This is a genomic window from Pseudomonas asplenii, assembly GCF_900105475.1.
Lineage (GTDB): Bacteria > Pseudomonadota > Gammaproteobacteria > Pseudomonadales > Pseudomonadaceae > Aquipseudomonas > Aquipseudomonas asplenii.
In genome coordinates this window covers 1,600,262-1,657,932 of sequence record NZ_LT629777.1, presented here as the reverse complement: position 1 = coordinate 1,657,932, position 57,671 = coordinate 1,600,262, and the positions used below count along the sequence as shown (strand labels likewise).

Annotated in this window: 52 protein-coding genes and 1 pseudogene (2 of these 53 running past the window's edge); 19 read left to right on the top strand and 34 right to left on the bottom strand. The window is 60.4% G+C overall.

Translation table 11 applies throughout. The annotated features are described in order from the left end of the window. The 5 genes from cfaB to hflK (BLU37_RS07470) form a co-directional block, all read right to left on the bottom strand. Positions 1–679, bottom strand: the 5' portion of a protein-coding gene (gene cfaB, locus BLU37_RS07490) for a C17 cyclopropane fatty acid synthase CfaB (RefSeq protein ID WP_010447640.1). 506 nt of this gene lie to the left of the window's left edge; 679 of the gene's 1,185 nt are visible here — the first part of the coding sequence; the start codon lies at positions 677–679; its stop codon lies off the left edge, out of view. A 173-nt stretch (positions 680–852) separates the two neighbouring features. After that, complete coding sequence (locus tag BLU37_RS07485; protein WP_232000476.1) at positions 853–2,829, bottom strand: cation-translocating P-type ATPase; 1,977 nt, start codon at positions 2,827–2,829, stop codon at positions 853–855. Beyond that, positions 2,826–3,884 carry a protease modulator HflK gene (gene hflK / locus BLU37_RS07480; protein ID WP_010447636.1) on the bottom strand — a complete coding sequence of 353 codons (1,059 nt, stop codon included), beginning with the start codon at positions 3,882–3,884 and terminating at the stop codon, positions 2,826–2,828. The genes BLU37_RS07485 and hflK (BLU37_RS07480) overlap by 4 nt, the downstream gene beginning before the upstream one ends. Continuing rightward, positions 3,881–4,936, bottom strand: a complete 1,056-nt coding sequence (gene hflC / locus BLU37_RS07475) for a protease modulator HflC (RefSeq protein ID WP_090203658.1) — start codon at positions 4,934–4,936, stop codon at positions 3,881–3,883. The genes hflK (BLU37_RS07480) and hflC overlap by 4 nt, the downstream gene beginning before the upstream one ends. Next, complete coding sequence (gene hflK / locus BLU37_RS07470) at positions 4,933–6,894, bottom strand: protease modulator HflK (protein ID WP_090203655.1); 1,962 nt, start codon at positions 6,892–6,894, stop codon at positions 4,933–4,935. Before hflK (BLU37_RS07470) ends, hflC begins: the two co-directional genes overlap by 4 nt. Positions 6,895–7,583: 689 nt before the next feature. Here hflK (BLU37_RS07470) and BLU37_RS07465 point away from each other — a divergent pair. The 7 genes from BLU37_RS07465 (at position 7,584) to BLU37_RS07435 (ending at position 13,968) form a co-directional block, all read left to right on the top strand. After that, complete coding sequence (locus tag BLU37_RS07465; protein WP_090203653.1) at positions 7,584–7,922, top strand: hypothetical protein; 339 nt, start codon at positions 7,584–7,586, stop codon at positions 7,920–7,922. Positions 7,923–8,161: 239 nt separating this feature from the next. Beyond that, on the top strand, positions 8,162–8,767 hold the full coding sequence (locus tag BLU37_RS07460; protein WP_019362302.1) for a CDP-alcohol phosphatidyltransferase family protein: 606 nt from the start codon (positions 8,162–8,164) through the stop codon (positions 8,765–8,767). Between the two features lie 76 nt (positions 8,768–8,843). Beyond that, positions 8,844–10,601 carry a bifunctional alpha/beta hydrolase/class I SAM-dependent methyltransferase gene (locus BLU37_RS07455; protein WP_090203650.1) on the top strand — a complete coding sequence of 586 codons (1,758 nt, stop codon included), beginning with the start codon at positions 8,844–8,846 and terminating at the stop codon, positions 10,599–10,601. After that, positions 10,598–11,959, top strand: coding sequence for a phosphatase PAP2/dual specificity phosphatase family protein (locus BLU37_RS07450; protein ID WP_090203648.1), 1,362 nt, complete (start codon positions 10,598–10,600; stop codon positions 11,957–11,959). The genes BLU37_RS07455 and BLU37_RS07450 overlap by 4 nt, the downstream gene beginning before the upstream one ends. Next, on the top strand, positions 11,949–12,404 hold the full coding sequence (locus tag BLU37_RS07445) for a hypothetical protein (RefSeq protein ID WP_090203645.1): 456 nt from the start codon (positions 11,949–11,951) through the stop codon (positions 12,402–12,404). The genes BLU37_RS07450 and BLU37_RS07445 overlap by 11 nt, the downstream gene beginning before the upstream one ends. Before the next feature lie 9 nt (positions 12,405–12,413). Continuing rightward, entirely contained in the window at positions 12,414–13,034 is a 621-nt protein-coding gene (locus BLU37_RS07440; RefSeq protein WP_010447621.1) for a lysophospholipid acyltransferase family protein, read from the top strand. A 1-nt stretch (position 13,035) separates the two neighbouring features. Next, positions 13,036–13,968: a phosphatidate cytidylyltransferase gene (locus tag BLU37_RS07435; protein ID WP_010447620.1), complete on the top strand. Its 933-nt coding sequence runs from the start codon at positions 13,036–13,038 to the stop codon at positions 13,966–13,968. Between the two features lie 16 nt (positions 13,969–13,984). On the opposite strand, the gene BLU37_RS07430 is transcribed toward BLU37_RS07435, so the two are convergent. Further along, positions 13,985–14,458, bottom strand: a complete 474-nt coding sequence (locus tag BLU37_RS07430; RefSeq protein WP_090210910.1) for an Lrp/AsnC family transcriptional regulator — start codon at positions 14,456–14,458, stop codon at positions 13,985–13,987. A 147-nt stretch (positions 14,459–14,605) separates the two neighbouring features. Between BLU37_RS07430 and BLU37_RS07425 the strand changes: the two genes are divergently transcribed. Both BLU37_RS07425 and BLU37_RS07420 read left to right on the top strand, forming a co-directional pair. Beyond that, on the top strand, positions 14,606–15,232 hold the full coding sequence (locus BLU37_RS07425) for a LysE family translocator (RefSeq protein WP_090203641.1): 627 nt from the start codon (positions 14,606–14,608) through the stop codon (positions 15,230–15,232). Positions 15,233–15,325: 93 nt separating this feature from the next. Next, positions 15,326–16,828, top strand: a complete 1,503-nt coding sequence (locus BLU37_RS07420; RefSeq protein WP_090203638.1) for an aldehyde dehydrogenase family protein — start codon at positions 15,326–15,328, stop codon at positions 16,826–16,828. A 149-nt stretch (positions 16,829–16,977) separates the two neighbouring features. Here the strand turns inward: BLU37_RS07420 and BLU37_RS07415 are convergent, their stop codons facing one another. From BLU37_RS07415 to BLU37_RS07390, 6 genes are all read right to left on the bottom strand, one after another. Then, entirely contained in the window at positions 16,978–19,023 is a 2,046-nt protein-coding gene (locus BLU37_RS07415; protein WP_090203636.1) for a 2Fe-2S iron-sulfur cluster-binding protein, read from the bottom strand. Between the two features lie 21 nt (positions 19,024–19,044). After that, positions 19,045–19,674: a glutathione S-transferase family protein gene (locus BLU37_RS07410; RefSeq protein WP_090210909.1), complete on the bottom strand. Its 630-nt coding sequence runs from the start codon at positions 19,672–19,674 to the stop codon at positions 19,045–19,047. A gap of 224 nt (positions 19,675–19,898) precedes the next feature. Beyond that, a complete protein-coding gene (locus BLU37_RS07405; protein WP_026007676.1) occupies positions 19,899–20,801 on the bottom strand; it encodes a LysR family transcriptional regulator in 903 nt (300 codons plus the stop codon). Between the two features lie 75 nt (positions 20,802–20,876). Next, complete coding sequence (locus tag BLU37_RS07400) at positions 20,877–21,692, bottom strand: alpha/beta fold hydrolase (RefSeq protein ID WP_090203632.1); 816 nt, start codon at positions 21,690–21,692, stop codon at positions 20,877–20,879. Positions 21,693–22,094: 402 nt separating this feature from the next. Continuing rightward, on the bottom strand, positions 22,095–22,715 hold the full coding sequence (locus BLU37_RS07395; protein ID WP_090203629.1) for a hypothetical protein: 621 nt from the start codon (positions 22,713–22,715) through the stop codon (positions 22,095–22,097). A 231-nt stretch (positions 22,716–22,946) separates the two neighbouring features. Continuing rightward, positions 22,947–23,351 (bottom strand): hypothetical protein, encoded by a 405-nt coding sequence (locus BLU37_RS07390; RefSeq protein WP_090203624.1) that lies wholly within the window; start codon positions 23,349–23,351, stop codon positions 22,947–22,949. Between the two features lie 449 nt (positions 23,352–23,800). Between BLU37_RS07390 and BLU37_RS07385 the strand changes: the two genes are divergently transcribed. Beyond that, a complete protein-coding gene (locus BLU37_RS07385; protein ID WP_010447603.1) occupies positions 23,801–24,214 on the top strand; it encodes a hypothetical protein in 414 nt (137 codons plus the stop codon). Between the two features lie 98 nt (positions 24,215–24,312). Here BLU37_RS07385 and glmS read toward each other — a convergent pair whose 3' ends face one another. The 21 genes from glmS to rpmH form a co-directional block, all read right to left on the bottom strand. Beyond that, entirely contained in the window at positions 24,313–26,148 is a 1,836-nt protein-coding gene (gene glmS, locus BLU37_RS07380; RefSeq protein WP_029533971.1) for a glutamine--fructose-6-phosphate transaminase (isomerizing), read from the bottom strand. 11 nt (positions 26,149–26,159) lie between these two features. Then, the gene (locus BLU37_RS07375) at positions 26,160–26,927 is read right to left on the bottom strand and encodes a DeoR/GlpR family DNA-binding transcription regulator (protein ID WP_090203619.1); all 768 of its coding nucleotides are present in this window, start codon (positions 26,925–26,927) and stop codon (positions 26,160–26,162) included. Between the two features lie 171 nt (positions 26,928–27,098). Next, entirely contained in the window at positions 27,099–28,466 is a 1,368-nt protein-coding gene (gene glmU, locus BLU37_RS07370) for a bifunctional UDP-N-acetylglucosamine diphosphorylase/glucosamine-1-phosphate N-acetyltransferase GlmU (RefSeq protein ID WP_090203616.1), read from the bottom strand. Between the two features lie 113 nt (positions 28,467–28,579). Continuing rightward, a complete protein-coding gene (locus tag BLU37_RS07365; RefSeq protein ID WP_010447599.1) occupies positions 28,580–29,005 on the bottom strand; it encodes a F0F1 ATP synthase subunit epsilon in 426 nt (141 codons plus the stop codon). Positions 29,006–29,050: 45 nt separating this feature from the next. Continuing rightward, positions 29,051–30,427, bottom strand: coding sequence for a F0F1 ATP synthase subunit beta (gene atpD, locus BLU37_RS07360; RefSeq protein WP_010447598.1), 1,377 nt, complete (start codon positions 30,425–30,427; stop codon positions 29,051–29,053). A gap of 27 nt (positions 30,428–30,454) precedes the next feature. Then, entirely contained in the window at positions 30,455–31,315 is an 861-nt protein-coding gene (atpG, locus tag BLU37_RS07355) for a F0F1 ATP synthase subunit gamma (protein WP_010447596.1), read from the bottom strand. Positions 31,316–31,365: 50 nt separating this feature from the next. Next, positions 31,366–32,910 carry a F0F1 ATP synthase subunit alpha gene (gene atpA, locus BLU37_RS07350; RefSeq protein ID WP_010447594.1) on the bottom strand — a complete coding sequence of 515 codons (1,545 nt, stop codon included), beginning with the start codon at positions 32,908–32,910 and terminating at the stop codon, positions 31,366–31,368. 21 nt (positions 32,911–32,931) lie between these two features. Beyond that, a complete protein-coding gene (locus BLU37_RS07345; protein WP_010447592.1) occupies positions 32,932–33,468 on the bottom strand; it encodes a F0F1 ATP synthase subunit delta in 537 nt (178 codons plus the stop codon). 12 nt (positions 33,469–33,480) lie between these two features. Next, complete coding sequence (locus BLU37_RS07340) at positions 33,481–33,951, bottom strand: F0F1 ATP synthase subunit B (protein ID WP_010447590.1); 471 nt, start codon at positions 33,949–33,951, stop codon at positions 33,481–33,483. A 52-nt stretch (positions 33,952–34,003) separates the two neighbouring features. After that, the gene (gene atpE, locus BLU37_RS07335; protein WP_002555987.1) at positions 34,004–34,261 is read right to left on the bottom strand and encodes a F0F1 ATP synthase subunit C; all 258 of its coding nucleotides are present in this window, start codon (positions 34,259–34,261) and stop codon (positions 34,004–34,006) included. A gap of 147 nt (positions 34,262–34,408) precedes the next feature. Further along, on the bottom strand, positions 34,409–35,281 hold the full coding sequence (gene atpB / locus BLU37_RS07330; protein ID WP_010447588.1) for a F0F1 ATP synthase subunit A: 873 nt from the start codon (positions 35,279–35,281) through the stop codon (positions 34,409–34,411). Between the two features lie 16 nt (positions 35,282–35,297). Beyond that, positions 35,298–35,705, bottom strand: a complete 408-nt coding sequence (locus BLU37_RS07325; RefSeq protein ID WP_019361109.1) for a F0F1 ATP synthase subunit I — start codon at positions 35,703–35,705, stop codon at positions 35,298–35,300. A 148-nt stretch (positions 35,706–35,853) separates the two neighbouring features. Then, positions 35,854–36,726: a ParB/RepB/Spo0J family partition protein gene (locus BLU37_RS07320; RefSeq protein ID WP_010447583.1), complete on the bottom strand. Its 873-nt coding sequence runs from the start codon at positions 36,724–36,726 to the stop codon at positions 35,854–35,856. Between the two features lie 9 nt (positions 36,727–36,735). Next, the gene (locus tag BLU37_RS07315; protein ID WP_010447582.1) at positions 36,736–37,530 is read right to left on the bottom strand and encodes a ParA family protein; all 795 of its coding nucleotides are present in this window, start codon (positions 37,528–37,530) and stop codon (positions 36,736–36,738) included. A gap of 18 nt (positions 37,531–37,548) precedes the next feature. Then, entirely contained in the window at positions 37,549–38,193 is a 645-nt protein-coding gene (gene rsmG, locus BLU37_RS07310) for a 16S rRNA (guanine(527)-N(7))-methyltransferase RsmG (protein ID WP_019361110.1), read from the bottom strand. Beyond that, positions 38,190–40,082, bottom strand: coding sequence for a tRNA uridine-5-carboxymethylaminomethyl(34) synthesis enzyme MnmG (gene mnmG / locus BLU37_RS07305; RefSeq protein ID WP_090203613.1), 1,893 nt, complete (start codon positions 40,080–40,082; stop codon positions 38,190–38,192). Before mnmG ends, rsmG begins: the two co-directional genes overlap by 4 nt. Positions 40,083–40,737: 655 nt before the next feature. Beyond that, positions 40,738–42,108 (bottom strand): tRNA uridine-5-carboxymethylaminomethyl(34) synthesis GTPase MnmE, encoded by a 1,371-nt coding sequence (gene mnmE, locus BLU37_RS07300; RefSeq protein WP_090203609.1) that lies wholly within the window; start codon positions 42,106–42,108, stop codon positions 40,738–40,740. 81 nt (positions 42,109–42,189) lie between these two features. After that, complete coding sequence (gene yidC / locus BLU37_RS07295) at positions 42,190–43,869, bottom strand: membrane protein insertase YidC (protein ID WP_090203607.1); 1,680 nt, start codon at positions 43,867–43,869, stop codon at positions 42,190–42,192. 2 nt (positions 43,870–43,871) lie between these two features. Continuing rightward, positions 43,872–44,117: a membrane protein insertion efficiency factor YidD gene (yidD, locus tag BLU37_RS07290; RefSeq protein ID WP_010447577.1), complete on the bottom strand. Its 246-nt coding sequence runs from the start codon at positions 44,115–44,117 to the stop codon at positions 43,872–43,874. Then, positions 44,110–44,511, bottom strand: a complete 402-nt coding sequence (gene rnpA, locus BLU37_RS07285) for a ribonuclease P protein component (RefSeq protein WP_026007482.1) — start codon at positions 44,509–44,511, stop codon at positions 44,110–44,112. Before rnpA ends, yidD begins: the two co-directional genes overlap by 8 nt. Before the next feature lie 16 nt (positions 44,512–44,527). After that, positions 44,528–44,662, bottom strand: a complete 135-nt coding sequence (gene rpmH / locus BLU37_RS07280) for a 50S ribosomal protein L34 (RefSeq protein WP_003213577.1) — start codon at positions 44,660–44,662, stop codon at positions 44,528–44,530. A gap of 566 nt (positions 44,663–45,228) precedes the next feature. Between rpmH and dnaA the strand changes: the two genes are divergently transcribed. The 7 genes and pseudogenes from dnaA (at position 45,229) to BLU37_RS07245 (ending at position 53,534) form a co-directional block, all read left to right on the top strand. Next, positions 45,229–46,752 (top strand): chromosomal replication initiator protein DnaA, encoded by a 1,524-nt coding sequence (gene dnaA / locus BLU37_RS07275; RefSeq protein WP_090203604.1) that lies wholly within the window; start codon positions 45,229–45,231, stop codon positions 46,750–46,752. Between the two features lie 38 nt (positions 46,753–46,790). Next, positions 46,791–47,894, top strand: a complete 1,104-nt coding sequence (gene dnaN / locus BLU37_RS07270) for a DNA polymerase III subunit beta (RefSeq protein WP_010447564.1) — start codon at positions 46,791–46,793, stop codon at positions 47,892–47,894. Between the two features lie 35 nt (positions 47,895–47,929). Beyond that, positions 47,930–49,033, top strand: a complete 1,104-nt coding sequence (gene recF, locus BLU37_RS07265; RefSeq protein ID WP_010447561.1) for a DNA replication/repair protein RecF — start codon at positions 47,930–47,932, stop codon at positions 49,031–49,033. A 4-nt stretch (positions 49,034–49,037) separates the two neighbouring features. Further along, complete coding sequence (gene gyrB, locus BLU37_RS07260) at positions 49,038–51,455, top strand: DNA topoisomerase (ATP-hydrolyzing) subunit B (protein WP_090203601.1); 2,418 nt, start codon at positions 49,038–49,040, stop codon at positions 51,453–51,455. Positions 51,456–51,561: 106 nt separating this feature from the next. After that, positions 51,562–51,749 (top strand): annotated as a pseudogene (locus BLU37_RS29740) (M48 metallopeptidase family protein); the annotation flags it as partial. Positions 51,750–51,816: 67 nt separating this feature from the next. Next, on the top strand, positions 51,817–52,938 hold the full coding sequence (locus tag BLU37_RS07250) for an ImmA/IrrE family metallo-endopeptidase (protein ID WP_090203598.1): 1,122 nt from the start codon (positions 51,817–51,819) through the stop codon (positions 52,936–52,938). Then, on the top strand, positions 52,935–53,534 hold the full coding sequence (locus tag BLU37_RS07245) for a hypothetical protein (RefSeq protein ID WP_090203596.1): 600 nt from the start codon (positions 52,935–52,937) through the stop codon (positions 53,532–53,534). The genes BLU37_RS07250 and BLU37_RS07245 overlap by 4 nt, the downstream gene beginning before the upstream one ends. A 329-nt stretch (positions 53,535–53,863) precedes the next feature. Here the strand turns inward: BLU37_RS07245 and BLU37_RS07240 are convergent, their stop codons facing one another. Next, positions 53,864–54,751 carry a LysR family transcriptional regulator gene (locus BLU37_RS07240; RefSeq protein ID WP_090203593.1) on the bottom strand — a complete coding sequence of 296 codons (888 nt, stop codon included), beginning with the start codon at positions 54,749–54,751 and terminating at the stop codon, positions 53,864–53,866. A gap of 135 nt (positions 54,752–54,886) precedes the next feature. Here BLU37_RS07240 and BLU37_RS07235 point away from each other — a divergent pair, with 135 nt between their 5' ends. Continuing rightward, the gene (locus BLU37_RS07235; RefSeq protein ID WP_090203589.1) at positions 54,887–56,518 is read left to right on the top strand and encodes a GMC family oxidoreductase; all 1,632 of its coding nucleotides are present in this window, start codon (positions 54,887–54,889) and stop codon (positions 56,516–56,518) included. 198 nt (positions 56,519–56,716) lie between these two features. Then, a protein-coding gene (locus BLU37_RS07230) for an MFS transporter (protein WP_090203586.1) crosses the window boundary here: on the top strand, positions 56,717–57,671 show its 5' portion. It continues 668 nt past the right edge of the window; 955 of the gene's 1,623 nt are visible here — the first part of the coding sequence; its start codon is at positions 56,717–56,719; its stop codon lies beyond the right edge, outside the window.

Genomic DNA, 57,671 nt, shown 5'->3' with positions numbered 1-57,671 from the left:
AGCGAGCATCCTGCGGCAAGTCGCGATAGTCGAGCAACTGCAGGTCGACCTGGTCCTGCAGACCTTCGGCGACCACCCGTTCCCGCGCCAGCGCCAGTTGTTCCTTGCTCAAGGTGATACCAAACACCTTGGCCCCGAATTCGCGCGCGGCGAAGCGCGCCAGACCACCCCAGCCGCAGCCGACGTCCAGCAGATAGTCGCCCGGCTGCAGGCGCAGCTTGCGGCACAGGTGGCGGAACTTGGCTTGCTGGGCCGCCTCCAGGCTGGCGTTGGCGGTTTCGAAGTAGGCGCAGGAGTAGACCATGTCGCGGTCCAGCCAGAGCTGGTAGAAGGCGTTGGACAGGTCGTAGTGGTAGGAAATCGACGCCGCGTCGGTGGCCTTGTCGTGGGACTGGCGCGGCACCTGGTGGTCGTCTTCGTCGTTCAGCAGGGCCTGGCTCAACTCATCGCAGATTCGCACGACTTCGCTGACCGATCCTTCGAGTTCCAGCTGGCCTTCGACGAAGGCACTGCCGAGCAGGTCCAGGGTCGGATGGCTGAATTGCGCGACGAGTTGTGGGTCCTTCACGATGATCGTGATACGAGGTTGCGGCCCGAGGTCGAACTGATGGCCATCCCAGAGTTTAAGACGCAGCGGTAGCTGTAGATTCTGTAAGGCCGGTGGAAGTTGCGCGAGCATGAGTAATCCCCCCTTGTTTCAGACGTCTGAACAAAGGGTAGCCCATGTGTGAAAACTGTCATCCTATCGGGATGATAGACCCGATTGATGAGGTTCGCCTGCTGGCCTGCAAGAAATGCGAACCTGTAGGCGAAAAGGCCTGCAGGAGCCGGCTTGCTGGCGATAGCGATGTATCAGCCAGCCACGTTGTCGACTGAATAATGGTTATCGCCAGCAAGCCGGCTCCTACAGGATGGGGATGACTCCGGCAGCTTGAGCAACGGCTCCTGGAAGCGCAGCAACCGCCCCGCATTGCCCAGTACCAGCAAGGTGCTGAGGTTGTGCAGCAGCGCCGCGATCATCGCCCCCGCCACGCCCAGCCAACCGAAAGCCGCCGCAGCGACGATCGCCAGGGTCCAGCCCAGACCGATCACCACATTGACCTGCAAGGTCCGCCGGCACTGGCGACTCAGGCGCACGCAGGTGCCCAGGCGGCGCAGGTCGCTGCCGATCAGCACCACGTCGGCCGAGGCCAGGGCGATATCCGCCCCGCCAGCCCCCATCGCCACGCCGACCACCCCGGCCTTGAGCGCCAGCGAGTCGTTGATGCCATCCCCCACCACCATCGGCCGAAAGCCGCTGTCGATCTCGCCAAGCACCCGCTTGAGCTTGTCTTCGGGCAGCGCCTGGGCGGCGACATCGCTGATACCGACCTCCCGGGCCAGGCTGTCGGCCACGCTCTGGCGGTCGCCGGTCAGCAGCAGCTGCCGGCCCAGGCCCAGCTCACGCAGCTCGGCCAGAGCATGGCGGGCCTCGGGTTTGGTGCTGTCGGCGAGCAACAGCCAGCCGAGGAACTCGCCGTCGAGGGCCAGCCCGGCAATCGGCCCGTCGTGCGCGGGCACCGGCGCGGTGGCGATCGACAGTTGGCTGAACAACTCCGGCCGCCCCAACGCGGCCTGCCCCTGGGCAGTGGTGGCGACCACACCCAACCCCTGGCGCTCCTGCACCTCGCTCAAGGCGACAGGCTCGACCGACTCCACCAGGCCGGCCAGCGCCCGGCTGACCGGGTGACTGCTGGCCGATCCGAGACTCGCCGCCAGGCGCAGCAATGGTTCATGGTCCTCGACCGTCGTCTGCAGCGACTGCAAACGCAGGCTGCCGTAGGTCAGGGTGCCGGTCTTGTCCACCACCAGCGAAGTCAGGTCGGCCAGCTCTTCGAGAAACGCCGAGCTGCGAATCAGGATGCCATGCCGCGCCGCCACGGCGATCCCGGCAATCGCCGTGGCCGGCGCCGACAGCACCAGCGCACAGGGACAAGCCGCAACCAGTACGGCCAGCATCGCCTGGGCATCCTGGGTGATGAACCAGGTGACCGCAGCGATCATCAGGACCAGCACCAGATAACTCCCGGCATAACGCTCCAGCAGGCGGGTGATCGGCGGCTTCGCCCGTTCGGCGCTCTGCATCAGCGCAATCACCTTGCCCAGGGTCGACTCATGGCCGGTGCGGGTCACCTCGATGCGCAGCAGGCCGTCGAGGTTGATCGCCCCGCCGAACACCTGGACGCCAACACTCGCCTCCAACGGTACCGACTCACCAGTGATCGGCGCAGTGTCGAGACTCGCCTGGCCCGACAGCACCACGCCGTCGGCCGGGACCCGGTCACCGGCGCGCACTTCCACCCGGTCGCCGGCCTTGAGGCGGCTGTTATCCACCTCAAGCACGCTGCCGTCGGCCTGTACCTGCCGCGCCTGGCTGCGGGTCAGTCGGCCCAGGGCATCGATGGCTTCCTGGGAACCGATGACGCTGCGCTCCTCGAGCACGTGGCCGAAAATCATGATGATCGGCAGCAGCGCGGCAGTCAGCAGGTCGCCGGTGGCCCAGGCGCCAAGCATCGCCAGGGCGATCAGTTGGTCGGTAATGCCGTGCAGGCTCGGATAACGCAGGCTGTACCAGGCCGAGCGCATCACCGGCACCGCCACCAGGATCGAGGCGAAACCGAGCAACAGCTGGCTGACTCCGACCTGCCCGGGCGCCAGCCAGCGCCATACCAGGCCGAGCCCCAGCAAGCCGAGGGCGAGCATCGCCAGCAGCAGTTGGCGGGCCGCGTTGCGTTGTTCGGCGCTGCTGAGCAGGCTGGCCGGCGGATTGGCCGCGAGGGTCGCACTCATTGTTCAGCTCCCTGGATGATCAGGCGGGAATCGTCCCGAGGGTCGACCGTGGTCACCGACCCGGCCTGTTGGAGAATCTTCGGCAGGCGTTCGCGGTAGAGCCGCAACAACAGGCCCGGATCGCTGCCGTTCTGTTGCGCCTTGGCGAGGCTTGCCACCGTCGCCGTGTCAGCCTGGGCCTTGGCCAGACGCTCGCTGGCCTGGGCTTCGGCGACCCGGACCAGGCGGTCGGCGTCCTGGGTCGCCGACTGGTTGAGCTTGGCCGCTTCGTTACGGGCGTTGGCTACGGCCTTGTCGGCTTGCTGGCTGGCGGTCAGCACGGCATTGAACGCGTTCACCGCAGGGCCCGGCAGGCTCGACTGAACATCGACCCGCGCCACTTCAAGACCAATCCCCTGCCCGCTGGCCGCCAGCTCGGCCAGGCGCCGATTGACCGCTTGCAGCAGATCGCCGCGCAGGCGCTCGCGTCGTTCGGCGGCCTGACTGTCGCTGCCGATCAGCTCGGGACGGGCCACCAGGATGGTGTCCAGGTCCCGCGCAGCGGTCAGGGCCACCGCGCTGCGGGTGACGATCCGGTCCAGAGCCGGCAGCACGTGGTCGGCCTGCAACACAAAGGCATAGGGGTCGGTCACCTTGTAGAACACCCGGACATCCAGTTGCACCACGCCAGCGTCGCCCGTCAGCAGGTAACCGGAGCCGGCCAGGGCATCGGTGACCGGCACCGTCGGGGTCGCCTGACGATCAGCCTGCAACGCGGCATCGGAGCGCAGCAGACCCTCGACGCGGCGTTCGATCACCCGGTCGGCCGCCGGCAGGATCACCACCTGTTCGAACGGACGCGGCCAGGCCAGCAGCAACCCGGCATTCTGGATGCGCTCCAGCGCACCGAGGCGCAGGACCACCGCACGCTCCTGCGGGTCGATCTGCCGGACATTGGAAAAAGCCCAGGCCAGCGCCGCCAGCACGGTCACCGCGTACAGGCCGAGAAACGCCAGGCGTCCTGCCTGGATCCACGGGCTGTCGAGGCCTCTCGGTTGCTGTGGGTGCTCACTCATGGTTGCGACCCGGCCTTGCCTTCAGCCTTGTCGAGCGCTGTGGGCGGCCCATCGACCAGCACCCGGAACGGCGCGGCGTCGGTGCGCAGGATCAACCGGGTGCCCGGCGTGACGATCGTGCCAAGGGTGTCCAGCGAACGCAGCAGGTTGTACAACTGCGGCGAGCCAGCGTAGGCCCGGCCATAGATCTGCGCCGCCTCGACCCGTGATTGCGCCTCGATATCGGCGGCCTTGACCGTCGCCTCGGCCTGCAAAATGCGCGCATCGCGCTCGGCGGCAGAGCGGATCTGCGCGGCCTCGCGCTTGCCGATCGCCGTACGCTCGGTGGCGATGGTTTCCCGTTCCGCGCGCATCCGGTCGACCGTCGCCGTCAGCGTCACCGAAGGCAGCGTCAGGCGCTCGATCCCGACCTGCAAGACCCGCACACCATAAGTCGACAGCAGTTGCTGGTCGATCTGCTGGCGCAACTGCGCCTCGAAATCGGCAATGCGGACCTGGCTGGCGTCGGTGTTGACCAGGCTCGACAGGTCGAAACTGGCGGCAGTGGTTTCCAGTGCCGAGCCGACGAACGTACGGATCTGCCGCGCCGCTTCGTCCGGCTGGTTCTGCACCGCACGCATGAAGCGCTCGACGTTCTGCCGGTCGCCCTGGACCTGCCAGGCCACGTAGGCCTGGATGATGATCCGCAGGCCGTCGCGGGTTCCGACATCCTGCAGGCCACTGGAGGTGGTGCGCAGACGCAGGTCAACCGGAATCGCCGCTTCGAACGGTGCCGGCCAGCGCCAGCCGAGGCCGGGTTCGAGCAGCACCCGCGACGGGTTGCCAAAACGGGTGATCACCGTGGCCTCGCCGGAACGCACCTGCACCAGGCTCGCCGCGGCGACCGCGAACAGGATCAGCAGCAGCGCCCAGCCCATGCGGCGCCACGGAAAGGGCCCGCCGCTGCCGGCATCACCGTGGTGATGGTGGCCGTGATGGTGATGCCCGTGAGGGTGACCGGCATGATCGTGATGAGCATGCGACTCGTGGGAATGGGAGTGGGACAGGCTCACGGGGTGACTCCTTGCTGAACGGCTTTACGCGCAGGCATCGGGTCGGCCGGCAGCGTGAATGAACGCAGATCGAGGGTGGGCGCACTGTTGCCGCCCAGACGGTGATCGAGCACCAGCAACTTGGCCCTGGCCAGCCCCTGGCTCAGTTGTGCCAGGTACTGCTCCAGCACGAAGGCCCGGCCGGCCTGGGCATAAGCCTGGCGTTCGGCGCTGAAGCGCAGGTCCGCCGCACGGGCACCGGCCTGTATCTCCTGGGCACTGGCCAGGGCCTGGTCCTGGACGACACTGGCCTGCAGTTGCGCCTGGTTGGCCTGTTCGCTGGCGGCGCCGCGCTCGCGGGAAATCAATGCCTGGGCGCTGATCTGCGCCGCCTGCACCGCGTGATAGGCGTTCGCCGCCCCCGCCGGCGGATGGATCGCCTCGACCACCGTGGCGAGGATCTCCACGCCGCTGTCCAGGCGCTGCAGGTCGGCCTGCACCGCCCGACCGATATCCTCGGCCAATGCCGTGCGCTGCTCACCGAGCAGGCCATCGAGGGTCCGCGAGGCGAAATCATGCACCAGCACCCGGCTGGCAGTGCTGCGGATCAGCGTGGGAACGTCGGCACTGTTGTAGGTGGCGGCCAGCGCCGCCTGGTCGCTCAGGCCGATGCGATAGACGAAGCGCACGTCCATGTTGACCACTTGGAAACCCTGTCGGTCGCCACTGCTGCTGGCGATCACCTGAGATTTTTCGTTCACGTGACTGGCGTCCCACAGACGGTTGGCGCTGGCCGGTGGCAGACCTTCGGCCGGTTCGGGCTCGGCGCCAGCGGCGGCATCGACGCTGGTGGCCAACTCATGCACGACACCGTTCTCCACCGCCAGCACCCGGCCCAACGGCCAGGGCAGGCCAACATGCAACCCGGGGCCGAAAACCTCCACCGGCTTGCCGAAACGTTCGTAGATGCCCCGTCCCTGCAGTGGTACCTCACTGACCCCGCTCAACAACCAACCCACCGCCAGCACCACCAGCAGCACTGGCGCGAACGCCCGGCGCATATAGCTGAAAGCCCAGATCTGGCGCAGGTCGATGCCGAAGCGGTTATGTAATTCGTCCTGCAACGCCAGCAGCGGTTGTGGCGGCCAGCGCAGCAGGCCGGCAATGAAGCTGATTGCCACCAGACGCGGTTCCAGGCTGTCACGCCGGGGGCTGAACAGCGACAATAGCGCCCGCAACAGCAGCTCTGCCGCGACCAGTGCTGGCAACAGCCCGAGCAGCGTCAGCAGGCGGGCTGGCCACAGGCTTTGCGGGCCGCTGAACAACAGGCAGAGGGCACTGAGCACCTGAACGACGATCGCCACCCTGACGAGCCGGGCCAGAGCCCCGGCTTCCGGCCACTCAACCGCAGGGGCCTGGGCAAACTGGCGCTCCAGCACCAGCAGGGCAAACGCCAGCAGCAACCCCAGGGCCGCCGCCACGGAGCCGCTCAGGCCCATATTCGCGCCAGCCAGCGTCAGGTTCCAGGTCTGTTCGACACTCACCAGCGCCAACAAGGCCCAACCGGCCAGCCACAACGTCGCCGCGCCGATCTGCGCCAAAGCGTTGCGCCACAGGCCCTCCAGGCGGACGAGCAGGCGCTCGTAGGCGCCCAGGGGCTCCATCGGTGCCATGCCCGCAGCATCGCCAGGCGCAACGTCTGCGGGGGCGCTGGCCTGCTCGCGCCAGCGCGCCACGCCGGCCGCCGACTGCAAGGCCGCGACCAGCACCAGCAAGGCCGCCGCGTTGTTGTTCAACAATGTCGGCCAGATCGACACCGGCGCAAACAGCCCGACAAAGAACCCCAGCACCAGGCCACTGAGCGCCAGTCCCGCCAGGCCCATGCTCAGGCGGCGCAGTTGGCGGACCTGCACACCCGCCCGTTGGAAGCGCGGCAGGCCCTGCAAACCGGCCCGCGATGCTTCAAGATCCACTTGCATGTCCACTCCAGACCCGATGCCAGCACCGAGGTCATCCATCGTCCAAATAGCCGGCGACCCGACGCTGACGTCAGGTCGCTGCGCCAGCAGGCACCTTTGAAATATTTAGTTACCTTATAACAGAAAAGATGAATTTTCCGTCCAAGAACCGGTTTTTATGCGCCCTGCGCCATCCCGTAGTGCTCCAGCACTGTTATGAATGAAACCCCATGACGAGAATCGTCCAGAAGCGGATGAACCCCGCATAAAAAGGAAATTTCCTTAATACTGATTCATCTCCCCAGACATTACTTACACTCACAATATATAAGTCCTACAGATAAAACCGAGCCTATAAACTAAAGCCCAGCGCAATGTAACAAAATCCAACAAGAGAGCAGCTTGATTGGTCAATCCTCAGTGACTAACATCCGAACATCCGGACGATATTTGTCGGGACTTTCATACCCCACCCCACTAAAACCGCAACGTCGGAAGACCCCGGAGACCCGGCAACACAAGCCTGCAAACGATTATCCACGGCACATCCCGGCACGATGTCCATTGTGGATAACAATGAGGTAAAACCGATGAGTTGCAATAATTTATAACTATATGCCAAACGGCAAACACACTTGACACCCCATTGTGCGTGCTGGTGAACCATAATATCGCCAACACTCAGCCCGCACCCCAACGACGGAGCTGCCATGAGTCGTGATCTGAATCAGTATTGTTTCTTCCAACCGCCTTCCGGGTCTTTCGGCAATCACAGCGGGATCAGTTGCCTGACCATCAATCAACCCGGTTCACGCCTGGCACTGAATAACCTGCTGGATGTCATCAGTCATGAAATACGCCAGGAAGACAATGAGAACGTCCATCGCCTGACCTTCAAGAGCGGCCAGACACTTTGCATAAAAGTCGACGCCAACCTGATTACGGTTCGAGGTCCGCGTATCAGCTTCCATAGCGACGCGCGCCATCCCCAGGTCACGTACCTGGAAGATCCCGCACTGAGCAATAGTGGCAATAAGATATCAGTCTAATCACTCCAGCACCTGAATCCAGCGGCTTACGACTGGATTCAGGCTGCAGCCAGCCGCCTTTTACCCCGCCCCTGCAAAGTTTGTTTCTTGAATGTGCATGACTGCACGGATTTTTATTCCGAAGCTAATGTCAGCGTTAAGCATTTGTGGCAATAATCCATCCACTTCGCCGATAAACGGCAGTGCCTGAATCCGCCCCTTCCGGACCCTCGCCCTCTCAGACAAGGACCGTCGCTTCCATGCCTTCGATCTACCAGCTCAAACCCCGCTTTCAGAACCTGTTGCGGCCCGTGGTCCAGCGTCTTTTCGACAATGGCACCACCGCCAACCAGGTCACTCTCAGCGCGGCATTGATCTCCCTGCTGGTCGGCGCGCTGGTTGCCACCTTCGCCAGCCACGCCTGGGTATTCGCGATCATCCCGTTGTGGATGATCCTGCGCATGGCGCTGAACGCCATCGACGGCATGCTGGCCCGCGAGTTCGGCCAGCAGTCGAAGCTCGGCGCCTACTTGAACGAATTGTGCGACATCATCGCCGACAGCGCGTTGATCCTGCCTTTTGCCTTGTTACCCGGGGTCAGCCTGCCAGCGGTGCTGCTGGTGACCCTGTTCGCGCTGTTCAGTGAATACGCTGGCGTGATGGGGCCGCTGGTCGGCGTTTCGCGCCGTTATGACGGCCCGATGGGCAAGAGTGACCGGGCCTTTGCCCTTGGCGTGGTCGCCACCGGCGTCGCCCTCGGGCTGCTCAACGCCCTGTGGATAAACGGCCTGTTCCTGCTGATGGCGGCATTACTGGTGGTCACACTGATCAATCGTGTCCGCCAGGGTCTGAAAGAAGCCGGCTGAACCTACTGATCCGCAACCCCGGACCCGCTCCCTACGGGCTCTCTCCAGATCTGCGACACGGCAAAAGGACATAGCGATGCGCGACGAACACAACCAGACCTTCAGCACCCACGATGGCGTCGAGCTGTTTTATCGCCACTGGCCGGCCAGCGCGCCGGTCGCCGGCGAGCCGCGCAAGGCCATCCTGCTGTTCCACCGTGGCCACGAGCACTCCGGACGGATTGCCCACCTGGTGGATGAACTGAATCTGCCGGAATTCGATTTCTTCGCCTGGGATGCCCGAGGCCACGGCCAGTCACCCGGCGCGCGCGGCGACAGCCCGAGCTTCGCCACCAGCGTGCGCGACGTGCAGACCTTCTGCGATCACCTGGGCGCCACCTTCGGCATCGCCGAGGAAAATATCGCGGTAGTCGCCCAGAGTGTCGGCGCGGTGATCGTCGCCACCTGGGTCCACGACTACGCCCCGAAGATCCGCGCGCTGGTGCTCGCCTCGCCTGCGTTCAAGGTCAAGCTCTACGTACCGTTCGCCCGGCCGGGGCTGGCGCTGATGCGGCGCTTTCGCGGCAACTTCTTCGTCAACAGCTACGTCAAGGCCAAGTTTCTCAGCCATGACCCGCAACGTATTGCGTCCTACGACAGCGACCCGCTGATCACCAAGGCGATCTCGGTGAATGTGCTGCTCGGCCTCTATGAAGCCGCCGAACGGGTGGTGGCCGATGCCAATGCGATCCAGGTACCGACCCAACTGCTGATTTCCGGTGCCGACTTCGTGGTCCATCGTAAACCGCAGGAGCAGTTCTTCCAGCGCCTGGGCAGCCTGAAAAAGGAACTGCACGTGTTGCCGGGGTTCTTCCACGACACCCTCGGCGAACGCGACCGGCACCTGGCAGTCAGCCGCGCCCGGCGCTTCATCGAGCAGGGCTTCCTGACGCCGGTCAACCGCCCCAACCTGCTCGATGCCGACCGCATCGGTGAAACCTGCGCCGAGTCGGAAGCGCTGTCCGCGCCACTGCCGCACAACTCGCCACGCGACCTGTACTGGCGCCTGACCCGCGCCAGCATGGCGGTGGGCGGCAAATTGTCGGCCGGGGTCAAGCTTGGTTTCGACACCGGTTTCGACTCCGGCAGCACCCTGGACTACGTCTATCGCAACCAGCCGACCGGGCAGACGGCGCTGGGCCGGATGATCGACCAGAACTACCTGAACTCCATCGGCTGGCGCGGCATCCGCCAACGCAAGCTGCACGTCGAGGAGCTGCTGCGCCAGGCCATGGCGCAATTGCGCGAACAGGGCCGCGAAGTGCGCATCGTCGACATCGCCGCTGGCCATGGGCGCTACATCCTCGAAGCCCTGCAAGGGGTCACGCCACTGCCGGAGTCGATCCTGCTGCGCGACTACAGCGATATCAACGTGCGCGACGGTAGCGCGCTGATCGCCGAAAAGGGATTGGGCGACATCGCCCGCTTCGTCAAGGGCGACGCCTTCGACCGCGCCGACCTCGCCGCGCTGGACCCCAAGCCGAGCCTGGCGGTGGTGTCGGGGCTGTATGAACTGTTCACCGACAACGGCATGGTCGGCAATTCCCTCGCCGGGTTGGCCGAAGCCTGCGAACCGGGCGCCTACCTGGTCTACACCGGGCAACCCTGGCACCCGCAGTTGGAACTGATCGCCCGTGCCCTGACCAGTCACCGCCAGGGCCAGGCCTGGGTCATGCGCCGGCGCAGCCAGGCGGAGATGGACCAGCTGGTGGAAGCCGCCGGTTTCCGCAAGATCACCCAACGGGTCGATGAGTGGGGGATCTTCAGCGTCTCCCTGGCGCAACGGGTGCAATGATGGACACCACCGCGCGCGAAGCCGGTCTGCTCAAGCGCGCCGTGCTCTGGCTATTGCTGCTGGCGCCGTTGTTCTTCAGCAGTTACGGCTTCGCCACCTGGTACACGGCCCAGCGCACTGACGTCGGCACCTATGTGTTTGGCTGGGAACACCAGATACCGTTCTGGGCCTGGACCATCGTGCCCTACTGGTCCATCGACCTGCTGTATGGCCTGTCGCTGCTGCTGCCGCGCAGCAAGCGCGAACTGGACCGGCACGCCCTGCGTCTGCTGACGGCGCAGGTCATCGCGGTGTCGTGCTTCCTGCTCTGGCCACTGACCTTCACCTTCGCCCGGCCACCACTGGATGGCGTGTTCGGCTGGCTGTTCGCCGTGCTGGCGGGGTTCGACAAGCCGTTCAACCAGGCGCCGTCGCTGCATATCGCCCTGCTGGTGATCCTGTGGGTCATGTACCGCCGGCATTTCAACGGTGCCGGGCGCTGGCTGGTGCACGGCTGGTTCGCGTTGATCGGCGTGTCGGTGCTGACCACTTATCAACACCACTTCATCGACGTGCCGACCGGCGCGCTGGCCGGCTGGCTGTGCGTCTGGCTGTGGCCGGACGATCGCCCCAACCCACTGGCGATGGCGCGCCTGGCCGGCGACGGACAACGCCTGCGACTGGCGACCCGCTACGGGCTGGCGGCGCTGCTGCTGGCGGCGTTCGCGGGCTACTTCGCCGGCACCGCATTGTGGCTGTTCTGGCCGGCGCTGGCCGTGGCGCTGGTGGCCCTCAACTACGCGCTGTTCGGCGCAGCGGGTTTCCAGAAACGCGCCGATGGCAGCCTGAGCCCGGCTGCGCGCTGGCTGTTCGCACCCTACCGGGCTGCGGCCTGGATCAATTCCCGGCTGTGGACAAGATCTCATCCACAACCCGACCCGGTTGTGGATAACCTTTGGCTCGGACGCCTGCCAAACCGGGCTGAACTGAAGGCCGGCCCGTTCAAGGCGATTGTCGACCTCTGCGCTGAACTGCCCCTGCACCCGCAGGGCCAAGCCTATCGCCACATTCCGGTACTGGATCTGGTCGCGCCTTCTGCCGAACAATGCCGGGAGGCCGCGCTGAGCATCGAACAACTGCGCGAGCACGGGCCGCTGCTGGTCTGCTGTGCCTTGGGTTATTCGCGCAGTGCCACGGCCGTCGCGGCCTGGCTGCTGCACAGTGGCCGGGTCAAAGATCTCGACGAGGCCCTGGCGCTGATCCGCGCGGCACGCCCTGGCGTGGTTCTGCAGCCGACACACCGGCAGGCGTTGGAAGCGATGATCCACCTGCAACCGGCTGCGGCACCCGCCCACCCGAGGATCGCCGATGTCCGCTGATATGCCCCTGCAAGTCGTCGCCAGCCTGTTGCGCCGGGGTCGCTCGCTGGATCAGTTATCCACAGGGCTGACGCTGCTCGGCGTGCTGCTGGGCCTGGCCCCGCTGCTGATCGGCACACTCAGTCTGTGGTGCCTGGGGCTCGGCCTGTGGCTGCTGCTGTCGGGGCTGCTGCAGAAATACTGGGCGTTCAGGGTCGCCTTCGACGCCGACCTGTTCCAGTTGATGGCCGGCGACCCGAGTGCCCTGGGCGACCGCACCGAGGCCCTGGATACCGCGTTGCAGGGCCTGGGCCTGCAACCGCGACAATCGCTCAACCGGCCCTGGCACGAACGCAGCCGCGGTGCGCTGCGCCTGCTCAAGCGTCAGGTCCTGTGGCTGGTGCTGCAAATAGTTGCACCCTTGATCGTCATCCTGGCCAGCCCCTGGCTGCCTTTCGCCGGATAAGGAATCGTCATGCTCGAACCCGTGGTAGCCACCCTCATCACTTCCGCCGCGCGTCTGATCACCGGCGCCCGCAGCCTGTGGATAGGTTGCGGACCCGACCCGGTGCAACGGATCTACTTCGCCAATCACAGCAGCCATGGCGACTTCGTGCTGCTCTGGGCCTCGTTGCCGCGGGAGCTGCGCAAACTCACCCGGCCGGTTGCCGGCGCCGATTACTGGAATAAAAGCCTGCTGCGCCGCTACATCATCCGCCGGGTCTTCAATGGCGTGCTGATCGACCGCGAACGCAAGGAGCCTGGGGATAACCCTCTGCAACCGATGCTCGATGCCCTGGAACAAGGTCACTCGCTGATCATCTTTCCTGAAGGCACGCGCAATCAGGACGAGGGCCTGCTGCCGTTCAAGAGCGGGATTTTCCACTTGGCGCGGACTTATCCACAGGCGCAACTGATTCCGGTGTGGATCGCCAACCTCAACCGGGTCATGCCCAAGGGCCGGGTCTTGCCGCTGCCACTGTTGTGCACCACCAGCTTTGGCGCTCCGCTGCAATTGGAAGACGACGAAAGCAAAGAATATTTCCTGCAACGCAGCCGCGACGCGCTGCTGACCCTGGCACCGGAGCAACACTGAAATGGATAGGCAGACCCTGATGTTGTTCGCCGGGATCGGCATGATCCTGGTCCTGGCTTCGCTGATCGGCTTTGTCCTGAAACGGCGCGCCGGCGACACCCCGAACGCGGTCATCGACAACCTCAACGCGCGGATCAACGCCTGGTGGGTGATGGTGCTGGTGATCGGCACCGCCTTCTGGCTCGGTACCGGCGCGGTGATCCTGTTGTTCTACGCGGTGTCGTTCTATGCCTTGCGCGAGTTCCTCACCCTGACGCCGACGCGGCGCAGCGACTACCCGGCGCTGGTGGCGGCGTTCTATCTGGCGCTGCCGTTGCAGTACCTGCTGATCTATTCCGACTGGTACGGCCTGTTCTCGATCTTCATCCCGGTCTATGTGTTCCTGCTGCTGCCGATCCTCGCGTCGCTGGGCGGCGACAGCACGCACTTCCTGGAACGCGCCTCGAAGGTGCAATGGGGCCTGATGATCGCGGTGTTCTGCGTGTCGTTCGTGCCGGCGCTGCTGACCCTCGACATTGCCGGCTACGAAGGCCGCAACCTGCTGCTGATCGCTTACCTGGTGATCGTGGTGCAACTGTCGGACGTGCTGCAGTACGTCTGCGGCAAGCTGTTCGGCAAGCGCAAGATCGCCCCCAACCTGTCGCCCTCGAAGACCGTCGAAGGCTTCGTCGGCGGTATCGCCCTGGCCTCGCTGATCGGCTGTGCGCTGTTCTGGATCACCCCGTTCAAGCCCTGGCAGGCGTTGCTGATCGCTCTGTTGATCAACCTGTTGGGCTTCGCTGGCGGCATCGTCATGTCGGCGATCAAGCGTGATCGCGGGGTCAAGGACTGGGGCCACATGATCGAAGGCCATGGCGGCATGCTCGATCGCCTGGACTCGGTGTGCTTCGCCGCACCGATCTTCTTCCACCTGGTGCGCTACTGGTGGACCTGAGGGACCAGGCCTAGGCTCAGGTGGGAAGGTGATCGAGCGGCAGCGGTCCGGGCGTCTTCACCGCCTGGATCGCGAAATTGCTGCGAATGTCCCGCACACCTGGCAGGCGTAGCAGTTCGCCGGTAAGAAAACGTTCGTAGGCACGCAGGTCAGGGACCACCACCTGTAGCAGGAAGTCCGACTCGCCGGACACCAGGAACGCCGAGATCACCTGGGGCAAGGCCGTGACCGCCAGCCGAAAGGCTTCGGCGTCAGCCTCGTGGTGCCGCTCGACCTTGACCCCAACGAACACCGTCAGCCCCAGTCCGACTTCATCCCGGTCCAGGCTCACCTGGTAACCGCGAATCACCCCGGCTTCTTCGAGCATGCGCACCCGACGCAGGCACGGCGAAGCCGACAGGCCAATCTCATCGGCCAGTTCGACATTACTCAGGCGGCCATCGCGTTGCAGCGCGGCGAGAATTTTCCGGTCGTAGGCATCGAGTTTCAGTTTTGGCATATCTGACTACCGGAATATTCACTGTTGGTATTTTGTGCCAAGTCTAAGCCTATTCCGGGTCGAATACGCAAGCACCTGTCCCGGCCTTCCAGCATAGACTTTTGCCTGTCCCCCCACTCAACCAGGAGAACAGCCACGATGTTCCTCTACCTGCTCGCGCTGGCGATGGTCTATCTGCTTCCCGGCCCCGACATGATCCTGCTGCTGCAAACCGGCGCCCGTCATGGGCGCACCCTGGCGCTCACCACTGCACTGGGCCTGGCCATCGCCCGCGCCTGCCATATCGGCCTCGCTGCCCTGGGCCTGGCGGCGCTTTTCAAGGCGGCCCCGTGGACCTTCGACCTGGTGCGCCTGGCAGGCGCCACCTACCTGCTGTGGATCGGTATCCGCATGCTGCGCCCCGGCACGCTCGCCAGCCTGGGGGGCGACGCCCAGGCCGCAAGCGCCCTTCGACTGGGTTGGCGTGGCGCCTTTCGCCAGGGGCTGCTGACCAATCTGCTCAACCCCAAAGCGCTGCTGTTCTGTTCGGTGCTGCTGCCGCAGTTCATTGATGCCCAGGCTGGCGCCGTCGGCGCCCAGTTCCTCGCACTGGGTACGACGCTGGTGGTGGTCGGTCTGCTGTTCGACAGCGCCTATGCCCTGACAGGCGCCTGGATCGGCCGCTGGCTGGACAGCAACCCGCGGGCGCAGCGCCTGCAGCAATGGCTGTTCGGCGGCCTGCTGATCGGCTTTGCCGCGCGCCTGGCCTTCATCCAGCAAGCCTGAAGCTTCGTTCATGACAAACGCCGTTAGCAGGTGAGACGACGGCGTTTTTCTTATACATTTCATTCCTCATTTATTCAGGCAAGTTCAGTCACCATGACCAGCACGCTCGATCGTCTTATCGCCGGCACTCCCATTCTCTATGCGGGTAATCGGGTTTCCCCGGTGCCGCCGGAATTGGCCGAGCGTTTCCAGCCGGGTGATCACCTGCTGGTCGATCAGAGCAGCGGCGAATTGCTGCTGATCCCGCAATCGGTGCAGCAGCTCGCCGCAGGCGCCATCGATGCGGCCCAAAGCGCCTTCACCGCCCTGGCACAGGTTTCGGACGAGGCCATCAGCCGCTTCTTCGATCTGTTCGCCGGGTACCTGGAGGCCGAAGAATCCTGGGCCTTGATCGAGGCGGCGAACCAGTCGGACCTGGCCCGGGCCCAGGCGCTGGGCCGCTCCACCACGCGGCTGGCCACCAGCCAAGCCATGCGCCGCGACATGATTGCCGGGCTGCGGGCCTGGCGCGATGCGCCGCTGATTCGTGGCCGGGTGCGTGAATCCGTGGAACATGAAGGTTGGAAAGTCGAACAGGTGGTTGCGCCGCTCGGGGTTGTGGCCTTCGTTTTCGAGGGCCGACCCAACGTCTTCGCCGATGCCGCCGGCGTTCTGCGCACCGGCAATACTGCGGTGCTGCGCATCGGCAGCGATGCCCTCGGTACCGCCCAGGCGATCGTCAGGCACGCCCTACAACCGGCGCTGCGTGAAGCCGGCTTGCCGGCGGGTGCGGTGTCGCTGGTGGAAAGCCTCGACCGCGCGGCGGGCTGGGCCATGTTCGCCGACCGTCGTCTGTCCCTGGCCGTGGCGCGCGGTTCGGGCCATGCGGTGAAACAACTCGGCGGCATCGCCCAACAGGCCGGTACGGTCGTCAGCCTGCACGGCACCGGCGGTGCCTGGCTGGTCGCTCACCAGGATGCCGACACGGCGCGTTTTGCCGAGGTGGTGCGCCACTCCCTCGACCGCAAGGTGTGCAACACGCTGAACGTCTGCGTGATCCACCGCCAACGGGCGGTAGAGCTGGTGCCGGTATTTCTGGAGGCCCTGACCCAGGCCGGCAAGGCCCGAGGCCAGAGCTGCAAGCTGCATATCGTCAGCGGCGACGAAGGCGTGCTGCCCGAACAGTGGTTGCAGGCGCGGGTACAGGTTCGTCGTGCCGAGGGCGATCAACAGGAAGCCCAGACCGAGGTCCTGCCTGAAGAGCAACTGGGACGCGAGTGGGAATGGGAAGACACGCCGGAAGTCAGCCTGAAGATCGTCGACGATCTGGATCAGGCCATCGCCCTGTTCAATCGTTACAGCCCGCAGTTCACCGTGTCACTGCTCAGCGCTGATCGCCAGGCGCATGACTACTTTTACAACAGCATCAATGCGCCCTTCGTCGGTGACGGATTCACCCGCTGGGTCGATGGGCAATACGCGCTGAACAAGCCGGAGCTGGGCCTCTCAAACTGGGAGAACGGCCGCCTGTTCGCCCGTGGCGCGATTCTGTCGGGTGACGGTGTGTTCACCCTGCGCAGCCGGATGAGCCAGGTCGACACCAGCCTGCGCCGCTAAGATGGATCAGGTTGCTGCGAATGGGATGACCCTGTTCGCAGGGTTTACCCACCTGTAGGAGCGGGCTTGCCCGCGAAGCTTTTGCCGGCCCTGAGCACGCTTTCGCGGGCAAGTCCGCTCCTGCAGGGCACCACCTACAACCCTATGGTTCAGAGATCCAGCACCAACGGTTCCTCGCTCTGAGCCGGTACTGCGCAACAGATCAACACCTGCCCTTCCCCCGGCAACTGCGCCGGTGGATGCGGATAATGCACCTGCCCACTGATCAGGCGCGTACTGCAGGTCCCGCATGAGCCACCCCGGCAACTGAATTCCGGACGCAAGCCACGGCTTTCCGCCAGCTCCAGCAGGCTGGCGCCCTGCGGCTGCCAACGGGCTTCCTTCGCCGACTGGTTGAACAGCACCGGCACGGCAACCGTGGCGATCGGCGGCTGTTCGATCGGCTCAACCCCGGGATCCAACTGCCGACGGAGTGTCGAAGGCCCAAACGTCTCGGCATGGATCTGTTCGTCACGGATGTCCCTGTCACGCAGTTGATCGTACAAACCCTGGGTGAAACCACGCGGTCCGCAGAGCACGAAATCCACGGCATCGTAGTCGTCGATCAGCAACAGCTGCTGCATGACCTCGGCACTCAGGCGGCCGCGAACATCGTAATCCTTCCCCTGCACCGCCTGGGTTTCCGGCTGACTCAGCAAGCGCAGCACCTGCACCGTTTCCCCGGCGTCCGCCACCAGCTCAGCCAGTTCGTCGGTGAACGGCAATTCCGCCAGCGAGCGGGCACTGAGAAACAGCACCGCTGGGCGCATCCGCCGCGTGCGCTTGCCCTGATACACAACCTCCCGCAGCATCGACAGCAACGGCGTGATACCCACACCCGCCGCAAGCAATACCAACGGACGCGGCGCACTCGGCGCAACCGTGAAGTGCCCTTGCGGCGCACGCGCTTCGAGCACATCACCCACCTGCAAATGGTCGTGGACATGCGACGACACCAAGCCGTCCCGTTTCACACTGATCCGCAGAAATGAATCCGACGGCGCGCTGGACAGACTGTAGGTACGAATATGGGTTTGCCCGGCGACGTTGAATCGCAAGGGCAGATGCTGCCCGGCCTGAAACAACGGGCTCCCCGCACCATCGGCCGGCCCCAGGTAAAGCGAACGGATATTCCGGCTTTCCTCCACAATCCGTTCGATCCGCAACGGCCGCCAGCTATTGCCCAAGGCTTCGGCCTGCAAACGGGCAGCGGCTTGCTGCCAATTGCCGGTCATCAGGCTGTTGGGGGAGAAACCTTCGAACTTCCAGCGCAAGGTCGAACCGGCTGGCCGACGCACGAAATGTTCCACGTGGAACGTCCACAGCCGCTCGGCGCCCTGGAAGGCTTTCACCTGCCGACCGTCGAGAATGATTTCAGTACGACCACTCAGTTGCAGCAGGTCGCCGGTGTTGAAATCGATGAACAGCAAGCCGGCTCGCGGATTGACCAACAGATTGCCCAAGGTGTTGAAAAACAGATTGCCGGCAAAGTCCGGAATGGTCAGGCAGTCGCCCTCCACCTGGACGAACCCGCTTTGCCCGCCGCGATGGGAAACGTCTACCGAGCGGACACCCTCCACCTCGACATAGCTGGCGACGAAGAAGGTGTCGGCGCCCCGAATCATCGCGGTGGCCTGTGGGTCCAGGGTGTTGCCACGCTGAACGATCCGTTGTGTCGGATCGACCGGCGTCACCCGTTCGAACTGGCGCAATTGAATGTACTGCGGGCAATTGCCGAAGCTGTGTTCCACGACGATCTCCAGCCCCTGCTCCCCCAGGCCGCGAATATGCCCATTGAGCCGGTTGCGCCGCCGCGTGTGCAGCTCGATACCCAGCAGCCCCAGAGCAGCACCCGCCTCCAGGGCAGCCGATGCCGGGTCCTCGAGTTGAGGAAAACTGTCGATCCGTAGATGCTGGGGATCAGGAGAAAAGGCGAAACCAGGTTCGCCCTCGAACAGACTGGCCCAGGGTCGTCCGGCCTCATCGACCGCACCAAACAGCATGAACGGCAACTGCCGGAAGAACTCGCGATGCTGGTCCGGCATATAATCTCGGACCACACGGGAGCCCAATTCAGCCATCCGCTCGGCAACGCCGACTCGCGCCTGCATTTGCCGTTCGCCTGCATGCCAGGGTGAAACGCCGGACTTGTTCATCGCGATCTCTCCCGCAAGGCCTCAGGCCGTCTGTAAACCGACCAGGGTGCGTGGCATCGGTACGAAACCAGGCAAGGCCTCGATACGTGCCAGCCATGCCCGCACGTCAGGGTAGTCCGCCAGCGAGACGTTGCCCTCCGGCGCATGGGCGATGTAGCTGTAGCAGGCCACATCAGCGATGGTCGGTTCACTGCCCACCAGATACGGCCTATGGCTCAGTTCCTGCTCGACCACCTTGAGCAACGCGTGGGAGCGACTGATCGCCTCCTCGGCATCGAAAGCGGCGCCGAACACGGTGATCAGCCTCGCCCGCGCCGGACCGAAGGCAATCGCTCCGGCCGCCACCGACAGCCAGCGCTGCACCTGAGCAGCACCCAGCGGATCGCTCGGCAGCCAGCGACCGTTGCCATATTTCTGTGCCAGGTACACCAGAATCGCGTTGGAGTCGGCGAGGATCACGCCCTGGTCGTCAATCACCGGAACCTGACCAAAAGCGTTCAGCGCCAGGTACTCGGGTTTCTTGTGGGCACCGCTGGGAAGATCGACATGGATCAGTTCGACCGGCAGGCCGAGCAGGGAGAGCATCAGCTCGGCACGGTGGGCATGGCCGGAGCGGGAGAAGTTGTAGAGTTTGATGGCAGGCTGGGACATGGTGCACTCCAGAAACGCTGAACGATCCGGGATGAATCGCGCGGTGGAGTCATCTTCCGCTTCTGGCGAAAACAACAGAATCACCAGAAACGGCAATCCGTTATTTCATCTGATGAAACAAACCCTGGCCGAGATGGACCCACGATCAGCGTCCGCCCACCTACTGATGGGAGCCGGCTTGCTGTCGATAGCGCCCGCCCAAGCGACTGCGGATTTGAGCGTGTTCAGCCCCTCAACACCAGATTTTCCCGCAAGGCCGCCACCATGAAATCGACAAAGCTGCGTACCCGCACCGGCGCCGTGCGGCCGCCCTGATACACCACATGGATCGGCAGCGGCGGCAACTCGAAGTCTTCCAGCACCACCTCCAGCGCTCCCGAGGCCAGCGGGTCGGCCACCTGGTAGGACAACACCCGAGTCAACCCCGCTCCCAGGCACGCCGCCCGAATCGCCGCCTGGTTCGCGGTAACGGCCATGCGCGGCTCCAGCCGAACATTAAGCAGCTTGTCGCCCTCGACGAACTGCCAACTGCGAATCGGGGAAGCCCCCGACGTCATGATGATGCGCGCCTGGCGCAACTCATCCGGATGCCTGGGCCGGCCATGCCTGGCCAGATACCCGGGCGAGGCACACACCACCCGACGCACCTGCCCTACCCGCACCGCGTGATGACCGCTGTCCGCCAACTCGCCAATCCGCACGGCCACATCGATACCGTCCTCGACCATACGGACCACCCGGTCGACCAGCAGGGCATTGATACTCACCGCCGGATACTGTTCCAGATAACGCACCATCACCGGCGTGACGTACAACTCGCCAAACAGCACCGGCGCGGTCATGGTCAGTTGCCCGCTGGGTTGGGCATGGCTGTCGGCGGCGCAGGCTTCGGCTTCTTCCAGCTCGGCGAGAATCCGTCGGCAGTCTTCGAAATAGCGCTGGCCCGGCTCGGTCAGATACACACTGCGCGTGGTGCGGATCAGCAACTGCGCGCCGATGCGTTGCTCCAGTGCCGCCACTGCCCGGGTCACACTGGGCGCCGACAGATTCAGACGTCGCGCCGCCGCCGAGAACCCCTGCTCCTGGGCCACGGCAAGGAACACCTGCATTTCCTGGAATCTGTCCACAGCGCCCCCGCTACACATGGCAAAGAAAAGAGCCGCATCGGCAGCCCTTTTCAGCGTATCGAAAACCCGGCGGGATTACCCGGGGAGTTTATCCAGGAACGCCAGCAGCGCCTGGTTCACGCAGGCCGGATTCTCGACGCTGGAAATATGCCCGGCCTCGGGGATGCCGATGTACGCGCAACCGATGATCTCGGCCATTTCCCGCGCTTCGCTCGGTGGCCGTGGTTTGTCCTGCTCGCCGCACAGCACCAGCGTGGTTTCGGCCGGCAGCGCCGCCAACGCCGCGAGGCGGTCATCACGGCCGAAGATCAGCCGCCCAAGCGGCACGATGCTGTCGAGCAGTTGCTCGCGGGAGTAGCGGCTCAGTGAGTGACGGAAAGCCTGGTAGAACGGCGTCTGGGGATCGATGCCAGACTTGAAGAAGATCGGCACGATGGCATCCAGCAACGGCGGCGGAATGCTGCCCGCGTCCTCGATCATCTTCAGCATCGAGAAATAATACTGCCGGGTGGCTTCCGGCTCGGCGCCGGCATAGGTGTCCATCAACACCAGCCCGCGAATACGTTGCGGCGCAGCCAATGCCAGGCGTGCCCCCCACATGCCGCCCACCGACAGGCCAACCAGGCTGAAACGCTGGATATCCAGCCGATCGAGCAAGGTCAGCACCTGGTTGGCGAGGTCATCCAGGCTGCGGGTGTTTTCCGGCAGTCGCCCGGATTGCCCATGGCCCCACAGCTCCGGCACGATCACCCGATAGCGCTGAGAGAGTACGCTGATCTGCGCAGCCCACATGGCGCTGTCCCACAGATAACTGGAACCCAGGACGACCACCTCGCCCTCCCCCTGATCCAGGTAATGGAGCGGTTGCCCATCGATAGTCACAACTGGCATGGAATCCTCCTTGGGTGTGGATAAGCCGACAAATGCCTGAACGGCATGCAGTAAGTGGATGTTGCAGGGATGGGACATCGTTGGCTACCTGAGTTCAATGGGTAGCAAGGCTGATTTGTAATGGAAATCATCGTGCAACGAAAGCTCGTACCATCGCTGCGGTTACTCGCCACTGTGCTCAAGAAATTTGTGTCCAAAAATGAGCCTTGTTGACGATTTTGCTGTTTTTCATTAGCCTGAACGGGTCTGAATGTATACGGAGCTTTGAGCCCTTAAAGCCAAAGTGTTCAGATGCCGCCATTGGTTCTCGGCCGTGCCGGTTGATGGGGTCCCATCCCTAAGGGCTTCCGCGAAACCCCCTTGATTGGGGGTTTGTTTTTTATATCCCCTCTCCTTCTTTACCTAGCTTGGCTTAAATGCGCTATTGCGAGCAGCCTTGATCGATTTTCCTCGGCTTTTATTCAAAAAAAGTTTCCAGGCTTTGATTTTGTCGGCTTTCTTGAAATTGATCGGCTGATTGTCCGCCATACCATCCCTGACGTACGCACTTTCAATGAACACTATCAGGGTGTTTTTCACTTCTCCCTTGCGTACGTTGAAGTAGATCTCATAGTGAGCGCCCGCCGCGTAGCCTTGCATCGAACTACTCAGCTCAAGCGTCAGAAAGTTTTCTCGTCCGGTAAAAAAGCATCTGCGTTCAGAAAACGACGCAATGACGTCTGGAAGCAGAAAAGACAACGCATGTCGTTCTGGATGAAAAGCGCGACGTACATTGCGATGGTCAATCACCAAATATTCATGGCCCAAAACCTGGAAATCGATAGGCTGATTTTGCTTCGGGCCGCGGCTAATACAGTGGGAACTGAATTCAATACTCAAGGTAAGAGTAACGGCAGGATTCCCTGAGGCCGCGGGGATAACCAAGGTCTGGGTGCCGCCCTGCAAGTGGCCAAGCAGCCAGCAGACACCTCCAATTTCAATATGCTGCGCCTTTTGGTGGTCCGACCAATACTTTCCTTGCACCACTGATTCCCTTGCGCCAATAAAGGCAACTTAGAATCAGCCAGCTTCTCGAACGAAAGCCGGCTGGATTGAGGCAGTATTTTCGATTTATCCACCATGCCATTGCAGGCGTCCTTATCTGCGTTCCCCGTATGATTACTCCGAACTCTTCGTGCTTATAAAAGAAATAATCCGGTGTATTTCTAACGCGTAATTTCATCAGAGAATTTTCTGACAAAAGACGGCAAGCGTTCAGGTGTCTGACCGGTGTGCGCCACATAGCAATGCTTCCACCACAGCCCGGGCCATCTCGACCGAGTGGGTGATCGACCAGATCTGATCACGGGCCAAGTCGCGGGCGGAAGAACCGAGGTCATCGGCAACGTATTCAGCGGCCTTGAGCAGGAATGAAACGTGCTGCAGCGCCACCTCCACATCGATGCCTTCACGGACAGTGAAAACCGGCAGTTTGTGGGCGTTGAGGTAATCCGTGGGAGGTGCGGCGGTTGTGTCGATCACACCAAAACGCGGGGGCTTTGTCGGATCGGAATCGGGGGCAAGATAGTCGATGCAACGGCCGATAACATCGCGTACCACGGCGCATTTTTCATCCAGTATGGAGGTATGGGGCGGGTCTGGAACGATCTTGGTTTTCATGGAAGTCAGCTCCTGGTTCGAGTCACCACCACCTACCGTCGTCAAACAATAAGGTGGCAGCTGTACGCAGGTTGACGAACCGGGAACCAAGGAACCGGCAGACCCTAAGGTCTCCCGCGCACAGCCGCCATAAAGCATTCCATTCAGAGGATGAACTCTGGGTGGACATGTTGGCGCCAAGGCGCTCTGATTCGTTCGGATCGTCAAACCCGCTCGTTGATTTTGCAACGAGAACCAGAGCCTAAAGGGAGGGTGACTTGATCAACAAGTCAGCCAAAGCCGACGGCATTGTAGGCACAAGCCAGCCAAATCAGTAGGCCGACCGACGAACTGTGGATAAGCCTGCCGAGCAGCCAGCCGTGATCCATTAACACTTTGAAACCTTCGTTTTCAGCCCTGACTGATCGGCTGCGCTAACCTCGTGGCTTTCCAGCACCGAAATTGCCTACATGAACTACTCAGGACTTCTCTGCACTGCCCTGCTGTTGTCGCTCACCGGATGCGAACAGTCAGCACCTTCGAGCAGCCTGGTTTCCGAAACGGCTACCGATGCCCACACCCTCAAGGGCGGTTTTCGGGCGACCGGCAATGAGCCGGGCTGGGTCGTTGAAGTGGGTGCAGGAGAAACGCCGCCGGTGCATCTGGAAATGAACTACGGCCAACAGAAAACCGCAGTGGCCAAAACCGAATCAACCCCGGATGGCTTTTTCGGCAATGCCGCGGATGGTACCGAAATCCAGGTACTGATCGACAGGAGCACCTGCACCGACGACATGAGCGGCAAGCAGTTCGAGGCCACCGTGCTGCTCAAGGTCGGGGATCGGGACTACCACGGTTGTGGTGGGTGGTCTGTGGGGCGCTAGCGCTCATCCGGAATGATGAATTCAACGGCTACTACAACAAAGCCCGTACGAGACGGGCTTTGAGCTGAAACCATCGCAGCCATTCCAGCCAGCTCGACTTACTCCACCGTCACCGACTTCGCCAGGTTGCGCGGCTGGTCGACGTCGGTGCCCTTGAGCACTGCCACGTAGTACGACAGCAGTTGCAGCGGGAGGGTGTAAAGGATCGGCGCCAGGGTATCGTGGATGTGCGGCATGCTGATGACATGGGTGCCCTCGCCATTGCTCATGCCGGCCTGCTCGTCGGCGAAGACGATCAGCTCACCGCCACGGGCACGGACTTCCTGCAGGTTGGACTTGAGCTTCTCCAGCAACTCGTTGTTCGGCGCCACGGTGACGATCGGCATGTCGTTGTCGACCAGGGCCAGTGGGCCATGCTTGAGTTCGCCAGCCGGATAGGCTTCGGCGTGGATGTAGGAGATCTCCTTGAGCTTGAGCGAACCTTCCATCGCAACCGGATATTGCGCTCCACGCCCTAGGAACAGGGTGTGGTGTTTGTCGGCGAACAGCTCGGCGATCTTCTCGACCTTGGTGTCCATCGCCAGAGCCTCGCCCAGACGAGTCGGCAAACGACGCAGTTCTTCCACCAGTTCGGCCTCGACCCCTTCGGCCAGGGTGCCACGGACCTGGCCCAGAGCCAGGGTCAGCAGCAGCAAGCCAACCAGTTGAGTGGTGAACGCCTTGGTCGACGCCACACCGATTTCGCGACCGGCCTGGGTCAGCAGGGTCAGGTCCGACTCACGCACCAGCGAGCTGATGCTGACGTTGCAGATTGCCAGGCTGCCGAGGAAACCCAGCTCTTTGGCGTTACGCAGGGCGGCCAGGGTGTCGGCGGTTTCGCCGGACTGGGAGATAGAGACGAACAGGGTATCCGGCTGCACGACGACCTTGCGGTAGCGGAACTCACTGGCGACTTCGACCTGGCACGGAATACCCGCCAGGCTTTCGAGCCAGTAACGCGCGACCATCCCGGCGTGGTAGCTGGTGCCGCAGGCGACGATCTGCACATTGCGCACCTTGGCGAACAACTCGGCGGCCTGTGGGCCGAACGCCTGGACCAGCACCTGGTTCTGGCTCAGGCGGCCTTCCAGGGTGCGCTGCACCACCGAAGGCTGCTCGTGGATTTCCTTGAGCATGAAGTGGCGGAACTCGCCCTTGTCGGCAGCTTCGGCGCCATCGCGATACTGCACGGCTTCGCGCTCGACGGCCTGGCCATCGACATTCCAGATCTGCACGCTGTCACGGCGGATCTCGGCGATGTCGCCCTCCTCCAGGTACATGAAGCGGTCGGTCACCTGACGCAGGGCCAGTTGGTCGGACGCGAGGAAGTTTTCGCCAAGCCCAAGGCCGATCACCAGCGGGCTGCCACTGCGGGCGGCCAGCAGGCGGTCGGGCTGCTGGGCGTTGATCACCGCCAGGCCATAGGCACCGTGCAGTTCCTTGACCGTGGCCTTGAGGGCCTTGGTCAGATCACCGAGGTCCTTGAGCTTGTGGTTCAACAGGTGGGCGATCACTTCGGTGTCGGTGTCCGACGTAAAGACGTAGCCCAGGCCCTTGAGCTGTTCGCGCAGGACCTCGTGGTTTTCGATGATGCCGTTATGCACCACGGCGATATCGGAACCGGAGAAATGCGGGTGAGCGTTACGCTCGCACGGCGCACCGTGGGTGGCCCAGCGGGTGTGGGCAATGCCCAGGCGGCCGACCAGTGGCTGACCGGCCAGGGCCTGGTCCAGCTCGCTGACCTTGCCGGTCCGGCGAGTACGTTCCAGCGTGCCGTTATGGGTGAAGACGGCCACACCGGCGCTGTCGTAGCCACGGTATTCCAGGCGCTTCAGACCCTCGACCAGAATGGCCGTGATATTACGTTCAGCAACTGCACCGACAATTCCGCACATGCTTTTTTCTCCTAGCTGACGGCCGCGCAAATCAAGTGAATACCGCGGGCCTGAATCTGTTCGCGTGCCTCCAGAGGCAAGCGCTCATCGGTAATAAGGGTGTGGACACTGCTCCAGGGCAGTTCCAGGTTGGGAATGCGTCTCCCGATCTTGTCGGACTCGACCATCACCACCACTTCACGGGACACTTCGGCCATCACACGGCTGAGGCCGAGCAATTCGTTGAAGGTGGTGGTACCGCGCTCGAGATCAATGCCATCAGCGCCGATGAAGAGCTGGTCGAAGTCGTAGGAGCGCAGCACCTGTTCGGCAACCTGGCCCTGGAACGACTCGGAATGCGGGTCCCAGGTGCCGCCGGTCATCAGCAGTACGGGTTCGTGCTCGAGTTCGCTCAGGGCGCGGGCGACGTTCAGGGAGTTGGTCATCACCACCAGGCCGGGTTGCAGCCCCAGCTCGGGAATCATCGAGGCCGTGGTGCTGCCACTGTCGATGATGATCCGCGCATGTTCGCGCAGACGCCCGACCGCAGCACGGGCGATGGCCTGCTTGTATTTCGATATCGAATGAACGGGATCGCTGACCAGTTCATGAGGCATGCTGATCGCGCCGCCATAACGGCGCAGCAGCAGACCATTGCTTTCGAGTGCGGCCAGATCCTTTCGAACCGTAACCTCGGAAGTTTCGAAGCGCCTGGCCAGTTCATCCACACTCACTTCACCCTGTTCGGTAAGCAAGGCGAGGATGCTGTGACGACGTTGAGGTGTATTGCGTTTCGACATGGGGCGCTATGTTTCGATTCGAAAGATAATGGTCGCAATCAAAACCTGAAATCGAAATGTCGTCAAGTGAAGGTTTTCAAATAAAAGGAATGGGAATTTTTATCCACAAGCACAGAGGGCCACCCTCGGTGGCCCTCCCTTTGCGCTGCCGTGAAAAAGGCTGTGGATAATTCAGCTCTTCTTGATCTTCACCGGCCGTTTCCAACCATCGATATTGCGCTGGCGTGCACGGGCGACTCCCAGTTGGCCTGGGTCGACGTTCTGGGTGATGGTCGAACCCGCAGCGGTGGTCGCGCCATGGGAGATATCCACAGGGGCCACCAGGGAGTTGTTGGTGCCGATGAAGACATCATCACCCAACACTGTCTTGTGCTTGTTGGCGCCATCGTAGTTGCAGGTGATGGTACCGGCGCCGATGTTGGTCCGTTCACCGATCTCGGCATCGCCCAGGTAGGCCAGGTGTCCGGCCTTGGCGTCATTGCCGAGCACGGCGTTCTTCAGCTCGACGAAGTTACCCACATGGGCCCGCGCGCCCAACACGCTGCCAGGACGCAAGCGGGCGAACGGACCAGCATCGCTGCCCTCGCCCATGATCGCACCGTCGAGGTGCGTGTTGGCCTTGAGCACCGCGCCCTTGCGCAGGGTGCTGTCCTTGATCACGCAGTTCGGACCGATCACCACGTCATCCTCGATCACCACACGACCTTCGAGGATCACGTTGATGTCGATCAGCACATCACGGCCCACGGTGACCTCGCCACGCACGTCGAAACGCGCCGGATCGCGCAGGGTTACGCCCTGGGCCATCAGACGCAAGGCGGCGCGCTTCTGGTAATGCCGCTCGAGTTCGGCCAGTTGCCGACGGTCGTTGGCGCCCTGCACTTCCATGGCGTCGTGGGGTTGCTCGGTTTCCACCACCAGGCCATCGCTGACCGCCATGGCGATCACGTCGGTGAGGTAGTACTCACCCTGGGCATTGTTGTTCGACAGGCGGCTCATCCAGTCGCCAAGGCGCTGGGCCGGCAACGCGAGAATGCCGGTGTTGCCTTCGGTTATGGCCCGCTGTGCCTCGTTGGCGTCCTTCTGCTCGACGATCGCACAAGCCTTGCCTTCGGCGTTACGCACAATGCGGCCGTAGCCGGTCGGGTCTGCCAGTTCGACGGTCAGCAGTGCCACCTGCTCTGGCGTCGCGTGCTGCAACAGCCGCTGCAGGGTTTCCACTTCGATCAGCGGTACGTCACCGTAGAGCACCAGCACGGTGTCGGCGGTAATGAACGGTACCGCCTGGGCCACGGCATGGCCGGTACCCAGTTGTTTGTCCTGCAGGACGAAGTTCAGGTCGTCGGCGGCCAGTCGTTCGCGCACCTGGTCCGCACCATGGCCGATCACCACGTGGATGCGCTGTGGATTCAATTGCCGGGCGCTGTGGATAACATGTCCAAGCATCGAGTTGCCGGCGACAGGATGAAGAACCTTCGGCAACGCCGAACGCATGCGGGTGCCTTGGCCGGCCGCGAGAATAACGATTTCGAGAGACATGACTGGCTACCAATCCTGGGTGGTCAGCGGTTGTGACCAGGTGATGAATATCGGAAAAGAAAAAAGGGTAGCCGAGGCTACCCTTTTTAATCAATCACGCAACAAGTGCTGGCTTAACCGCCGAACTTCTTGCGGATCTGCTGGACGGTGCGCAGCTGGGCTGCGGCCTCGGCCAGACGTGCAGCAGCGGAACCGTAGTCGAAGTCCGCGCCTTTTTCGTTCAGGGCCTTCTCGGCAGCCTTGACGGCTTCCTGAGCGGAGGCTTCGTCCAGGTCGGCAGCACGTTGCACGGTGTCGGCAAGGACCTTGACCATGTTCGGCTGAACCTCGAGGAAACCACCGGAGATGTAGAACACCTCGGCTTCCCCGCCCTGCTTGATCAAGCGGATCGGACCCGGCTTGAGATTGGTGATCAACGGCGCGTGGCCCAGGGCAATACCCAGGTCACCCAGCGCACCGTGTGCAATCACCATCTCGACCAGACCGGAGAAAATTTCCCCTTCCGCGCTGACGATATCGCAATGGACTGTCATAGCCATCTGATTGCCTCAACCTAAATTAGCGCCCGTTGCCGGGCGCCGGGATTACAGTTTCTTGGCTTTCTCGATCGCTTCTTCGATGCCGCCAACCATGTAGAACGCTTGTTCTGGCAGGTGGTCGTAGTCACCGTTGAGGATGCCTTTGAAGCCAGCAATGGTGTCTTTCAGGGAAACGTATTTACCCGAGGCACCGGTGAAGACTTCAGCCACGAAGAACGGCTGCGACAGGAAACGCTGGATCTTACGAGCGCGGGATACCAACTGCTTGTCGGTTTCCGACAGCTCGTCCATACCCAGGATCGCGATGATGTCCTTCAGTTCCTTGTAGCGCTGCAGCACGTACTGAACACCGCGAGCGGTTTCGTAGTGCTCGTTGCCGATGACGTTCGGATCCAGCTGGCGCGAAGTCGAGTCCAGTGGGTCTACCGCTGGGTAGATACCCAGGGAAGCGATGTCACGGGACAGTACGACGGTGGCGTCCAAGTGGGCGAAGGTGGTCGCCGGCGACGGGTCGGTCAGGTCGTCCGCAGGTACATATACGGCCTGGATCGAAGTGATCGAACCTTGCTTGGTCGAAGTGATGCGCTCTTGCAGCACGCCCATCTCTTCAGCCAGGGTCGGCTGGTAACCTACTGCCGAAGGCATACGGCCCAGCAGTGCGGATACTTCGGTACCGGCCAGGGTGTAACGGTAGATGTTGTCGACGAACAGCAGAACGTCGTTACCTTCGTCACGGAACTTCTCGGCCATGGTCAGGCCGGTCAGGGCTACGCGCAGACGGTTTCCCGGCGGCTCGTTCATCTGGCCGTATACCAGTGCCACTTTGTCCAGAACGTTGGAGTCCTTCATCTCGTGGTAGAAGTCGTTACCCTCACGAGTACGCTCACCCACACCGGCGAACACGGAATAACCGCTGTGCTCGATGGCGATGTTACGGATCAGTTCCATCATGTTTACGGTTTTGCCTACACCGGCACCACCGAACAGACCGACCTTACCACCCTTGGCGAACGGGCAAACCAGGTCGATAACCTTGATGCCGGTTTCCAGCAGTTCGTTGCCGCCTGCCTGTTCTGCGAAGGAAGGAGCGGCGCGGTGGATACCCCAACGCTCTTCTTCGCCGATCGGGCCGGCTTCGTCGATCGGGTTGCCCAGCACGTCCATGATCCGGCCCAGGGTCGCTTTACCGACTGGTACGGAGATGGCTGCGCCAGTGTTGTTCACGTCCAGGCCACGCTTGAGGCCTTCGGTGGAACCCATCGCAATGGTACGTACCACGCCGTCGCCCAGCTGCTGCTGAACTTCCAGAGTGGTTTCGGCGCCTTGAACCTTCAAGGCGTCGTAGATGCTCGGTACGCTGTCGCGTGGAAATTCCACGTCAATGACGGCGCCGATGATTTGAACGATACGTCCGCTACTCATAGCTGGATCCTCTGAATATTTGAACCGTTAAACCGCGGCAGCGCCGCCGACGATTTCCGAGATCTCTTGGGTGATCGCAGCCTGACGCGCCTTGTTGTAGATCAGCTGCAAATCGCTGATCAGATCACCGGCGTTGTCGGTAGCGTTCTTCATCGCGATCATCCGCGCCGCTTGTTCAGCTGCGTTGTTCTCGACCACCGCCTGGTACACCTGCGACTCCACATAGCGCACCATCAGGCCGTCAAGCAGCTCTTTGGCGTCCGGTTCGTACAGATAGTCCCAGTGGTGCTTGAGTTTCTGATCCGGGGTTGCCACCAGTGGAATCAACTGCTCCACGGTAGGCTGCTGCGTCATGGTGTTGATGAACTTGTTGGACACCACGGACAGGCGGTCAATACGGCCATCCAGGTAGGCATCCAGCATCACCTTGACGCTGCCGATCAAGTCGTTGATCGACGGCTCTTCACCCAGGTGGCTGATAGCTGCAACGACGTTACCGCCGAAGTTGCGGAAAAACGCCGCACCCTTGCTACCCACGACACACAGATCGATCTCGACGCCGTTTTCGCGGTTTACCGCCATGTCCTTGACCAGGGCCTTGAACAGGTTGGTGTTCAAGCCGCCGCACAGACCACGGTCACTGCTCACCACAACGTAACCGACGCGCTTGATGGCGCGGTCGATCATGAATGGGTGGCGGTATTCCGGGTTGGCGTTGGCCAGATGCCCAATTACCTGGCGGATACGCTCCGCATAAGGACGGCTAGCAGCCATGCGCATTTGTGCCTTGCGCATTTTGCTGACCGCCACTTTTTCCATGGCGCTGGTAATTTTTTGCGTGCTTTTGATGCTCGCAATCTTACTGCGAATCTCTTTTGCGCCTGCCATGTAACACCTATCAGGTTAGCAAGCGGGAGCCTTGCGGCTCCCGCTGCGGCTTACCAGGTTTGGGTGGCCTTGAACTTCTCGATACCAGCCTTCAGGCCAGCGTCGATTTCGTCATTGAAGTCACCCTTCACGTTGATCTTTGCCATCAAATCGGCGTGATCGCGGTTGAAGTAAGCAATCAGCGCTTGCTCGAAGCTGCCGATCTTGGCGATTTCAACGTCGGTCAGGAACCCACGCTCAGCGGCATACAGCGACAGCGACATGTCAGCGATCGACATTGGCGCGTATTGCTTCTGCTTCATCAGCTCGGTAACGCGCTGACCATGCTCAAGTTGCTTGCGGGTCGCTTCGTCCAGGTCAGAAGCGAACTGGGCGAATGCCGCCAGTTCACGGTACTGAGCCAGAGCGGTACGGATACCACCGGACAGCTTCTTGATGATCTTGGTCTGAGCGGCACCACCTACACGGGATACCGAAACACCGGCGTTCACTGCAGGACGGATGCCCGAGTTGAACATGGCCGATTCCAGGAAGATCTGACCGTCGGTGATGGAAATCACGTTGGTCGGAACGAACGCGGAAACGTCGCCAGCCTGGGTTTCGATGATCGGCAGAGCGGTCAGGGAGCCGGTTTTGCCGGTCACTGCGCCGTTGGTGAACTTCTCGACGTACTCTTCCGAAACGCGCGATGCACGCTCCAGCAGACGGGAGTGGAGATAGAACACGTCACCTGGGTACGCTTCACGTCCTGGTGGACGACGCAGCAGCAGGGAGATCTGGCGGTAAGCCACAGCCTGCTTGGACAGATCGTCATAAACGATCAGCGCGTCTTCACCGCGGTCGCGGAAGTATTCGCCCATGGTGCAACCGGAGTACGGAGCCAGGAACTGCAGGGCAGCCGATTCCGAAGCACTGGCGGCAACGATGATGGTGTTGGCCAGGGCGCCGTTTTCTTCCAGCTTGCGAACCACGTTGGCGATGGTCGATTGCTTCTGACCGATAGCCACGTAGACGCAGAAAATGCCGCTGTCTTTCTGGTTGATGATCGCGTCGATCGCCAGAGCCGTCTTACCGATCTGACGGTCACCGATGATCAGCTCACGCTGGCCACGGCCGACCGGGATCATGGCATCGACAGCCTTGTAGCCAGTCTGTACAGGCTGGTCTACCGACTTACGCCAGATCACGCCTGGAGCAACTTTCTCGACCGCGTCGGTCTCGGTGTTGTTCAGCGGACCTTTGCCGTCGACAGGGTTACCCAGTGCGTCGACAACGCGACCCAGCAGTTCCTTACCAACCGGAACTTCCAGGATGCGGCCGGTGCACTTGGCACTCATGCCTTCAGCCAGAGTCGTGTACGCGCCCAGTACCACGGCACCCACGGAGTCTTGCTCCAGGTTGAGAGCCATACCGTAGACGCCGCCCGGGAACTCGATCATTTCGCCGTACATAGCGTCGGCCAGACCGTGAATCCGTACGATACCGTCAGAAACGCTGACAACGGTACCTTCGTTACGGGCTTGGGAGGACACATCGAGTTTCTCGATGCGGCCCTTGATAATTTCACTTATTTCGGAAGGATTGAGTTGCTGCATTGCTCTGCTGCCCCTTCAAACTCAAGATTTCAATGCTTCGGCCAGTTTCGCGAGTTTGCCGCGTACTGAGCCATCGATAACCAGGTCGCCGGCGCGAATGACAACACCCCCGATGAGGGATGCATCTTCCGCAACTTGCAGGCGCACTTCCCGGTCGAGTCGTGCACTGAGAACCTTGGCGAGTTTGTCTTGCTGTTCTTGGTTCAATGCAAAAGCACTGGTGACTTCCACGTCTACCGACTTCTCCCGCTCGGCCTTGTACAGGTCGAACAGGGCGGCAATCTCCGGCAACAGCGGGAGACGGTCGTTTTCGGCAACGACATGGATGAAATTCTGTGCCTGGGCATCAAACTTGTCGCCGCACACGTCGATAAACGCGGCGGCCTTATTTGCGCTCGTCAGTCGCGGGGCCTTGAGCACACGCTGCATGGTGTCGTCTTGCGACACCGCTGCTGCCAGGCCGAGCATGGCTGACCAATTGGCCAGTTGCTGGTGGGCCTGAGCGTGCTCGAAGGCCGCCTTAGCGTAAGGTCGGGCCAACGTGGTCAGTTCTGCCATGATCGCCCTCGCTTAGATTTCAGCAGCCAGTTTGTTAACCAGCTCCGCGTGCGCGTTTTGATCGATTGTGGCACCCAGGATCTTCTCGGCACCGCCGACTGCCAGGCTACCCAGTTGGGCGCGCAGCGCGTCTTTGACGCTGTTCAGTTCCTGCTCGATCTCGGCATGAGCCGAAGCCTTCACGCGTTCAGCTTCGACGCGGGCTTTTTCAACAGCCTCTTCGACGATCTGATTGCTGCGTTTCTTGGCTTGCTCAATGATTTCGGCTGCCTGTGCTTTCGCTTCACGCAGTTGGTTACCCACTTTCTCTTGGGCCAACTCCAGGTCGCGAGCTGCACGGGTGGCAGCGTCCAATCCATCCGCGATCTTCTTCTGACGTTCGTGCAGCGCCGTGATGACCGGAGGCCACACGAACTTCATGCAAAACAGTACAAAAATGAAGAACGCAACGGACTGGCCAATCAGGGTTGCATTAATGTTCACGCCAACACCTCGCTCGTTCGTTGTCCATCAATCAACTCGAAAATTCGAGTGATTAGCCAGCGAGTTGACCAACGAAGGGGTTCGCGAAGGTGAAGAACAGAGCGATACCAACGCCGATCATGGTAACGGCGTCGAGCAGGCCGGCTACGATGAACATTTTCACTTGCAGCATTGGAACCATTTCTGGCTGGCGAGCAGCGCCTTCCAGGAATTTGCCGCCCAGCAGGCCGAAACCAATTGCGGTACCCAGTGCGCCCAGGCCGATCAACAGTGCAACAGCGATAGCGGTTAGACCAACTACAGTTTCCATCTTTCCTCCCGACTTTTACGTCGTATGGTTTAGGTTTTTTTAATTTAAAGCGGTAAAACAAATCGTTTCAGCGGGCCTGACGTGGTTTCCCAGTCCAGGCCCTCTCCCGTTTGACCGGGAGAGACATCAGACAGGCCGAAGCCGGTCTTAATGGTTTTCTTCGTGCGCCATCGACAGGTAGACGATGGTCAGCATCATGAAAATGAACGCCTGCAGGGTGATGATCAGGATGTGGAACACCGCCCACGCCCACTGCAGGACAACGCCCAGGCCGCTGAGCCAGAGCAGACCGCTGCCGAACATCACGGCGATCAGGATGAACACCAGCTCGCCGGCATACATGTTGCCGAACAGACGCAGTGCCAGGGAAATCGGCTTGGCGATCAGGGTCACGAATTCCAGCAGGAAGTTGACCGGAATCAGCAGCGCCTGGACCAGAACATTCTTGCTACCGAACGGGTGCAGGGTCAGTTCGCCGATGAAACCGCCGATGCCCTTGACCTTGATGCTGTAGAAAATGATCAGTGCGAACACCGAGAAAGCCATGGCCAGCGTGGCGTTCGGGTCGGTGGTCGATACGGCGCGGAACGGAATCTCGTGGTTGCCGGAGATCAGCGCAGCCAGTTGCGGGATCCAGTCAACCGGAACCAGGTCGATGGCGTTCATCAGGAACACCCAGACAAAAATGGTCAGGGCCAGCGGTGCGATGACCGGGCTACGGCCATGGAAGCTGTCCTTGACGCTGCCGTCGACGAACTCGACCAGCACTTCGACGAAGTTCTGCAGGGCGCCCGGCTGACCGGAGGTCGCCTTCTTCGCCGCCATGCGGAACAGCAGGATGAAGATCAGACCCAGTGCCACGGACCAGCCCAGGGTATCCACGTGGAATGCCCAGAAGCCCATGGCCTTGGCTTCTGCTGCGGAATGGGCAAAGCCCCAACCGCCGCCGTTAGGTAGCTGACCGAAGGTCAGGTTCTGCAAGTGGTGCTGGATATAGCCCGAAGCGGATTCTGCTGACATGTTTGCCTCAAACGCCCTAAGGTCTCAAAAGTCTTGTTTTCATTAGCAGGGGTGCGAACCAGCTGACCGATTGGGTCAGCACGAAGACGCCGAATACCGCGATCGGCGCCAATGGCTTCACACCTGCAAACGTCAGTGCGAACAGCACTGCCGTCAAAATCAACTTGCCCGCCTCGCCGGCATAAAAAGACCGGACGATGGACTGAGCTGCTCGGGCGCCGGAAAACCGAAAGGCCCTGTGAGCAAAATACGCATTGGGGAGCAATGCTATCAGGCCTCCGCAGAGTCCTGAGTATCCTGCAACGACACCCCGCCATTGCCAAAGCGCCAGTGCGGCCACCAGCAATACGACCAGTTGAGCCAACAACACCGGAAATACCGCCAGGCGATGGAACGGCAACCTGTTTGGCCTGCGGGTTTCCATCACTTGCGCTCCTCCAGGGTCGGCTGCCACAAATCAATAACTTGGCATAAATTGTGCCGACAAAATGCGCGCAGAGTATAGGGGCGGTTCAGCCCCTATTCAACTGCCGGGTAGTCTTTTCCGACTGCGCGCTACATGAGGAAATGTTTCAGCGGATGTGGGCAAGGACACCTTGCAACTCGTCGAGCGAGTTGTAGCGGATCACCAGTTGGCCTTTTCCCTTCTGCCCGTGGCGGATCTGCACCGCAGAGCCTAGACGCTCGGCCAGGCGCTGCTCGAGACGACTGATGTCCGGGTCGGCCTTGGGCGGTTCGACCGGTGCCGGTTTACCGCTCAGCCACTGGCGAACCAGCGCTTCGGTCTGACGTACGGTGAGGCCACGTGCGACAACATGTCGCGCCCCTTCAACCTGCCGATCATCCGGCAATCCGAGCAGGGCACGTGCGTGGCCCATTTCCAGATCACCGTGGGACAGCATGGTCTTGATGACTTCCGGCAATGCAATCAGACGCAGCAGGTTGGCCACGGTCACGCGAGACTTACCCACAGCCTCGGCGACCTGCTGCTGGGTCAACTGGAATTCCTGCTGCAGACGCTGCAGGGCCAGAGCCTCCTCGATCGGATTGAGGTCTTCGCGCTGGATGTTCTCGATCAATGCCATGGCAATGGCGGTTTCATCCGGCACATCACGGACCATGGCCGGAATGGTTTCCTGACCTGCCTGCTGGCTGGCACGCCAGCGACGTTCGCCGGCAATGATTTCAAAACGCCCGCTGCCGATCGGACGGACCACGATCGGCTGCATGACGCCCTGGGCCTTGATCGAGTTCGCCAGTTCTTCCAGCGCCTGCGGGTCCATGTCGCGGCGCGGCTGGTATTTGCCGCGCTGGATCAGGTCCAGCGGCAGGTGCTGCAGCTCGCGTTCATCGGCCTGGACAGCCTGCTCTTCCAGCGAACTGACGGTCGGACCACTCAGCAGAGCGTCCAGTCCACGTCCGAGTCCTCGTTTCTTGACGGCCATGGGGACTCCTTAGGTTGCCGGGGCGGCGACGCGTGAATTTTTGCGTTGGCGACGAACCATCTCACCCGCCAGGGCCAGGTAGGCCAGCGCGCCACGCGATTGTTTGTCGTAGGCCAGAGCCGGCATGCCGTAGCTCGGGGCTTCGGCCAGACGGATGTTGCGTGGAATCACGGTGTCGTACAACTGCTCGCCGAAATGTTCCTTGAGCTGTGCAGAAACGTCGTTCATCAAACTCAGACGTGGGTCGTACATCGTGCGCAGCAAGCCTTCGATTTTCAACTCGGGGTTGAGCAACTCACCGATGCGCTTGATGTTATCCACAAGGTCACTCAAGCCTTCGAGCGCGTAATACTCGCACTGCATGGGAATAATCACCCCATCGGCGGCGACCAGGGCATTGAGGGTCAGCATCGACAGCGACGGCGGGCAGTCGATGAGGATGTAGTCGTAATTCTCGCGAATCGGCGCCAGGGCGCTGCGCAGACGGCTTTCCTTCATCTGCATTTCCAGCAGTACCACTTCGGCGGCCGTCAGGTCACGGTTGGCCGGCAGCAGTTGATAACCGCCATGTTCGGAGAAGTGCATGGCCTGCGCCAGATCGCATTCGCCGATCAGCACATCGTAGATGGAGTTTTCCAGGCCGTGCTTATCCACACCGCTACCCATGGTGGCGTTGCCCTGTGGATCGAGATCGATCAGCAGCACCCGGCGCTTGGTCGCGACCAGGGATGCTGCGAGGTTGATGCAGGTGGTGGTCTTGCCCACACCACCTTTCTGGTTCGCTATCGCGAATACCTTAGCCATTCTTGCTTGTGTTCCCAATCATGCCGTGCGGCGCAGTATCAGCAGATGACGTTGGCCTTGGCAACCGGGTACGGCCAAGGCGTGTTCGCTATCGAGGTGGAAGTCTGCCGGCAATGCTACCAGCTCATCCGCAGGATGGACGCCCTTCATTGCCAGCCAGCGTGTATCGCGGTCGCCCAGGTGACGCGTCCACTGGGTGAAATTTTCCATGCTGCTGAACGCCCGGGAAATGATGCCGTTGAAGGGCTGTTCGGGCTGGAAGGCCTCAACGCGGCTGTGGATAACTTGCAGGTTATCCAGCTTGAGTTCGAGTTTGACCTGGGTCAGGAAGCGGGTCTTCTTGCCATTGCTGTCCAGGCAGGTCACTTGCGAGCCCGGAAACAGGATCGCCAGGGGAATACCTGGCATGCCGCCACCGCTGCCCACATCGAGCCAGCGTCCGTCTTCGATGAAGGACATCACGCTCAGACTGTCGAGCAGGTGTCGCGAGACCATTTCGTCCGGATCCCGCACGGCGGTCAGGTTGTAGGCCTTGTTCCACTTGATCAACAGAGACAGGTAACCCAGCAACTGCTCGTGCTGGGCTGCGCTCAGGCTGACACCGAGCTGGCGAGCACCTGTGGATAACTCTTCGGCGTGTTGCGAGGTGACCAACGAACTCAAGCGCTTTGCTCCAACTGACGGCCGGCGCCGCGTTTTTTCAAATGGATCATCAACAGGGAAATCGCCGCCGGCGTGACGCCCGGGATACGCGAAGCCTGGCCCAGGGTCTCGGGGCGGGTGGCGCCGAGCTTGCTCTGGATTTCCTTCGACAGTCCGGAAATGGTCGTGTAATCGATATCCACAGGCAGGCGGGTATCTTCACTGGCCCGCAGGCGAGCGATTTCGTCCTGCTGGCGATCGATGTAGCCGGCGTACTTGGTCTTGATCTCGACCTGCTCGGCGACCTGTGGATTTTCTGCGCCCTGTCCAGTCACTTCGACCAGGCCAGCGTAGTCGATTTCCGGACGACTCAGCAGATTCAGCAGGTTGTATTCATGGGTCAGTGGCGTGCCGAATTTCTCGGCAATCGCATCGCCCTGTTCAGTACCCGGGCGAACCCAGGTGCTTTTCAGGCGTTGTTCTTCCTGCTCGATCGCTTCGCGCTTCTTGCAGAAAGCCGCCCAACGGATGTCATCCACAAGCCCAAGCTCACGACCTTTTTCGGTCAGACGCAGGTCGGCGTTGTCTTCACGCAAGATCAGACGGTATTCGGCACGGGAGGTGAACATCCGGTAGGGCTCTTGGGTCCCCAGGGTAATCAGGTCGTCGACCAGCACCCCGATGTACGCCTCATCGCGACGCGGGCACCAGCTGTCCTTGCCCTGGGCGCGCAGTGCAGCGTTGGCACCGGCGAGCAGACCCTGGGCACCGGCTTCTTCGTAACCGGTGGTGCCGTTGATCTGTCCGGCGAAGAACAGACCCGCGATCACCTTGGTTTCCAGGCTGTATTTGAGATCGCGCGGGTCGAAGTAATCGTATTCGATGGCGTAGCCCGGCCGGACGATATGGGCGTTTTCCATACCGCGGATCGACTGGACGATCTGCAACTGCACGTCAAACGGCAGGGATGTGGATATCCCGTTCGGGTACAGCTCGTTGGTGGTCAGGCCTTCCGGCTCGATGAACACCTGGTGGCTCTGCTTGTCGGCGAAACGATGGATCTTGTCTTCGATCGACGGGCAATAGCGCGGGCCAATGCCTTCGATCACACCGGAATACATCGGCGAACGGTCGAGGTTGGCGGCGATGATTTCGTGAGTTCGGGCGTTGGTGTGGGTAATCCAGCAACTGACCTGCTGCGGATGTTGTTCTTTCGAGCCCAAGAACGACATCACCGGAATCGGCGTATCGCCCGGTTGCTCGGTCATGACCGAGAAATCCACGGAACGCGCGTCGATTCGCGGCGGCGTACCGGTTTTCAATCGGCCGACACGCAGTGGCAGCTCACGCAGACGATGGGCCAGGGCAATCGACGGTGGATCGCCGGCACGACCGCCGGAATAGTTCTGCATCCCGATGTGGATAAGTCCACCGAGGAAGGTGCCGGTGGTCAACACCACCGAATCGGCGAAGAAACGCAGACCCATCTGGGTGACGACACCACGGACCTGCTCCTGCTCGACGATCAGATCGTCAGCGGCCTGCTGAAATATCCACAGGTTCGGTTGGTTTTCCAGGATTTCCCGGACGGCCGCCTTGTACAGCACGCGGTCGGCCTGTGCACGAGTGGCGCGCACGGCGGGACCTTTACGGCTGTTGAGGACACGAAACTGGATGCCGCCCTTATCGGTGGCGATGGCCATCGCGCCGCCTAGGGCGTCGATTTCCTTGACCAGGTGGCTTTTACCGATACCACCAATGGCCGGGTTGCAGCTCATGGCACCGAGGGTTTCCACGTTATGCGTCAGCAACAGGGTTTTTGCACCCATGCGTGCTGATGCTAGTGCTGCCTCGGTACCGGCATGACCGCCGCCGATGACGATCACTTCAAAACGGGAAGGGAAATCCACCACGCACCTCGTGCCTGCTTCCAGGTAGGTAAATAAGAAAAATTTGGACTGAATGACCAAGTATAGGGAATTCGCCCTTCCTAAAGAACCCTTTGCACAAAATTTAACCAGCTGTGGATAATCACGGACAATAGAAATTAAAAGAGAAGAAATTTATTAAAGCTTTGTTTTTATGTTTATTCTTAGACACCCTCCTATCTGTGGATAACACTCTACAGGCCATGTTTTTAATGATGTACAGAGATTCATAACTCTGTGGTCATGTGGCCATGAGGGGTTGGGATAACCGGCATAAGCCTGTGGATGAAAGAGGTGTTTATCCACAGAGCGGTTCATCCTCAGTTTTCAGGCCCGGTTATCAACCGAGCTGAGGCAGGGTTATTCACAGGGCTTAATCCACAGAAAAAGGCCTGAGGGGATAAATCGCAGGCAGCCGAAAGCCGCCGGGACGATTGAAATCATCCGGCCAGCAACGAAATGTAGACATGAGTGCGATCTTGGGACGCCGCGATACCTGACGTAGCGGCATTAGATCGTGAGAACACCCTAAAACCTGTAGGAAGCCTTGCTTGCCAGCGAAGCTTTTGCCGGTCTCAAAGACGCTTTCGCGGGCAAGCCCTGTTCCTGCCAGGGGATGCGGTGGCTGCCGGGAGGGCTATTTACCGATGCAGAAGCTGGAAAAGATTCTTCCCAGCAGGTCATCGGAGCTGAATGCACCCGTAATTTCGCCGAGGAACTGCTGTGCCTGGCGCAAATCTTCCGCCAACAACTCGCCTGCCCCTGCCAAGGTCAGTTGTGCATGACCATGTTCGAGGGCCGAACTGGCGAAACGCAACGCCTCCAGATGCCGACGACGGGCACTGAAGCTGCTCTCCGAGGTCTGCTCATAGCCCATGCAGGCCTTGAGATGGTCACGCAGCAACTCCAGGCCCTCCCCTGCGGACTTGGCGCTGAGGCTGATGGTGACATGGCCATCCTCACTGACTTGCAGAGCGATCTGCTCGCCCGTGAGGTCAGCCTTGTTGCGGATCAACGTCACCTTGGCCGGATCCGGCCGCTGTTCGAGGAACTCCGGCCACAAGGCAAAAGGATCCACAGCCTCGGGGGCGGTGGCATCTACCACCAGGAGCACGCGATCAGCTTCGCCAATGGCCTTGAGCGCGCGTTCCACACCGATTTTTTCCACATGGTCGTCGGTATCCCGCAAGCCGGCGGTATCAACCACGTGTAGCGGCATGCCATCGATGTGGATATGTTCGCGCAGAATATCCCGGGTAGTGCCGGCGATCTCAGTGACGATGGCCGCTTCACGTCCGGCCAGGGCATTGAGCAGGCTCGATTTGCCGGCATTCGGTCGGCCGGCGATCACCACGGTCATGCCATCGCGTAACAACGCCCCCTGCCCGGCCTCACGGATGACTGTGGACAACTCGTCGCGCACGGCATCGAGCATCGCCAGTACATGACCATCGGCAAGGAAGTCGATTTCCTCTTCGGGAAAGTCGATGGCAGCCTCGACGTAAATTCGCAGGCTGATCAATTGTTCCGTGAGGTGATGCACACGCTGTGAAAACGCCCCCTGCAGCGAGCGCAAGGCATTGCGCGCGGCCTGGGTGGAACTGGCCTCGATCAGGTCGGCAATCGCTTCGGCCTGGGCCAGGTCGAGCTTGTCGTTGAGGAACGCGCGCTCACTGAATTCTCCAGGACGTGCCAACCGGCAACCCAGTTGCAGGCAGCGCTGCAGCAACATGTCGAGGACGATCGGACCGCCATGTCCCTGCAGTTCCAGGACATCTTCGCCCGTGAACGAATTCGGCCCGGGGAAATACAGGGCCAGGCCTTCGTCCAGCACTTCGCCGGTTTCACCCATGAACGGACCATAGTGGGCATAACGTGGTTTCAGTTCTCGACCACTGATGGCCAGCGCTGCGGCTTGTGCCAGAGGCCCGGAAATACGGACGATACCGACACCACCACGACCCTGGGCGGTGGCGACGGCGGCGATGGTTTCCCGAGGGACGTTCATGGAGCGGGCCTCAAAACAGAAAGTGACAGATAGCAAAACGCCCCACTAGGGGGCGTCTTGAGTGTTTATCCACAGCGTAGATCAGGCAGCGGCTTTTTTGCTCGCAGCTTCGATACGGCTGGTGATGTACCACTGCTGTGCGATCGACAGGCAGTTGTTCACGACCCAGTACAGTACCAGACCGGCAGGGAACCACAGGAAGAAGAAGGTGAAGATGATCGGCATCAGCTTCATCACCTTGGCCTGCATCGGATCCGGCGGAGTCGGGTTCAGACGCTGCTGGATGAACATGGTGGCGCCCATGATGATCGGCAGGATGAAGAACGGATCCTTGATCGACAGGTCGGTAATCCACAGGATGAACGGTGCCTGGCGCATTTCCACGCTTTCCAGCAACACCCAGTACAGCGAGAGGAAAACCGGCATCTGCACGAGGATTGGCAAGCAGCCACCCAGCGGATTGATCTTCTCTTTCTTGTACAGCTCCATCATGGCCTGCGACATTTTCTGCCGATCATCACCATGCTGCTCTTTCAGTGCCGCCAGTTTCGGGGCAACTGCGCGCATGCGTGCCATCGACCTGTAGCTGGCCGCCGACAGCGGGAAGAACAGGCCCTTGATCAGCATCGTCAGGACGATGATCGAGAAGCCCCAGTTACCCAGCAGGCTGTGGATATGTTGCAGCAGCCAGAAGATCGGCTGGGCAATGAACCACAGGATGCCGTAGTCGACCGTCAGTTCCAGGCCTGGGGACAACTGCTTGAGCACTGCCTGGCTCTTCGGACCGGCATACAGGATTGCGCTGGTTTCAGCTTTCTGGCCTGGCGCGACGGTCATCGAAGGGCCGGTGTAGCCAATGATGTAGTTGCCTTGGCTGTCCTTGCGGGTGGTCACGACATTGCTATCGCCCTTGGCGGGAACCCACGCGGTAACGAAGTAGTGTTGCAACCACGCAACCCAGCCACCCTGGACGGTTTCTTTCAGCGAGCCCTTGTCGATATCTTTCATCGACACTTTCTTGTACGGCTCGGACTTTGTCCACAGGGCGGCGCCCAGATAAGTCGCGGTGCCGGTGGCGGTGCTGGAAGAAGGATCGGCGCTGGCGTCACGCTTGAGCTGAGCGAACATCGCACCCGACCATGGCTGGGCGCTTTCGTTGTCGATCAGGTAGGAAACAGTGACGTCATACAGCCCGCGTTTCAGGGTGAAACGCTTGATGTAGTTGACACCATTGGCGCTGTACTTCAGGTCGACGACCAGTTGGTCCTGACCAGGGGCCAGTTGATAACTTTTCTGTTCGGAGGTGTACAACGGACGACCAGCGGCATTGGCGTCTGGGCCGTTGGCACCGATCAGGCCACTCTGTGCCAGATAGGTACGCTCACCACCGTTATCGAACAGCTGGAACGGGATTTCCGGATGATCCTGGCGACGTGGGTACAGCGGCAACTTCAGTTGCGCAACGTCACCGCCTTTCGGATCGATGGCCAGTTCGAGCACATCCGTCTTGATCTGGATGAGGTCCTTGCTGACGGCCAGCGGCGCTTCGGCAGGAACGCTGGTGTCATTGGTAGCTCGTGGAATGTCATCACTGGCGGCGGCATTGCTGCCGGTTGCGTTATCCGGCAAGCCAGAAACGGTGGTGCTGGCAACATTCTGAGTCGGCAGGGCAGCCTGACCGTAGTCCTGGTTCCATTTCAGGACCCCGACATAGGTCACGATTGCCAGGGCGACGATCAGGATCGTGCGTTTGATATCCATGATTACTCGGCCATCGAAGAAGAACGGGAGGTAGGAAGAGGTGGAACCGGGTCATAACCACCGGCATTCCACGGATGACAGCGACCTAAACGACGAAAGGCCAGCCAGCCACCGCGCAGAAGTCCATGATTTTCGATGGCTTCGTACGCGTAGCAGGAACAACTGGGGTAGAAACGACAGTGACTGGCCATCAGGGGACTGATGGCATAGCGATAAAACTGGATCGGAACGAGTGCCAGTTTACGCATCAGGACTGTCTACCCCCGCAGGTTCGGTTTTGACTGCGGCCGCAGGCGTGTTACGGGCCAGGCGTTTCCACAGTTTGCCGAAATGCTGAATCAGTTCGGGACTTTCTACGTCCCCCAAACCTTTGCGCGCGACGATAACGATGTCCCAGCCCGCCAGTAGATCCTGGTGCAGACGGAACGATTCACGCATCAGACGTTTGAGGCGATTGCGCTCAACGGAGAGCTTGACGCTCTTTTTACCAATAACCAGCCCCAGGCGGGGATGATCGAGGTCGTTGTTGCGCGCAAGGAGCAGGAGATTTTTCCCCGGAACCTTGCCGGTGGGGGAGTCAAAGACTGCCTTGAAGTGTCGTGGAGTAAGCAGACGCTTTTCCCGACTGAAGTCCTGACTCACCACCAGTGCCGGAGTATCAAACTGCCAGACGGGCACGGCCTTTGGCGCGGCGACGCGACAGGACGGCACGACCGTTTTTGGTTGCCATGCGAGCACGGAAACCGTGGGTGCGGGCGCGTTTGATAGTGCTGGGTTGGAAAGTACGTTTCATGGCGTTGCTACCTGGTTCGTCACAACGGGCCGGAATGGCCCCCGTTTTAAGAGACCGGCGATTCTAGAGAAAGCAAGCCCTCAGGTCAATTTCCAACCAGCTTTTCCTTCCTACAGGTATTCGACCCCCTGTGCTTGATCCACTCGACGTCCAGATATAGAAATAAAGAAGCGAAGTTATTTAAAGCTTTTCTGTAAAGCTTATAGAAGCTTAGGCAGCCATTATCTGTGGATAAGTACCTGTAGGCCATAAAACACCTACTGTACAGAGAATGACAACACGGTGGGGAAACGGTGCTCTGCCTGTGCTGCGCAGGCGTATAAGGTGTGGGTGAAAAGGGCTTTTATCCACAGCGTGGTTACCCACAGACTTTCGCCCCCACTTGTGCAACGACCTCAAGGGCGGTTATCCACAGGGCTTATTCACATACCGCTGGTCGCCTTGTTCACAGATAAGCGGTTGATTCTCCGGGTGCTCCCTGCAATCGACATGTGGATAAGTGCTCGGCCTGCCGGTACAATGGCCGCTTGTTTTTGCCTCACCGGCTTTCAACTTAGGGGATATCCGTGTCAGTGGAACTTTGGCAGCAGTGCGTGGAGCTTCTGCGTGATGAGCTGCCTGCCCAGCAATTCAACACCTGGATCCGTCCACTACAGGTCGAAGCCGAAGGCGACGAGTTGCGTGTCTATGCACCGAACCGTTTTGTGCTCGACTGGGTGAATGAAAAGTACCTGGGACGTTTGCTCGAACTGTTGAACGAGCATGGCAATGGTCTGGCGCCTGCCCTTTCCTTATTAATAGGCAGCAAACGCAGTTCGGCTCCACGTGCTGCACCCAACGCGCCTCTGGCGGCCGCCGCCTCCCAGGCCTTGGCCGCCAGCGCTACAGCGGCGGTGCCAACCGTACCTGCGGTCGCCCCGGCAGCGTCAGCCTCCTTACCGAAGGAAGTGGCCGAGGTCAGCGAAGAGCCATCCCGCGACAGCTTCGACCCGATGGCTGGCGCCGGTTCGCAACAGGCTCCCGTACGTGCCGAACAGCGTACGGTCCAGGTCGAGGGTGCTCTCAAGCACACCAGTTACCTGAACCGTACCTTCACCTTCGAGAACTTCGTCGAAGGTAAGTCCAACCAACTGGCTCGCGCTGCGGCCTGGCAGGTGGCGGATAACCCCAAGCATGGCTACAACCCGTTGTTCCTTTATGGCGGCGTCGGCCTGGGTAAAACCCACTTGATGCACGCTGTGGGTAACCACCTGTTGAAGAAGAACCCGAATGCCAAGGTGGTCTACCTGCATTCGGAGCGTTTCGTCGCGGATATGGTCAAAGCCCTGCAACTGAACGCCATCAACGAATTCAAGCGCTTCTACCGTTCGGTGGATGCGCTGCTGATCGATGACATTCAATTCTTCGCCCGCAAGGAACGCTCGCAGGAAGAGTTTTTCCACACCTTCAATGCCTTGCTCGAAGGCGGCCAACAGGTGATTCTCACCAGTGACCGCTATCCCAAGGAAATCGAAGGTCTGGAGGAGCGTTTGAAATCGCGTTTCGGCTGGGGCCTGACCGTTGCGGTCGAGCCGCCCGAGCTGGAAACCCGTGTGGCGATCCTGATGAAGAAGGCTGATCAGGCCAAGGTCGAACTGCCTCACGATGCAGCGTTCTTCATCGCCCAGCGTATCCGCTCCAACGTTCGCGAACTGGAGGGTGCCCTGAAACGGGTGATTGCCCACTCGCACTTCATGGGGCGCGACATCACCATCGAGCTGATCCGGGAATCGCTGAAAGACCTGCTGGCGCTGCAAGACAAGCTGGTGTCTGTGGATAACATCCAGCGCACCGTGGCCGAATACTACAAGATCAAGATTTCCGATCTGTTGTCCAAGCGCCGCTCGCGCTCGGTTGCTCGCCCGCGTCAGGTGGCCATGGCCTTGTCCAAGGAATTGACCAACCACAGCCTCCCTGAAATCGGCGATGTCTTTGGTGGGCGTGATCACACCACCGTCTTGCATGCGTGCCGCAAGATCAACGAACTAAAGGAATCCGACGCGGACATCCGCGAGGACTACAAGAACCTGCTGCGTACACTGACCACTTGAGAGTTGCAGCGCAGCTTATTAAGGCAAGGGACTAGACCATGCATTTCACCATTCAACGCGAAGCCCTGTTGAAACCCCTGCAACTGGTCGCAGGCGTCGTCGAGCGCCGCCAGACCTTGCCGGTACTTTCCAATGTGCTGCTGGTCGTCGAAGGCCAGCAACTGTCGCTGACCGGTACCGACCTGGAGGTCGAACTGGTCGGCCGCGTCCAGCTCGAGGAGCCTGCCGAACCCGGTGAAATCACCGTGCCGGCGCGCAAGCTGATGGATATCTGCAAAAGCCTGCCGAACGATGCCCTGATCGACATCAAGGTCGACGAGCAGAAACTGGTGGTCAAGGCTGGCCGTAGCCGCTTCACCCTGTCGACCCTGCCGGCCAACGACTTCCCGACCGTGGAAGAAGGTCCGGGCTCGCTGACCTGCAGCCTGGAGCAGAGCAAGCTGCGCCGTTTGATCGAGCGTACCAGCTTCGCCATGGCTCAGCAGGATGTGCGCTACTACCTCAACGGTATGCTGCTCGAAGTGTCCGCCGGTGTGATTCGCGCCGTGGCCACCGATGGTCACCGTCTGGCGATGTGTTCCATGCAGGCCGACATCGGTCAGCCGGATCGGCACCAGGTCATCGTGCCGCGCAAGGGTATTCTGGAACTGGCCCGCCTGCTGACCGAGCCGGAAGGTAATGTCAGCATCGTTCTCGGCCAACACCACATCCGCGCGACCACTGGCGAATTCACTTTCACCTCGAAGCTGGTCGATGGCAAGTTCCCCGACTACGAGCGCGTCCTGCCAAAAGGTGGCGACAAACTGGTACTGGGCGATCGCCAGGCCCTGCGTGAAGCTTTCAGCCGCACTGCGATCCTGTCCAACGAGAAGTACCGCGGTATCCGTCTGCAACTGGCCAGTGGTCAATTGAAGATCCAGGCGAACAACCCGGAGCAGGAAGAAGCGGAAGAAGAAGTGGGCGTCGACTACAACGGTGGCTCCCTGGAAATCGGTTTCAACGTCAGCTACCTGCTGGATGTGCTGGGCGTGATGACCACCGAGCAGGTGCGCCTGATCCTGTCCGACTCCAATAGCAGTGCGTTGCTGCAGGAATCGGACAATGACGATTCGGCCTACGTCGTCATGCCGATGCGTCTGTAACCGTGCCCCTTCTTTCTATGTTCAGCACACGCTAGATGTCCCTCAGTCGTGTTTCGGTCACCGCGGTGCGCAACCTGCACCCGGTGACCTTCTCCCCCTCCCCGCGCATCAATATCCTTTACGGCGCCAACGGCAGCGGAAAAACCAGCGTACTGGAAGCGATCCACCTGTTGGGGTTGGCCCGTTCGTTCCGCAGTACCCGCCTGTTGCCGGTGATTCAGTACGAGCAGTTGGCGTGTACGGTGTTCGGCCAGGTCGAACTCGCCGAAGGGGGACACAGTGCCTTGGGGATATCGCGTGATCGCCAGGGTGAATTCCAGATCCGCATCGATGGCCAGAACGCCAGGAGCGCAGCTCAACTGGCGGAAATTCTGCCGCTGCAACTGATCAACCCGGACAGTTTCCGTTTGCTGGAAGGTGCCCCGAAGATTCGCCGACAGTTCCTCGACTGGGGAGTGTTCCACGTGGAACCACGCTTCATGTCGACCTGGCAGCGCTTGCAGAAGGCCCTGCGGCAGCGGAACTCATGGCTGCGGCATGGTACACTTGACGCCGCTTCGCAAGCGGCCTGGGACCGGGAACTGTGCCTGGCCAGTGCCGAAATCGATGAATACCGCCGCGCCTATATCAAAGCCTTGAAACCAGTCTTTGAGCAGACCTTGAGCGAGCTGGTCGAGCTCGAGGGGCTGACGCTGAGCTATTACCGTGGTTGGGACAAGGAAAAAGAGCTGAGCAACGTGCTCGCCTCCTCCCTACAGCGGGACCAGCAAATGGGTCATACCCAAGCCGGACCACAGCGAGCTGATTTGCGCCTCCGATTGGGTGCACACAATGCCGCAGACATTCTGTCGCGGGGTCAGCAAAAGTTGGTGGTCTGTGCGCTGCGCATTGCCCAGGGGCATCTGGTCAGCCAGGCCCGGCGTGGACAATGTATTTATCTGGTGGATGACTTGCCGTCCGAACTGGACGACCAGCATCGCCGTGCATTATGTCGCTTGCTAGACGAATTACGCTGCCAGGTATTCATCACCTGTGTAGACCACGAATTACTGAGGGAAGGCTGGCAGACGGAAACGCCAGTTGCTTTGTTCCACGTGGAACAAGGCTGTATCACCCAGATCCACGACCATCGGGAGTGAAGGCATGAGCGAAGAAAATACGTACGACTCGACCAGCATCAAGGTGCTGAAAGGTTTGGATGCCGTACGCAAACGTCCCGGTATGTACATTGGCGACACCGATGATGGTAGCGGTCTGCACCACATGGTGTTCGAGGTGCTCGACAACTCCATCGACGAAGCACTGGCTGGCTACTGCGACGATATCTGCGTGACCATTCACCCGGACGAGTCGATCTCCGTTCGCGATAACGGTCGCGGCATCCCGGTTGATGTGCACAAGGAAGAAGGCGTCTCCGCAGCCGAGGTCATCATGACCGTACTGCACGCCGGCGGTAAGTTCGACGACAACTCCTATAAGGTTTCCGGTGGTCTGCACGGTGTGGGTGTTTCGGTAGTGAACGCCCTGTCCGAAGAGTTGGTCCTGACCGTGCGCCGCAGCGGCAAGATCTGGGAACAGACCTACGTCCATGGCGTACCTCAGGCTCCGATGGCGATCGTCGGTGACAGCGAAACCACGGGTACCCAGATCCACTTCAAGGCTTCCGCCGAAACCTTCAAGAACATCCACTTCAGCTGGGACATCCTGGCCAAGCGGATTCGCGAACTGTCCTTCCTCAACTCCGGTGTCGGCATCCTGTTGCGTGACGAGCGCACCGGCAAGGAAGAGGTTTTCAGGTACGAGGGGGGGCTGCGTGCCTTCGTCGAATACCTGAACACCAACAAGACCACGGTCAACCAGGTGTTCCACTTCAACATCCAGCGTGAAGATGGAATCGGTGTTGAAGTCGCCCTGCAGTGGAACGACAGCTTCAACGAAAACCTGCTGTGCTTTACCAACAACATTCCCCAGCGTGATGGCGGTACCCACCTGGTGGGCTTCCGTTCCGCGCTGACCCGTAACCTGAACAACTACATCGAGCAGGAAGGTCTGGCGAAGAAGCACAAGGTCGCCACCACCGGTGATGATGCTCGTGAAGGTCTTACCGCGATCATCTCGGTCAAGGTGCCCGATCCCAAGTTCAGTTCCCAGACCAAGGACAAGCTGGTGTCGTCCGAGGTCAAGGGTGCGGTCGAGCAGGAAATGGGCAAGTACTTCTCCGACTTCCTGCTGGAAAACCCCAACGAAGCCAAGCTGGTGGTCGGCAAGATGATCGACGCCGCCCGTGCCCGTGAAGCGGCGCGCAAGGCGCGTGAAATGACCCGCCGTAAAGGCGCACTGGATATTGCCGGCCTGCCGGGAAAACTGGCGGACTGCCAGGAAAAGGACCCTGCCCTTTCCGAACTGTATCTGGTCGAGGGTGACTCCGCAGGCGGTTCCGCCAAGCAGGGTCGCAACCGTCGTACCCAGGCGATCCTGCCGCTCAAGGGCAAGATCCTCAACGTCGAGAAAGCCCGTTTCGACAAGATGATCTCGTCCCAGGAAGTGGGCACGCTGATCACCGCGCTGGGCTGTGGCATCGGTCGCGAAGAGTACAACATCGAGAAGCTGCGTTATCACAACATCATCATCATGACCGATGCTGACGTCGACGGTTCGCACATCCGTACCCTGCTGCTGACCTTCTTCTTCCGTCAGTTGCCGGAGCTGATCGAGCGCGGCTACATCTACATTGCCCAGCCACCGCTGTACAAGGTGAAGAAAGGCAAGCAGGAGCAGTACATCAAGGACGACGATGCCATGGAAGAATACATGACGCAGTCGGCCCTTGAAGATGCCAGCCTGCACCTGGGCGAAGGTGCACCGGGTGTTTCCGGCGAGGCCCTGGAGCGTCTGGTCAATGATTTCCGCATGGTGATGAAGACTCTCAAGCGCCTGTCGCGTATCTATCCACAGGAGCTGACCGAGCACTTCATCTACCTGCCGGCGGTAAGCCTTGAGCAACTGGGCGACCATTCGGCCATGCAGGATTGGCTGGCTCAGTACGAGGCTCGCCTGCGCTTGAACGAGAAGTCCGGCCTGGTCTACAAGGCCAGCCTGCGCGAAGATCGCGAGCGTAATATCTGGCTGCCTGAGGTCGAACTGATCTCCCACGGCCTGTCGAGCTACGTCACCTTCAACCGTGACTTCTTCGGCAGCAACGACTACAAGACCGTGGTCACCCTGGGCGCGCAACTGAGCTCGCTGCTCGACGAAGGTGCCTACATCCAGCGTGGCGAACGCAAGAAAGCCGTGCGCGAATTCAAGGAAGCCTTGGACTGGTTGATGGCTGAAAGCACCAAGCGCCACACCATCCAGCGATACAAAGGTCTGGGCGAGATGAACCCGGATCAGCTGTGGGAAACCACCATGGACCCGACTGTCCGCCGGATGCTGAAAGTGACGATCGAAGACGCCATCGGTGCGGACCAGATCTTCAACACCTTGATGGGCGACGCGGTGGAACCTCGCCGCGACTTCATCGAGAGCAATGCCTTGGCGGTGTCTAACCTGGACTTCTGATCGGTGTAGGTGGGCAAAGTGAGGTGGTTCGGTCAAAGTTAATGGCCTACTGCCCTCCTCTTGGCAAACCCCGGTTGACTGAAAGGTCTGCCGGGGTTTTGTTATTCTGGAGTTTCATCCTCGTGTGATGGAGCTACCGGCTAGCGTGCAGGGCTACGTCATCGTCCATGAGCTGTGCCATACCGTGGAAAAACCATACAAAGGCTTTTTGGGGCGCTAGTGGCCAGCCATATGCTGGATTGGCAGAGGCAGCATAAGGTGCTGGAGCAGGATGCTTTTGGGGATGCGGTGTGAGGGTGCCATGGCTATCTAAACTTGATTAAACTTGATTTTTTTGAACAGGGCACTACACTGGTCAGCTATGCAAAATACCCTTCATGTCGAGTCGCTCCGCGCGGCTCTAGCCCAGCGTGGCTGGACACAAAAAGACCTAGCGGAACAGTTGGGGGTTTCGGCACAGTCCGTGACCAACTGGTTCAAAGGTAAGGATTTCCCGCGCCCAGACAAACTGCTCAAGCTGGCGACAACCCTACATCTGCCTTTTGCTCAGTTGGTAGAGCCGCCCAAGGATCAGCCTATCGTGGCTTTCCGTAAGCGAGCCGGAACCAAGACCACGGATGCGCACATTGCCAAGGCTATCGGCATCGGTGGTTTGCTTAAGCCCCTCGTGGACTTTCTGCCAAAACTGCCGACCTTGCGTACTCAAATATCTTCACCATCTACGTCATATGCACGACTGCAAAGCGATGCATTACAGGTACGCAGTAAGCTGGGAATGGGTGAGCGCAGCGTCCTTGGTTACCAAGCGCTGATTGGTGAATTCAAGTCGTGTGGTGCTGTGCTCGTGCCGGTGCTCTGGGGACAAAAACAGCAGCACAAGAATGCGCTGCATATTTTGTTGCCGTCTTCTGACGTGACGTTTGTATTCGTCAACCTGGATACGAAACTGGAAGACTTCAAATTTTGGATGGCCCACGAGCTGGCGCATGTCTATACCCCAGAGCTAGCCGGAAGCGATGAAGGGGAAGATTTTGCCGATGCTTTTGCAGGTGCACTACTGTTTCCGGAAGCCTGCGCTGAGCTAGCGTATGCCGAAGCGGCGAAAGCGTCTGGCGCTGCTGGGGAAATTCCCGTCCTGCAAAAATTCGCGGTACAGCATGAGATTTCGTTGAACACGGTGTTCCATCAGGTTCAGGCTTATGCACAGGAGCATCAGCTCCAGCCGCTACGAGTGGCTGATAAGACCATTCATGCTGTACGGAACAGCTCAGCACCTCAATGGGTGAGTGCGCTCTTGTTTGACCCTGCTCCGCCTAAGCCTGCGCATTACATTGCTGCCGCAGAAAACGTCTTCCAGTCGGCGTTTTTCCATGCGCTGAAGTGCATGATTCGTGAACACGGCACGGGCGCATCTTATGTTCAGCAGATTATGGACATTTCACTTGTGGATGCGATTGGGATCCATGAGGAACTGGTGAGTTGAGTTCTGCGCAGACGCTGGTACTGCTAGATACGAATGCCTATCTCCGTCTCGCCAAGCGTGTAAGGCCGATGCTTGGCGTCGCGTTTGGTCAAAAAAACTATGTGCTGACCATTCTGAAAGACGTAGAGACGGAAGTGCATCGTAACGGTGCGCTGAAGTTTAAATACCCTTGGTTCGACGGCGAGGATATAGCTGCTGAACGCGGGGCGAAGCAGGTGCGCCTCAAGGCGGAAGAAAAGGCCAAGCTGGATGCAGCACAAAGCGTATTGCACGGTTGGGTTTTGATGAACCCGGTTGCCTATACCACACGTAAGCGCTCTCCTCCGTCATCAACAGACTGTCGAGTTCTGGCCTTCGGTCAAATCAGAGATGCCATTGTGGTCACCGATGATTTGGGGATGCATCAATTGGCCGCCGACTTTGGCATTACGATTTGGCATGGCCATGAGTTGCTGAAAAAAATGCTGACGGCAAAATTGATCACCAACGATCAGGTTAGGGAAATTTTTGAGGCCCTTGAACTCAATGGTGATTTGACCGAAACCTGGCGCGAAGCCAAGCACTCAACCTTTCCCAAGCTCTTTGGTAAGGCTTAAGAAAGTGTAGTGGTCAACTGATCCCGGACACCTGTGCAAGTAGCTGAGTTGCTACTAGGCCCACGTTACGGAGAGGTTTGGCCGGATGCCCGCGCGCGGTTGGTCAATTTTTCTATTGGATTGAGACTGCCAAACACCTAGTCATCACAGTGTCGAAGACCATTTCGTTGACTCCAACAAAATGGTCCTTTTGGGATCTGGTTCGAAACGGGACCTGAATGATGTCCATCTCTCGCGTTATGCTCGTTATGAAGATCTACCTATCCCTGAGAAAAGCATCAAACAACTCGAAGCTGCGGCCAAGAAACTGAAATAGAGTCAGCCGCTATCTATTCTGCAAGTAAAGTTACTTGCTCCGAAGCGCACAGCTCCAGCAGAAAATCCCACACCACTCTCAGCCGTACCGACTTGTGCAGCTCCCGGCGAGTGCTCATCCAGTAACTGCGCTGGATCGTCTCCTGGGGCAGTATCCGCACCAGTTCCGGGTCGTCCTTGGCCATGTAGTTGGGCAGCACCGCGATGCCCAGTCCGGCTCGGGCAGCGATCTGTTGGGCGATGACGCTGGTGCTGCGGAAAATCACGTTGGGCGAGCGGCAGAAGTCATCGAGAAAGAGTAATTCCTGGCTGAACAGCAAGTCGTCGACATAGCCGATCCACTGATGCTGCGCAAGGTCGTCGCGGCTCTTCAGGCGCGGCGCCCGGGCCAGGTAGGTGGGACTGGCATAGAGCGCCAGGCGGTAGTCGGTGAGCTTGCGGGTGATCAGCATGTCGGCATGCGGACGGTCCAGATGGATGCTGATTTCCGCTTCGCGGTTGAGGATGCTGACAAAACGCGGTACCGCCACCTGCTCCACTTCCAGCCCCGGATAGCGCTCGAACAGCGTTCCCAGGCGTGAAGTGAGAAACATGATGCCAATGCCTTCGGTAACCCCCAGGCGAATCTTGCCCAGCGGCGCAATGGCCTGGGTGATCTCCTCCTGAGCCAGCAGCGCGACGTTCTCCATCGCCTCGGCATGCTTGAGCAGGGCCTGGCCTGCAGGTGTCAGTTCGTAGCCTTGGGCATGCTGGACGAACAGCGCGGTGCCCAGGCTCTGCTCAATGGTTTCGATATGCCGGGCCACGGTGCTATGAGTAGTGTTCAGCCGCTTGGCCGCAATCAGCAAGCGCCCGCTGCGCTGCAGCTCCAGGAAAAAACGCAGATCATTCCAGTCAAACATGGAGCTTCCTTGTGAATCGTGGGGTTCACTTGCCTTGCTTGAAAACGCACAGCACTTGCGCAAAAACGAAGGTTTTCATCCCGAAAATAATCAATAACATGGGCTTATACAAGAACAATAAAGGCGAGGTCTGCGATGGCATCTCCCCATTTGCCCTATGACTATGTGATCGTCGGTGCCGGACCTGCTGGCTGCGTACTGGCCAATCGGCTTTCTGCCGACCCAAGCAACAAGGTGCTGCTGCTCGAAGCCGGTGGCCGGGACAATTACCCCTGGATTCATATTCCAGTGGGCTACCTGTTCTGCATCGGCAATCCCCGTACCGACTGGTGCTTCAAGACCCAATCCCAACCCGGCCTGCAAGGCCGCAGCCTGAGTTATCCCCGGGGTAAGGTGTTGGGCGGGTGTTCCTCCATCAATGGCATGATCTACATGCGTGGCCAGGCCGGCGACTATGACCACTGGGCCGAGCAGGGTAATCCGGGCTGGGCCTGGAAGGACCTGCTGCCGCTGTTCAAGCGCAGCGAAAACCACTTCGGCGGTGCTGACGATTTCCACAGTGACGCGGGTGAATGGCGGGTGGAACAGCAACGTTATTCCTGGCCGATCCTCGATGCTTTCCGTGAGGCGGCTGCGGAAAACGGTATCGCCAGCGTCAGTGATTTCAATACGGGTGATAACCAGGGCTGTGGATACTTTCAGGTAAACCAGCGTTCCGGCGTGCGTTGGAACTCGGCCAAGGCGTTCCTGCGGCCGGCGCTCAAACGCCCCAACCTGACCATCCTGACTGACGTTCAGGTTGACCGGGTCAGTCTGGAAGGTGGCCGGGCAAGCGCGGTTGTGGCCCGTTGGCAGGGCGAGGAACACACGTTTTCAGCCCGCCGGGAAATCATCCTCTGCGCCGGTTCGGTCGGCTCACCCGGGATTCTGCAACGTTCCGGCATCGGCCCGCGTCCGTTGCTGGAAAGCCTGGGGATTGGTGTTCGTCACGAACTGCCAGGCGTGGGGGGGAACCTGCAGGATCACCTGCAACTGCGGCTGATCTACAAACTGAGCAATGCCCGTACCCTCAATCAAATGGCCAACAGCCTGTGGGGCAAGGCCGGCATGGGCCTGCGTTATCTCTATGATCGCAGTGGACCGTTGGCGATGGCCCCGAGTCAGCTGGGGGCGTTCGTCAAATCGAGCCCGGAGCAGGCGTCAGCGAATCTGCAATATCACGTGCAGCCATTATCGCTGGAGCGCTTTGGCGAGCCACTGCATCGTTTCCCGGCTTTCACCGCCTCGGTGTGCAACCTGCGTCCGCAGAGCCGTGGCCGGATCGATATCCGCTCGGCCAACCCGGACGATGCGCCGCTGATCGATCCCAATTACCTCAGTGATCCCGAAGACCTGAAAGTCGCCGCCCAATCCATTCGTCTGACCCGGCAGATCGTCTCCTCCCCTGCCCTGCGCCAATATTCACCCGAGGAGTACCTACCCGGCCCGGCGTTGCAGACCGAGGAACAGTTGCACGAAGCGGCGGCGAAGATCGGGACTACCATCTTTCATCCGGTGGGTACTTGCCGGATGGGCAACACTGCACTGGATGTCGTCGATGCCCGCTTGCGAGTGCATGGCGTACCCGGCCTGCGGGTGGCGGATGCCTCGATCATGCCGCAGATCACTTCGGGCAACACCTGCTCGCCGACGGTGATGATTGCCGAGAAAGCCGCGCAGATGATCCTGGCGGACGTGCGCGTAGGTGCACAGGCGGTGATGGCGTGAACAGCGCGATCTTGTAGGCGCGGGCAAGTCGGATCGCCGCACCGTCTGCTCTTACAGGATTGTGCTGTTCAAAACCAATGGCGGGTGCAAGGGAGATCAGCAGCACAGCAAAACAGGGGTTCCGGTAGCAGTCAGCCGGAATCCACAGTGGAACAACAAGAATAATCACTGTGGCCCACGAGGCCGAGGACATCACTTATGTCGGACTACATCCAGCAACAGTCGGCGTCTGTCTCCAAGAGCACCGGCAAAGAAGAACGCAAGATCATTTTCGCGTCATCCCTCGGGACGGTTTTCGAGTGGTATGACTTTTTTCTCTACGGCGCCCTGGCTGCGGTGATCAGCAAACAGTTCTTTGCCGGAGTCAACGACACCACCGCGTTCATCTTCGCCCTGATGGCCTTCGCTGCCGGCTTCCTGGTGCGACCGTTCGGTGCGCTGGTGTTCGGGCGGTTGGGGGACATGATCGGACGCAAGTACACCTTCCTCATTACGATCATCCTGATGGGCCTGTCGACCTTTGCCGTCGGTCTGCTGCCAACCTATGCCAGCATCGGCATTGCCGCACCGATCATCCTGGTCCTGCTGCGCATGCTCCAGGGCCTGGCGCTGGGCGGGGAGTATGGCGGCGCCGCGACCTACGTCGCCGAGCACGCGCCCGCTGGCAAGCGTGGTTTGCACACGGGCTGGATCCAGTCCACCGCGACCCTCGGTCTGCTGCTGTCGTTGCTGGTGGTTCTGGCCAGCCGCTATATCAGTGGCGACCAGTTCGAAACCTGGGGCTGGCGCCTGCCGTTCCTGCTGTCGATCGTCCTGCTGGGGATCTCTACCTGGATCCGCATGAGCATGCATGAATCGCCGGCTTTCGTGAAAATGAAGGCCCAGGGCAAGACGAGTCGTTCGCCGATCCGTGAGTCGTTCGGCTCCTGGCAGAACCTGAAAATCGTGCTGACCGCCCTCTTCAGCATCAACGCCGGACAGGCGGTGACCTTCTACACTGCCCAGTTCTACGTGCTGTTCTTCATGACGCAGATGCTCAAGATGGACCCGGCCCAGGCCAACACCTTGCTGATCATCAGCGTGGTGATCGGTGCGCCGTTCTTCGTCCTGTTTGGCTGGCTCTCGGACAAGATCGGCCGCAAGCCGATCCTGA

Coding starts and splice junctions, on each gene's coding strand:
- BLU37_RS07485 (WP_232000476.1), bottom strand. CDS start 2,829: ATGAGTGCGACCCTCGCGGCCAATCCGCCGGCCAGCCTGCTCAGCAGC.
- hflK (WP_010447636.1), bottom strand. CDS start 3,884: ATGAGTGAGCACCCACAGCAACCGAGAGGCCTCGACAGCCCGTGGATC.
- hflK (WP_090203655.1), bottom strand. CDS start 6,894: ATGCAAGTGGATCTTGAAGCATCGCGGGCCGGTTTGCAGGGCCTGCCG.
- BLU37_RS07465 (WP_090203653.1), top strand. CDS start 7,584: ATGAGTCGTGATCTGAATCAGTATTGTTTCTTCCAACCGCCTTCCGGG.
- BLU37_RS07460 (WP_019362302.1), top strand. CDS start 8,162: ATGCCTTCGATCTACCAGCTCAAACCCCGCTTTCAGAACCTGTTGCGG.
- BLU37_RS07455 (WP_090203650.1), top strand. CDS start 8,844: ATGCGCGACGAACACAACCAGACCTTCAGCACCCACGATGGCGTCGAG.
- BLU37_RS07450 (WP_090203648.1), top strand. CDS start 10,598: ATGATGGACACCACCGCGCGCGAAGCCGGTCTGCTCAAGCGCGCCGTG.
- BLU37_RS07445 (WP_090203645.1), top strand. CDS start 11,949: ATGTCCGCTGATATGCCCCTGCAAGTCGTCGCCAGCCTGTTGCGCCGG.
- BLU37_RS07440 (WP_010447621.1), top strand. CDS start 12,414: ATGCTCGAACCCGTGGTAGCCACCCTCATCACTTCCGCCGCGCGTCTG.
- BLU37_RS07435 (WP_010447620.1), top strand. CDS start 13,036: ATGGATAGGCAGACCCTGATGTTGTTCGCCGGGATCGGCATGATCCTG.
- BLU37_RS07425 (WP_090203641.1), top strand. CDS start 14,606: ATGTTCCTCTACCTGCTCGCGCTGGCGATGGTCTATCTGCTTCCCGGC.
- BLU37_RS07420 (WP_090203638.1), top strand. CDS start 15,326: ATGACCAGCACGCTCGATCGTCTTATCGCCGGCACTCCCATTCTCTAT.
- BLU37_RS07415 (WP_090203636.1), bottom strand. CDS start 19,023: ATGAACAAGTCCGGCGTTTCACCCTGGCATGCAGGCGAACGGCAAATG.
- BLU37_RS07410 (WP_090210909.1), bottom strand. CDS start 19,674: ATGTCCCAGCCTGCCATCAAACTCTACAACTTCTCCCGCTCCGGCCAT.
- BLU37_RS07400 (WP_090203632.1), bottom strand. CDS start 21,692: ATGCCAGTTGTGACTATCGATGGGCAACCGCTCCATTACCTGGATCAG.
- BLU37_RS07390 (WP_090203624.1), bottom strand. CDS start 23,351: ATGAAAACCAAGATCGTTCCAGACCCGCCCCATACCTCCATACTGGAT.
- BLU37_RS07385 (WP_010447603.1), top strand. CDS start 23,801: ATGAACTACTCAGGACTTCTCTGCACTGCCCTGCTGTTGTCGCTCACC.
- glmS (WP_029533971.1), bottom strand. CDS start 26,148: ATGTGCGGAATTGTCGGTGCAGTTGCTGAACGTAATATCACGGCCATT.
- BLU37_RS07375 (WP_090203619.1), bottom strand. CDS start 26,927: ATGTCGAAACGCAATACACCTCAACGTCGTCACAGCATCCTCGCCTTG.
- glmU (WP_090203616.1), bottom strand. CDS start 28,466: ATGTCTCTCGAAATCGTTATTCTCGCGGCCGGCCAAGGCACCCGCATG.
- BLU37_RS07365 (WP_010447599.1), bottom strand. CDS start 29,005: ATGGCTATGACAGTCCATTGCGATATCGTCAGCGCGGAAGGGGAAATT.
- atpD (WP_010447598.1), bottom strand. CDS start 30,427: ATGAGTAGCGGACGTATCGTTCAAATCATCGGCGCCGTCATTGACGTG.
- atpG (WP_010447596.1), bottom strand. CDS start 31,315: ATGGCAGGCGCAAAAGAGATTCGCAGTAAGATTGCGAGCATCAAAAGC.
- atpA (WP_010447594.1), bottom strand. CDS start 32,910: ATGCAGCAACTCAATCCTTCCGAAATAAGTGAAATTATCAAGGGCCGC.
- BLU37_RS07345 (WP_010447592.1), bottom strand. CDS start 33,468: ATGGCAGAACTGACCACGTTGGCCCGACCTTACGCTAAGGCGGCCTTC.
- atpE (WP_002555987.1), bottom strand. CDS start 34,261: ATGGAAACTGTAGTTGGTCTAACCGCTATCGCTGTTGCACTGTTGATC.
- atpB (WP_010447588.1), bottom strand. CDS start 35,281: ATGTCAGCAGAATCCGCTTCGGGCTATATCCAGCACCACTTGCAGAAC.
- BLU37_RS07325 (WP_019361109.1), bottom strand. CDS start 35,705: ATGGAAACCCGCAGGCCAAACAGGTTGCCGTTCCATCGCCTGGCGGTA.
- BLU37_RS07320 (WP_010447583.1), bottom strand. CDS start 36,726: ATGGCCGTCAAGAAACGAGGACTCGGACGTGGACTGGACGCTCTGCTG.
- BLU37_RS07315 (WP_010447582.1), bottom strand. CDS start 37,530: ATGGCTAAGGTATTCGCGATAGCGAACCAGAAAGGTGGTGTGGGCAAG.
- mnmE (WP_090203609.1), bottom strand. CDS start 42,108: ATGAACGTCCCTCGGGAAACCATCGCCGCCGTCGCCACCGCCCAGGGT.
- yidC (WP_090203607.1), bottom strand. CDS start 43,869: ATGGATATCAAACGCACGATCCTGATCGTCGCCCTGGCAATCGTGACC.
- yidD (WP_010447577.1), bottom strand. CDS start 44,117: ATGCGTAAACTGGCACTCGTTCCGATCCAGTTTTATCGCTATGCCATC.
- rpmH (WP_003213577.1), bottom strand. CDS start 44,662: ATGAAACGTACTTTCCAACCCAGCACTATCAAACGCGCCCGCACCCAC.
- dnaN (WP_010447564.1), top strand. CDS start 46,791: ATGCATTTCACCATTCAACGCGAAGCCCTGTTGAAACCCCTGCAACTG.
- recF (WP_010447561.1), top strand. CDS start 47,930: ATGTCCCTCAGTCGTGTTTCGGTCACCGCGGTGCGCAACCTGCACCCG.
- gyrB (WP_090203601.1), top strand. CDS start 49,038: ATGAGCGAAGAAAATACGTACGACTCGACCAGCATCAAGGTGCTGAAA.
- BLU37_RS07250 (WP_090203598.1), top strand. CDS start 51,817: ATGCAAAATACCCTTCATGTCGAGTCGCTCCGCGCGGCTCTAGCCCAG.
- BLU37_RS07240 (WP_090203593.1), bottom strand. CDS start 54,751: ATGTTTGACTGGAATGATCTGCGTTTTTTCCTGGAGCTGCAGCGCAGC.
- BLU37_RS07235 (WP_090203589.1), top strand. CDS start 54,887: ATGGCATCTCCCCATTTGCCCTATGACTATGTGATCGTCGGTGCCGGA.